Source organism: Saccharopolyspora ipomoeae, from assembly GCF_029952525.1.
GTDB classification, from domain to species: domain Bacteria; phylum Actinomycetota; class Actinomycetes; order Mycobacteriales; family Pseudonocardiaceae; genus Saccharopolyspora; species Saccharopolyspora ipomoeae.
On record NZ_JASAOF010000013.1, the window covers coordinates 1 to 57,671 of the forward strand.

Sequence of the window (57,671 nt, forward strand, 5' to 3'; positions counted from 1 at the left end):
ACTTCGTGGGTGGGGGAAGTTTTCATGAAAACTTCCCCCACCCACGAAGTGGGGATCTTTCACGAAACCACCCCCACCAGGGACGGAACCCCTTCCCGTCCTCACGACAGTCCGTTCGGTGGTGGGGACAGTTTTCATGAAAACCTCCCCACCTCATCACCACCGTCACTAGGGTTCCGGGGTGGGGACAGTTTTCATGAGAACTTCGTTTCCCCAGGTCACCGAGGTAGTTCGGCGATGGCTCCGGCCATCGCGAGGAACTGGGCCGCCGCCGGGGACAGCGGCCCCGGGCGCCAGAACAGGACTCCTCGGCGCACTACCCGGGGCCGCAGCGGGAGCACGACAGCACCGCGCGCGGCCGCGTCGCGGGCCATCGACCGGGGCAGCAGCGTGGCACCGGCCCCGGCCAGCACCAGCGGGACGATCATCGCCTGGTGCGCGGTCTCGACCGCGAACGCCGGTTCGCCGCCCCGGGCGCCGACGGTGTCCTCGATGACCGCGCGCGTCGCCGTGCCCGGCGGCGTGGCGATCCAGTCCAGCGTGGACAACTCCGGCACGCTCAACCGCTTCTGACCGGGCGCGGACCCGGGCGGCAGGACGGCGAAGATCTCCCGCCCCCGCAGCACCATGCACTCCAGGTCGCCGATCGGGTGCTCCGAGTCGACGACCCCGAGCTCGCACTCACCGGCGCGCACCGCCGAGGTCACGTCGGTGCCCAGCTCCGGGTCGGCAACGTTGACCGCCACCCTGGGGTTCTCCCGCAGGAAATCGCCGATCAGCTCGGCGAGCGGGTCGACGGCCAGCGTCGTCTGCGCCACGACGTCCAGCCGCCCGCTGGCCAGGCCCAGCACCTCGCGGACCGAAGCGGTGGCGGTGCTCAGGTCGCGCATCACCTGCCGGGCGGGCTCGACCAGCGCGTCCCCGGCCGGGGTCAGCGACACGCCGTGCGGCAGCCGGTGGAAGACCTTGCCGCCCAGCTCCTTCTCCAGGTTGCGGATGGCGTGCGACAGCGACGGCTGGGCCACGTGCATCGCCTGCGCGGCGGCGGTGAAGCTGCCGTGCTCGACGATCGCCAGGAAGTACTCCAGCTCCCGCCGGTCCATCACACCTGCCCTCCCGCGCGTTCCGCCTGCCCGGCAGTGCACCGGGCAGGCGGGACGCCGCCTACTCGTGCGCGGTGCGGAACGCCGACGCCGCCTCCACATCGGACCACTGGTCGTCGTCGAGGTCCACGCGGAGCCGCCGCAGCCCGCCGGTGAAGGCGTTGTCGACCGGCGCGTAGTCGTCGGTGACCGGGCTGGCCCGGTCCACGCCGATGTCGAAGGTCTCGTCGAAGGCGAAGTAGTACGGGATCGTCGCGTCCACCCGCCCCGAGGCGACCTCGGTGCCGTCGATCCGAAGCGTCGCGGTGCCGCCCTTGCCGACACCGCCGCCGTCGTAGTCGAACCGCACGCTGACCTCGTGCTCGCCCGCTGTCACCGCTTCCGGTGCGCGGACGTGCTGGACGACCGTGCCGAAGTAGTTGTAGGCGTAGCAGGGCTTCCCGTCGTGGAAGTAGAACGACCACCCGCCGGTGTGCCCGCCCTGGGCCACCAACACGCCTTCGGCACCGCCCTCGGGCACCTCGACCAGCGCGGTGAGGGTGTGCGAGCGGTTCTTGACGTTGGGCGCGGTCTCCTCGGTGAGCCGCTTGGCGCCCGCGTGGAAGGTCACCGACCGCCGGTCGCCCATCAGGTCCAGCCGCCCGGCTTCGAGGGGGTTCTCCCGCTCGGTCATCCGGTCGTCCAGCGGAAGCACGTTGTGCTTGGCCGCCTCCACCAGGAACAGCTGCTGCAGCACGCGCAGCTTGTCCGGGTGCTCCTCGGCGAGGTCGTGGGACTGGGTCCAGTCGACGTTGGTGTTGTACAGCTCCCACTCGTCGTCGTCGAAGGAGCGGCGAACGCCGTCCTGCACCATCACCCACGGCGTGCCGTGGCGGGTCACGGCCATCCACCCGTCCTGGTAGATGCCGCGGTTGCCGACCATCTCGAAGTACTGCACGCGGTGCCGGTCGGGCGCGTCGGCATCGTTGAAGCTGTAGAGCATGCTGGTGCCCTCGATGGGCTGCTGCGCGACGCCGTTGACCTCGGTCGGGTGCGGCAGGCCCGCGGCTTCGAGGATCGTCGGCACGATGTCGATGACGTGGTGGAACTGGTCGCGCAGCCCGCCGCGCTCGGTGATGCCCGCGGGCCAGTGCACGATCATGCCGTCGCGGATGCCGCCGAAGTGCGAGGCGACCTGCTTGGTCCACTGGTAGGGCGTGTTCATCGCCAGCGCCCAGCCGACCGGGTAGTGCGCGTGCGTGGTCGCGTCGCCCAGGGAGGCGTCGTGGGCGTTGATGAACTCGGCGCTGTCGGGGATGCCGCTGGCGAAGCGGTGCTCGTTGAGCGTGCCGCCCAGGCCGCCCTCGGCGGAGGCGCCGTTGTCGCCGAGGATGTAGACGAACATCGTGTTGTCGAGCTCGCCCAGCTCGTCGAGGGCGTCGACTAGGCGTCCGACCTGGTCGTCGGTGTGCTCGGCGAACCCGGCGTAGAGCTCCATGAGGGAGGCGGCGGCCCGCTGCTCCTCGGCTGAGAGCTCGTCCCAGTGCGGCACGCCCTCGGACCACGGGGCGAGTTCGGCGTCCTCCGGGACGACGCCGAGCTCCTTCTGGCGCTCCAGGGTGATCTCGCGCTGCCGGTTCCAGCCGTGGTCGAACTTGCCCCGGTACTTCTCGCGGTACTCCTGCGGCACGTGGTACGGCGCGTGGGTGGCGCCGAAGGGCAGGTAGGCGAAGAACGGGTTGTCGGGCTTGAGCGCGGTCTGGTCGCGCACCCAGTCGATCGCGTTGTCCACCAGGTCCTCGGACAGGTGGTAGCCGTCCTCGGGTTTGCGGGTGGGCTCAACGGGTTTCGTGCCGTCGAACAGCACGGGGTACCAGTGGTTCATCTCGGCGCACAGGAAGCCGTAGAACTTCTCGAAGCCCTCGCCGGTGGGCCACCGGTCGAACGGGCCGGCCGCGCTGACGTCGCGCGCCGGGGTCTGGTGCCACTTGCCGAAGGCGGCGGTGTTGTAGCCGTTGCCCTGCAGCATCTGACCGATGGTGGCGGCGCTGAGCGGGCGGATGCCGCAGTAGCCGGGCGCTGCGGAGGCCATCTCGGTGGTGACGCCCATGCCGACGGAGTGGTGGTTGCGGCCGGTCAGCAGCGCCTGCCGGGTCGGCGAGCAGATCGCGGTGACGTGGAAGCGGTTGTAGCGCAGGCCGTTGTCGGCCAACCGCTCCGCGGTGGGCATGTTGCAGGGCCCGCCGAACGCGCTGGGCGCCCCGAACCCCATGTCGTCGATGAGCACGACGACGACGTTCGGCGCCCCCTGCGGCGGGCGCAGCGGCTGCCGCGGCTGGAACGGCGGGCTCTGATCACGCGCGTCGAGCGAGGTAGCGGCAGGCGGCTGAGGATCGGGGATCGGCAAACGTTCGCGGGAGAACTCCTCCACGAGCAACCTCCAGGCAGCGTCGAGCCCGCCACTTTTGGTGGCGCACCAGCGAAAACATCGATGTGCTCGGCGGAAACCGAAACACCGCAAGACCTTTGCGCTCGCATGCTATCCACAGGTCCGAACCAAACAACCCCGATCCACCCCCTGGGACGGAGTCCCAGGTCACACTTCCCCCAGGTTTCCCCAGATCACTCCCGAAGCAGACCAATCCTCGATCCACCCCATAGAGAACACCTATACAGCGGTGCCCAGGCATGACGCCACCGCGCCCCCTGCGCCAAACGGTGGTCGGCGGTGGACGGTTTTAGCCATAATCACCCATGATCAATGTCCGAAATGTCGGGACAGTTCTCACTAAAACCGTCCCCTGGTGACGAGAACGCCCTCCCCCGACACGGAGTCGAGGGAGGGCGCCGACGTCAGATCATCGGGGCGGTCAGGGCTACTTCTTGCCGCCCTTGGACTTGTCGTCCTTGGCTTCCTCCGTGGAGAGGGCCGCGACGAAGGCTTCCTGCGGGACCTCGACCCGGCCGATGGTCTTCATCCGCTTCTTGCCCTCCTTCTGCTTCTCCAGCAGCTTGCGCTTCCGGCTGATGTCACCGCCGTAGCACTTGGCGAGGACGTCCTTGCGGATCGCGCGGATGGTCTCGCGGGCGATGATGCGCGAGCCGATGGCCGCCTGGATCGGGACCTCGAACTGCTGGCGCGGGATGAGTTCGCGCAGCTTGGTGGCCATCTTCGTGCCGTAGGCGTAGGCGCCGTCGCGGTGCACGATCGCGCTGAAGGCGTCGACCGGCTCGCCCTGCAGCAGGATGTCGACCTTGACCAGGTTGGAGGTCTGCATCCCCGACTCCTCGTAGTCCATCGAGGCGTAGCCGCGGGTGCGGGACTTGAGCTGGTCGAAGAAGTCGAAGACGATCTCGCCCAGCGGCAGCGTGTAGCGCAGCTCGACGCGGCTCTCCGACAAGTAGTCCATGCCGTTGAGCTGGCCGCGGCGGCCCTGGCACAGCTCCATGATCGTGCCCACGAACTCCGACGGGGCGATCACCGTGCACTTGGCGATCGGCTCGGAGACGTCCTTGATCTTGCCCTCGGGCCAGTCGGACGGGTTGGTCACCACGAGCTCGGTGCCGTCCTCCATCTCGACCTCGTAGACGACGTTCGGCGCGGTGGAGATCAGGTTCAGGTTGAACTCGCGCTCCAGCCGGTCCCGGGTGATCTCCAGGTGGAGCAGGCCGAGGAAGCCGCAGCGGAAACCGAAGCCCAGCGCGCCCGAGGTCTCGGGTTCGTAGGTGAGCGCGGCGTCGTTGAGCTGCAGCTTCTCCAGCGCCTCGCGCAGGATGGGGTAGTCGGAGCCGTCGATCGGGTAGAGCCCGGAGTAGACCATCGGCTTGGGCTCGCGGTAGCCGGCCAGCGGCTCGGTCGCACCCTTGCGCTCGGCGGTGACGGTGTCGCCGACCTTGGACTGGCGGACGTCCTTCACACCGGTGATCAGGTAGCCGACCTCGCCGACGCCCAGGCCCTTCGACGGCTTGGGCTCCGGGGAGATGATGCCGACTTCCAGCAGCTCGTGGGTGGCGCCGGTGGACATCATCTTGATCCGCTGCCGCGGGGTGATCTTGCCGTCGACGACCCGGATGTAGGTGACCACGCCGCGGTAGGTGTCGTAGACCGAGTCGAAGATCATCGCGCGCGGGGCGGTGTCGTCGACGCCTTCCGGCGCCGGGACCTGCTTGACGACCTCGTCGAGGACCGCGCCGACACCGTCACCGGTCTTGGCCGACACGCGCAGCACGTCCTCGGGCTCGCAGCCGATGATGTGCGCGAGCTCGGCGGCGTACTTGTCCGGCTCGGCCGCCGGCAGGTCGATCTTGTTGAGCACCGGGATGATCTGCAGGTCGTGCTCCATGGCGAGGTAGAGGTTCGCCAGGGTCTGCGCCTCGATGCCCTGCGCGGCGTCGACCAGCAGGATCGCGCCCTCGCAGGCGGCCAGCGACCGGCTGACCTCGTAGGTGAAGTCGACGTGCCCGGGAGTGTCGATCATGTGAAGCACGTGCTCTTCGCCGTCGACGGCCCACGGCAGGCGCACGTTCTGCGCCTTGATCGTGATGCCGCGCTCGCGCTCGATGTCCATCCGGTCGAGGTACTGGGCCCGGTAGGCACGCTCCCCCAGCACACCGGTCAGCTGCAGCATCCGGTCGGCCAGCGTCGACTTCCCGTGGTCGATGTGCGCGATGATGCAGAAGTTCCGGATCCGCTCCGGCGGCGTGAAGGTGGTGTCGGCGAAACTGCTCACTCGGGTTCCTCGGATGTCGGCGGCGTTCCTACGGCTGTCGGCGTTCGTCGGCAGACGTCGGCCCGGGCTCCCCGGCGGATGACGCGCAGGGTTCACCCCATAGTCCCACGCCACGCCCGGTACCCGACGCCCAACTCCCGGTCATCCCCCGCACCCCCGCTTGCCACCACGGCAAACCGTTCCGCCTCGAGGTGCTGGCGCACTAGTCGCCTCGGGTGTCGCGTCGGATGGGGTGGTCGGCGGGGACCTCGACGAGGACGATCCTCATGCCGTCGGGATCGGCGATCCAGCCCTCGTGCAGGCCCCACGGCTTGTGCTCGGGCTCGGCGAGGACGGTGACGCCCTGGTCGCGGAGCTCGTCGAAGCTGGCGCGCAGGTCCCGGACCTGGAGCCACAGGACCTGGTCCGGGCTCGGCCCCTGACCACCCCGCCCGGAGACCTCCAGATATCCCTGCCCCAGGAAGAACACCGTGCCGCCGGGGAACTCGCGGCAGATCGCCAACCCCAGCACGTCGCGGTAGAACCGCACCGACCGATCGTGATCGCCGGGCCGCAAGATCATCCGGCTGTTCAAGACCTCCATGCCGGTAGTTCTACCGGCCGGTTCGGTCATCCGCACACGTCCTCATCAGCACGCGTGCCGCTGCCGCGCATCCGGATCGACGAGCCGCTGCAATCGGCGCAGCAGATCCGCAGCCCGACGCCGGTCCACCTTGGACGTGGAAGATCCACCCTCACCCGCAGCAGCAGCGACCAGCAAGCCGCGAGTCCACTCGGATCGAGCGACCGGGGTCGTCACTGGAGGACCGTGATGCTGCGTCTGATGGGGCGTTCTTCGGCGCTGTTGACGAAGAGGTCGGGTGACTCCGATCGGATTCTTTCGACGTCTTCGAACACGGCGCGCAGGTGACTGCGCAGGGCGTCGACGGCGGCGTCGAGGTCGCGGGCTTCGAGGCCGTCGACGATCTCGGCGTGCTGGTCGATCAGGTCCGGGACCGGGCTGACCGTGCGGAGGCCGAGGCGGCGGGCGCGGTCGAGGTGGGCCTTGGCCTGTTCGACCGTGCGCCAGGCGTTGGCATGATCGCCTGCGGCGAGCAGGCGCTGGTGGAAGGCCTCGTCGAGCTCGAAGAACCCGTTGACGTCGTCGGCCGCGGCGCGCTGCTGCTCCAACAGGTCGCGCAGGGCCTCGACGTCGGAGTCGGTGCGGAGCCGCACCGCGTCGGCCAGCGAGGCGACCTCGACGGCTTCGCGGACGAACTGGGCGTCGGCGATGCGCTGCGGATCGACCCGGGAGACGAACGAGCCGAGCTTCGGGAAGACGCGGACCAGGTCCTCTTCGGCGAGCAGCAACAGGCTCTCGCGGACCGGGGTGCGGGACACCTCCAGCTCACCGGCCAGCTCGTTCTCCGACAGCGGGTGCCCCGGGGGCAGCTGCAGGGTGATGATGCGCCGGCGGATCTCGCGGTGCACCGTCACTCGCGCCGAGGTCTTGCCCGCTGTGCTGGTCATGGTCACCACCCTATCGACAACCCTTGACCTCTGGGATCCCAGCACTTGTATGGTAGCGCTGGTATTCATCCCTGGAGGAGGGTCAATGTCGACGGACCTCGCACCGAGCGCGGGCGGACGATCGCTGCGTCGCACGGTCGCCGCCTCGGTGATCGGCACGATCGCCGAGTACTACGACTTCTTCATCTACGGCACCGCCTCGGCGCTGGTGTTCAACAAGGTCTTCTTCCCCGAGGTCGATCCGCTCGTCGGCACCCTCGCCGCGTTCTCCACCTACGCGGTCGGCTTCTTCGCCCGTCCGCTCGGTGGCCTGGTGTGGGGCCACATCGGCGACCGGCTCGGGCGCAAGAAGACCCTGGTCTACACGCTGCTGCTCACCGGGCTCGGCACCTTCGCGGTCGGCCTGATGCCCACCTACGAGCAGATCGGGCTGTGGGCGGCGATCATCCTGGTGCTGGTGCGGCTCCTGCAGGGCTTCGGCGTCGGCGGCGAGCAGGGCGGAGCGCTGCTGCTCACGGCCGAGGCCGCACCGCCGGGCAAGCGCGGCTTCTACGCGAGCTTCGTTCAGATGGGCTCGCCCGCCGCCTACCTGATCCCGACCGTGCTGTTCGCCGTGCTCCAAGCGCAGCTGCCCGAGGCCCAGTTCCTCTCCTGGGGCTGGCGCGTCCCGTTCCTGCTCAGCGCGGTCGTCGTGATCATCGGTCTCTACATCCGGATGCGGGTTCCCGAGTCGGAGACCTTCGAAGCCGTCAAGCAGCAGGAACCGCAGCGCGCGCCGCTCAAGCGGCTGCTGACCGACCACCGGCGCGAGGTCTTCGGCGGCATGCTCGCCAAGTTCGTCGAAGCCGCGGTGTTCCCGCTCTACACCGTCTTCCTCGTCTCCTACGCCGAAGCGCACGACGTCGACAGCTCCATCGTGCTGGACGCGGTGATCATCGCGATCCTCGCCGAGCTGATCATGCTGCCGTTCTGGGGCAAGCTCACCGACCGCATCGGCCGCCGCACCACGTTCATCGGCGCCGCCGTGCTCAACCTGGTGCTGCTGGTGCCGGCGTTCCTGGCCGTGGAGAGCGGCGACGTCGTGCTGATCACGCTGCTCATGATCGCCGGACTGGCCTTCGGCCACGCCGGGACCTACGCGCCGCAGGCCTCCTACTTCCCGGAGCTGTTCCCCTCCGGCGCCCGCTACAGCGGGGTGTCGGTCGTGTGGCAGTTCGGGGCGATGATCGCCAGCGGTCCGTTCACCGTCGTCGCCTCCGCGCTGCTGGTGCTCGCCGACGGCGGCTTCACCTGGGTCGCGGTCTACGTGGCGGGATTGATCGTGCTGAGCCTGATCGGCCTGCGCTTCCTTCCCGAAACCGCTCCGAACCGCCGCAGCGGCGCCGAGTACGCCGACTGGCCCGGCGCCGAGGAACGACCCGAGAGGACCGAGGTTGTCCAAGATCGTTGATGCGAAGGTCATCGTCACCTCGCCCGGGCGCAACTACGTGACGCTCAAGATCACCACCTCCGACGGTGTGATCGGCTGGGGCGACGCGACGCTCAACGGGCGCGAGCTCGCGGTGGCGTCCTACCTGCGCGATCACCTCTGCCCGCAGCTGATCGGACGCGACTCGCAGCGCATCGACGACACCTGGCAGTACCTGTACAAGGGCGCCTACTGGCGGCGCGGGCCGGTCACCATGACCGCGATCGCCGCTGTGGACGTCGCGTTGTGGGACATCAAGGGCAAGGTCGCCGGGATGCCGGTCCACCAGCTGCTCGGCGGTCCAGCCCGGGACGGCGTGCTGGCCTACTGCCACGCCACCGGCGAGGACATCCCCGCGCTGCTCGACGACGTCGCCGCGCACCTGGACCAGGGGTTCCTGGCGGTCCGCGCGCAGGCCTCGGTGCCCGGCGTCGACAAGGCCTACGGCGTCGCGGCCAAGGGCGAGTTCTACGAGCCCGCATCGTCGGCGGTTCCGGAGGAAGGTCGCTGGGACAGCGAGTCCTACCTGCGGCACGCCCCGAAGGTGCTCGGTGCGGTGCGGGAGCGGTTCGGGTTCGACTTCCACCTGCTCCACGACGTGCACCACCGGCTCACCCCCATCGAGGCCGGACGGCTGGGCAAGGACCTCGAAGAGCACCGGATGTTCTGGATCGAGGACCCCTCCCCCGCCGAGGATCAGAGCGCGTTCCGGCTGATCCGCGAGCACACCACCACTCCGATCGCGGTCGGCGAGGTGTTCAACTCGATCTGGGACTGCCAGCAGCTCATCACCGAGCGGCTGATCGATTACATCCGCACCTCGGTCTCGCACGCGGGCGGCATCACGCACCTGCGGCGGATCTTCGCCCTCGCCGAGCTCTACGGCGTGCGCACCGGTTCCCACGGTGCCGGAGACCTCTCACCGGTGTCGTTGTCCGCGGCGCTCAACGTGGACCTGGTGGTGCCGAACTTCGGCATCCAGGAGTACATGGGTCACACCGAGCAGACCTCCGAGGTGTTCCACTCCGGCTACACCTTCGCCGACGGCTACCTGCATCCCAGCGACGAACCCGGCCTGGGCGTGTGGGTCGACGAGGCGGCTGCCGAGCGGTTCCCGTACGAGCCGCGCTACCTGCCGGTCAACCGCCGCCGCGACGGGTCGGTGCACGACTGGTGACGCGCGCGAAACGGCCCCTCCCCCGTCGTGGGGAAGGGGCCGTTTCGTCGACCGAGAAGGCTCAGATCTTGTTCACGCGAGCGGCCATGGCCGACTTCTTGTTGGCGGCCTGGTTCTTGTGGATGACGCCCTTGCTGGCGGCCTTGTCCAGCTGACGGCTGGCGGCCTGCTGCAGCTCGACGGCCTTGTCCTTCTCGCCGGCGTCAGCGGCCGCGCGGAACTTGCGGATGGCGGACTTCAGCGACGTCTTCACAACCTTGTTGCGCTGGCGGTTCGCCTCGTTGGTCTTGATCCGCTTCATCTGGGACTTGATGTTGGCCACTGGTGCGCCTCTTCCTCGTCAGTCGAATCGCGTGCCGCACTCGATCGGCCCGGTCCGGGGACCGGTCTTCCTCCACGGCGGAATGCCGTACGACACGATCGTCCATGTTAACAAGGCTCACCTGCGGCTTCGCCGGGTGGTCCCGGCGCCGCGAGAGCGCTCACACCCGCTCGGAGTCCGGTGTGCGCAGGCCATACGGTGATGCCTCGTGCTCACCGCGTTGAACTGGCCCGGATTCGCCGATCTCACCCTCACCGGGCTGCTGTTCCTCTGCGCGGCGGCGTTCCTGGCCGGGGCCGTGGACGCCATCGTCGGCGGCGGTGGGCTCATCCAGCTGCCCGCGATGCTCATGCTGCTGCCCGGTGGCGAGGTCATCTACTCGCTGGCCACCAGCAAGATCGCCGCCATCGCCGGGACCTCCGCCGCGGCCCGAACCTACGCCAAGCGAACGCCGATGGACTGGCGGGCCGCGCTGCCGATGGCGCTGGTGGCGCTCCTCGGATCGCTGGGCGGAGCGGCGCTGGCCGACGCGCTGCCGTCCTCGGTGCTCAACGTCGTCGTGCTCGTCGCCCTGGTCGTCGTCGGCATCTACACGTGGCGCAAACCCGACCTCGGGTCGGTGCACGCACCCCGGTTCGCGCGACGCCTCCAACTGGTGCTGATGCTGCTCGGCGGCGCTGCGATCGGCTTCTGGGACGGCATCGCCGGGCCCGGAACCGGATCGTTCCTGGTGTTCTGGCTGGTCGGCCTCGTCGGATTCGCCTTCGTCACCGCCTCGGCCACCGCGAAGGTCGTCAACGTGGCCACCAACCTGGGCGCGCTGGTCTTCTTCATCCCCGCGGGCAAGGTGCTGTGGGGACTGGGCCTGGTGATGGCCGCGAGCAACATCGCGGGCAGCGTCCTGGGCGCGACGCTGGCCGCCGGTCGCGGATCGGCGTTCGTGCGCCGGGTCTTCCTGACCGTCGTCGTCGGCCTGGTCGTCAGCCTCGGCTGGAAGATCGCGCTCAGCGGCTGATCAGGACTAGGCTCCTGAGGATCATGGGGGCTGTCGCCGTCGTTCTCGTCGTGCTCGCCGCGTTCGCGCACGCGGGGTGGAACTACTTCGCCAAGCGGGCCGGCTCGTCCGGGGCCGGGTTCGTGTGGCTGACCGCGAGCTGCTCCGCGGTGCTCTACCTGCCGGTCGCCTCGGGCGCCTTGCTGTGGGGAGCTTCTCACGACGACTTCCCCGCCCCCACGACGTTCCTCCTGGGCGTCGTGGTCAGCGCGACCATCCACCTCGGGTACTTCCTGCTGCTGCAGCGCGGTTACGCCGTCGGCGACATGTCGGTGGTGTACCCGCTGGCCAGGGGAACCGGGCCGATGCTGTCGATGCTGGTGGCCGTGCTCGTGCTGCACGAGCGGCCGGGCTGGCTCGGCGTGTGCGGCGGGCTGCTGGTGGTGTGCGGGGTGTTCGTGATCGGGCTGTCCGACGGCGTGCCGCGCTCTGGGGCGAACCTCGCCGGTGTCGGGTTCGGGCTGCTCACCGGGGCCCTCATCGCCACCTACACGGTCTGGGACGCGCACGCCGTGACCGGGCTGGCGCTGTCGCCGCTGCTGTTCGACTGGGCCAACAACTTCACCCGCAGCGTCCTGCTCTCCCCCTACGCGATCCGCCGCCGCGGCGTGCTCGCGCGGATCTGGTCCGAACACCGCCGGGAGATCATCGCCGTCGGCCTGCTCTCGCCCCTGGCCTACATCCTCGTGCTGTTCGCGATGCAGCTCGCGCCGGTGAGCCTGGTGGCCCCGGCTCGGGAGCTGAGCATCGTCATCGCCGGGCTGCTGGCCTGGCGGGTGCTCGGCGAGGCGCAGCCGGTCCGGCGCCTGACCGGGGCCGTCGTGGTGCTGGCCGGAGTGGTGCTGCTCGGGGTGGCGTGATCAGCTGCGCTGGTTGCGCAGCGACACCAGGCGCAGGACGGTCTTCTCCAGGGCGTAGTCGGCGTCGGCCGCCATGCCCTTCACGCCCGCGTTGACCTCGGCGACGACCTGCAGCGCGGCGGACAGGCTCGTCGGCGTCCAGCCCCGGGACTGGGACAGGGCCTTCTTCACCTTCCACGCGGGCATGCCGAGGTCCCCGGCCAGCCGGTAGGGATCGTTGCGGCCGCCCGCTGCCGCGACGCGGCCGATGGTGCGCACCGAATCGGCCAGGGCGTCGGCGATGAGCACGTGCGGCACCCCGAGCTGGATCGCCCAGCGCAGCGCCTCCAACGCCCCGGCGCGGTCGCCCACCACGGCCTTCTCCGCGACCGCGAACCCGGTCACCTCGGCGCGGCCCCGGTAGTACCGGCCGACCGCGTCCGCGTCGATCTTGCCGCCGGTGTCGGCCACCAGCTGCGAGGCCGCCGCCGCCAGTTCCCGCAGGTCCGAGCCGACCGCCTCGATGAGGGCGTTGACCCCGCCCGAGTCGGACTTGCCTCCCGCGCGGCGGATCTCGTCCCGGACGAACGCCTCGCGGTCGGCGGGCTTGGTGAGCTTCTTGCACTCGGTGACGCGCGCGCCCGCCTTCTTCAGCGCGTTGGGCAGCTCCTTGGCGTGCTTGGCCCGGCCACCACCGCTGTGCACCACGATCAGCGTGATGCCCTCGGCGGGCTGCTTGGCGTGGGTCAGCAGGGCTTCGGCGATCTCCTTGCCCGCGTCCTGAGCCGACTCGATCGCGAGCACCCGCGCCTCCGCGAACAGCGAGGGACTCAGCATTTCAGCGAGCTCAGGAGGGGTGAGCTCACTCACCTTCACCCGGCTGAAATCGGCCTCCGGATCGGCGGCGCGCGCGGCACCGACCGCCGCCCACATCGCGCGCTCGACCAGCAGCTCTTCGTCCCCGAGCACCAGGTGCAGGGGGTCGGCGACAACGGTCGGTGAGCTCATGCGGGCATGGTCCCACGGAGCGGCGACAGTCCCGCCATCTGGATGCGCACTGGCCAGGAAGACGTGCGTTCCACTAACGTTGCCGCCACAACCGAATAGCTCATCCAGAGGGGCAGAGGGAACGGCCCGTTGAAGCCCCGGCAACCGTTCGTCCGATGCATCGTGCGAAAAACCGGCGCGAGGTCACGGACGCAAACAGGTGCCAATTCCGACCCGTCCGCGGGACAGATGAGGAGAGGACCTCGCGCGATGACTGCTGCTGCCCACGCCGCCACCACTGCCGGCAAGAAGTTCGATCTCGGCAACGCCGTCGAACTGGTGTCCAAGGAAGAGGGACACCGGCAGCCCCTGGCTCCTGAGTTCGTCTCCCTCGAGGACTTCTCGCCGCTCGAGGTCGCCTACGACTTCCCCCAGCTCCGCCGCGAGGACATCGAGGCCGGTCCGCGTTCCATCTGGCGCTACAAGCAGCTGCTGCCGGTGCCGAGCAACGTCGACCAGATCCCCAACACCGAGCCCGGCTGTACCCGCTTGATCCAGGCGGACAACCTGGCCAAGGCGCTGGGCGTCAAGAAGATCTGGATCAAGGACGACACCGGCAACCCCACGCACTCCTTCAAGGACCGCGTCGTGGCCGTGGCCCTGGCCGCCGCCCGCGAGTTCGGGTTCAAGGTGCTGGCGTGCCCGTCCACCGGCAACCTCGCCAACGCCGTGGCCGCCGCCGCTGCCCGCGCGGGCTGGGACTCGGTCGTGCTGGTGCCCAAGACCCTCGAGCGCGCCAAGATCCTGATGAGCGCGGTCTACGACGGCTCGCTGCTCGCGGTCGACGGCAACTACGACGACGTCAACCGGCTGGCCACCGAGCTCGCCGGTGACCACGAGGACTGGGCGTTCGTCAACGTCAACGTCCGGCCCTACTACTCCGAGGGTTCCAAGACCCTGGCCTTCGAGGTCGCCGAGCAGCTGGGCTGGCGTCGTCCCGAGCAGATCGTGGTGCCGATCGCCTCCGGCTCGCAGCTGACCAAGGTCTACAAGGGCTTCAACGAGCTCAGCCAGGTCGGCCTGGTCGAGGACTCCCCGGTGAAGATCTTCGGCGCGCAGGCCACCGGCTGCTCCCCGGTCTCCACCGCCTACCGCAACGGCCACGACGTGGTGCAGCCGGTCAAGCCGGACACCATCGCCCGCTCGCTGGCCATCGGGGCCCCCGCCGACGGTCCGTACGTGCTCGACGTCGTCCGCAAGACCGGCGGCGCCATCGAGGACGTCACCGACGACGAGGTCCGCGCCGGCATCCGCCTGCTGGCCCGCACCGAGGGCATCTTCGCCGAGACCGCTGGTGGCGTGACCGTCGCGACCGCCAAGAAGCTCATCGAGGCCGGCAAGATCGACCCGGACGCCGAGACGGTCCTGCTGATCACCGGTGACGGCCTCAAGACCCTGGACGCCGTCGAGGGCGAGCTGGGCCCGAAGGCCACCGTGGCGCCGACGACCGAGTCGGTGAACCAGGCGCTGGGCCTCTGATCCAGCCGGGCTCCGATCCAGCCGGCCTCTGATCCAGTTGTAGGTCGAACCTCCTCTCTCGCGAGCGGGTGGTCGCCCCCACGGGCGGCCACCCGCTTCGTCGTCCACAACGGACGGTCAGTTCTCCTCGGCGCGCAAGGGATCTCCGCGAGAGACGAAGCGCGGTCCCCGCGGCCCCGGCAGGACCGCGATGTCCCCTTCCTGGTCGGTGCGCAGCACCCGGGCACCGGCGCGGGTGAGCGTGTCGATCACGAAGGCGTTGGGGTGGCCGTAGTCGTTGCCCGCGCCGACGCTGATCAGCGCGAGCCCGGGCCGCACCGCGGTGAGGAAACGCGGTGCGCTGTACCGGGATCCGTGGTGCGGCACCTTGAGCACGTCGGCTCGCAAGTCCTCCCGCGACGACACCAGCCGCCCCTGCCCCGGCAGCTCCACGTCTCCGGTGAGCAGCACCCGGCCCGCCGGGGTGGTCGCGCGGATCACCAGCGAGGCGTCGTTGGCGTCGTCTGCCGTCTGGGTCCGGGTCACGCTCGGATCCGGGGCCAGCACGTCGAGCACCAGGGAAGGCCAGGTCAGCCGTTGCCCGGCCTGCAGCGCGACGATCGGTGCGCGGTGCGCGCGGGTGTCGCGCACCAGATCGTCGAACGCCCACTCCGGTTCCCGCAGCGGTCCGATCCCCACCGCACCGACCGGCATCTCGCCGAGCACCGTGCGCAGACCGCTGACGTGGTCGGCGTGCAGGTGCGTCAGCACCGCCATCGACACGCGCTGGATCCCCAAGCGCCGCAGGCAGTTCGCGGACCGTCGGGGGTCCGGCCCGGTGTCGACCACCACGGCCTCCCCCGGCGTGCCGGTGGCCAGCACCAGCCCGTCCCCCTGCCCGACGTCGCAGGCCACCACGCTCCAGCCCGGCACCGGCCAGCCCGGCAGCATCGTGCGCACCGGCAGCACGACCAGGGCGCTGAGCAGCACCGCGACCACCGCCAGCAGCCGAACCCTCCTTCCTCGCAACGCGATCAGCCCCACCAGCAGCAACACCGCGAGCAGCAGTCCCCCACCGGTCCCGGTCGGCCAGTCGAACACCGCCCCCGGCACCGCGGCGGCGCGATCGGCGATCAGCAGCACCCACGCCAGTTCCGGGCCCGCCAGCTCGACGAGGAGCCCCGCGAGCCACGTCGACGCCGGTGCGGTGACGGTGGCCAGCACGCCGAGCACCGTCGCCGGTGCGATCACCGGTGCCGCCAGCAGGTTCGCCGGCACCGCGACCAGGCTCACCCCACCGGAGATCGCGGCGATCAACGGCGCGGTGACCACGTGGGCGGCCACCGGCACCGCGATCGCCTCCGCCAGCCCGACCGGGACACCGCGGGCGCGCAGCGCGGCCGCCCAGGCCGGGGCGAGCAGCACCAGTCCCGCCGTCGCAGCGACCGACAGGGCGAACCCGGCGCTGGTCGCCAGTTCCGGGAGCAGGAGCAACAGCCCGACGACGCTCGCCGCCAGGGCGGGCAGCGCCGAGCGTCGCCGCCCCAGCACCAGCGCCAGCAGCGTGATCGCCCCCATCGCGGCCGCGCGCAGGACGCTCGGCTCCGGTCCGGTCAACCCCACGAACCCGACCAGGACCAGTGCGGCGCCCACCGCGCAGACCACCGGGCCGAGTCCCAGCAGGTGCAGCAGCACCAGGACCGCGCCGCACACGATCGCAAGGTTGGCGCCCGACACTGCTGTGAGATGGCTGAGCCCGGCCGTCTCGAAGTCCTGCTCCACCTCCGGTGGCAGCCCCGCGGTGTCTCCGACCACCAGCCCGGGCAGCAGGCCCGAGGCTTCCGGGGACAGGTGCTCGGCGGAGACCTCGCGCAGTCCCGACCGCAGCTCGGCGGCGACCCGCTGCCATCGCGGTGGCGGGCTCACCTCGCTCGGCGCCTGGTGGATCGGCAGCATCGCGACGACCAGCCGGCCGTCCCGGGGCGGTGCCGCCTTGCCCCGGACGGTGAGCCGCTGCCCGGCGATCAGCCCGCGCCACCGGTCGGTCGGCACCAGCAGCACCACCGAACCGCCGGACTGGACGCGCCGACCGGCGACCTCGGTGGTCACCACTTCGGCGCGTGCCAGCGAGCGGTCCTGCGCCCGGCTGCCGCCGAAAGCCGCGCCGCGCAGCGGGGTCGGGGCGGAGGTCAGCTCGACCCGAACCGTCACCGCCTCGCCCTCGGTCGCCGCCCGCCGCAGCGGGTGCTCGGCGACGTCGTGGACCCGGACCGCGATCGCGCTGCCCGCGACCCCTGCCAGCAGCAGGACCACCAGCACGGCCCTGGCTCCCGCCCGGCGCCGCGAGAACCCCAGGACCAGCGGGGCCGCGATCGCGGCCGCCGAGGCCACCACCGCCGCGCAGACCCACCCGGCCCGCAGGCCCAGCAGAGTCACCAGCCAGACCACCGCGGCGGCCGGGACCAGCCGCAGGTCCGGCCGCCGGATCACACCCGCACCAGGTCGCGCAGCTTGGACAGCCGCGCGTCGCCGATCCCGCCGACCTCGCCGAGCTGGTCCACGGAGTCGAAGCGGCCGTGTTCGGTGCGCCACTGCAGGATTCGCTCGGCGGTGACCTCGCCGACCCCTGGCAGTCCATCGAGCTGCTCCTTCGTCGCCGCGTTGAGGTCGAGCCTGCCGTCACCACCACCGGAACCCGGCTGTCCGGACTGGGCCTGCTGGGCTTCAGGTGGCACGGGGATGGCGACGTAGAGCTGCTCGCCGTCGGCGAGGCGGCGGGCGAGGTTGAGCCCGGTCAGGTCGGTCTCGGGCAGCGCGCCACCGGCCGCCGACACGGCGTCGGCGACCCGCGCGCCCGCGGGCACGGTGACCAGACCTGGCCGCTCCACCCGGCCCACGACGCTGACCACCAGCTCGGCGGGAGCGGTGGGACCGGTCGACACGGGTGCGGGCGGAGGCGGCAGCGGTGGCGGCGCGGACTCGGCCTCGGGCCGGTCCGACCAGGCGAGCACGAGGACCCCGGCCAGCACGACGGCGGCTACGAGCGCGACCGCGAGCAGCCCGGCTCGGCCGGGGTCCACTCTGGACCGCAGCAGGGGTTCCGGGAGCCATCGCTCGGCGAGCCGCGACAGCGGCGAACTTCGGCCGCCCTCGGGCTTTTTCACCGAATAGTTGCGCTCGATCCGGTCGGTCGGTTCGTCGTGCTCGGCCTCGCGGCGCAGCGTCTGCAGCCGGGACCGGGTGCCGAGCTGCTCGTAGGAGTCGTCATCGGTGGCGCGGAAGAGCTTGGAGTCGAACATGTCGACGACGTTAGCGCGATCGAAAGACGTTGTGCACGTTCATTTTTGGTGCATCTGACTACTGTGGATGGATACCCGCCGAGATTCAGCTCGATGGTGTGGAATCCGCGCCCCGAAGGGTTTTCAACCGCCGAAACGCCACCCGTTCGGGAGAACCACGACACCCACCGATCCGGGCCCGATGTGCGCCCCGATGACCGCGCCGACCTCCGAGACGACGCACTCGACCGACTCCCCCAGCTCGGCGGAGAAGCGCGCCGCGAGCTCCTCGGCGTGCTCGGTCGCGGCGAGGTGGTGCACCGCGATCGCCGCCGATCCGGAACCCGCCGCCTCCAGCGACAGATCGCGCAGCCGCGCCATCGCCCGGGTCGTGGTGCGCACCTTCTCCAAGGCGTCGATGCGCCCGTCGTGGACGTGCAGCAGCGGTTTGATCGACAGCGCGGTCCCCAGCACCGCCGCAGCGGTGCCGATCCGGCCGCCGCGCCGCAGGTACTCAAGGGTCTGCACGGAGAAGGTGGTGGTCGTGCGCGCGGCGGTGACCGCGGCCGTGTGCTCCACCTCGGCCAGATCCGCCCCGGCGGTCGCCGCGTCGGCGGCGGCCAGCACGGAGAAGCCCAGGCCCATCGCCGCGGACCGGGAGTCCACGACCCGGATCCGGTCGGGATCGGTCTCCCGCGCGGCCAGCCGCGCCGCGTCCCACGTCCCCGACAGCTGCCGGGACAGGTGCACCGCGACCACGCCCTCGGCCCCGTCGTCGAGAGCCCGACGGTAGGCGCGGGCCAGCTCTCCGGAGGTCGCGCTGGCGGTGGTCACCCGCTGCTTGCGCTCCAGGGCGTCGGCGAGGTCGCAGGGCGAGAACCCGGTCTCGTCGACGTGCTTCCCGCCGTCCACGCTGACGTGCAGCGGAACGACCCGGATCCCGTACCGCGCGGCGTACCCGGGAGGCAGGTAGGCCGTGGAATCGGTGACGACGGCAATGGACACGAGCGCAACCCTACGACGTCAGACGGCGGATGCGATCACGCGTGGCTCTGGGCGCCGGCGTTGTAGGCCATCAGGCGCCAGCGGTGATCGCTGGGGCTGCGGCGCTTGAGCACCACCCAGTGGCAGTTGCGCACACCGCCCAGGCCCGGCCACAGCTCCACGGGCAGGGCGAGCAGCTTCGCGGTGAGCGCGGTGATCAGCCCGCCGTGGGCGACCAGCAGCGCGGTGTCGGTGAACTGGTCGTCCAGCTCGGCGACGACCTCGACGGCCCGCGCGGCGACCTCCACCCGGGACTCCCCGCCCGGCGGCGCCCACGTGGGGTTCGCCCGCCAGGTGTTGAGCGCACCGGGCCAGCCGTGCTCGACCTCGGCGCCGCTGAGCCCCTGCCACTCGCCGACGTGGGTCTCCCGCAACCGCTTGTCCAGCTTCACCGGCTCACCGCTGACCTTGGCGTAGGCGGCGGCGGTGGTCCGCGCGCGGTTGAGGTCGGAGCTGATGGCCACCGACGGCTCGAAGGCCGCGATGTCGGGGGCGGCCCGCTCGGCCTGCTCGACGCCGTTGGCGGTCAGCGAGCTGTCCAGGTGCCCCTGGATGCGGCCGGCGAGGTTGTAGTCGGTCTCGCCGTGCCGCCACAGCACGAGCCGGTCGAGGCTCACTCGGCGTCCTCCGCGGGCGCGCCCTGGTCGACGAACTCGATCCGCGGGCAGTCCTTCCACAGCTTCTCCAGCTGGTAGAAGGCGCGCTCGTCGTCGTGCTGGACGTGCACCACGAGGTCGACGAAGTCCAGCAGGACCCAGCGCCCCTCGCGGGCGCCCTCGCGCCGGACCGGCTTGACGCCCGCCGCGCGCAGCTTCTCCTCGACCGAGTCGACGATCGCTTCGACCTGCCTCTCGTTGGGCGCGGAGGCGATCATGAAGCAGTCGGTGATGACCAGCTGCTCGGAGACATCCAGCAGGACCACGTCGGTGGCCTTCTTGTCGGCCGCCGCCTGGGCGGCGATCAGGGCCAGCTCGCGGGCGTTCTCGGTGGCTGCCACGTCACTCCTCTCGGCCGGGCTCGGTGTGCCCACGCCGGGTAGCAGGATAGGCCGCCGGTCCCGGCTGGGATCCGCCCGGCCTTCGCGTACGAGTCCTTTATGCCCGAGCGCTGCGCCCGGGTCCACGCGGGCCCGCGGATCGCTCTGGCGCTGCGGCCGCGCTCGTCGTCGAAGCGCACCACGAGACCGGCTACCAGCGCCGACGCCCCGGCTCGGGTCCTGACCAGGAGGAACAGCTGACCTCCCAACCGGTCATCAGCCTGCTGCGCCCGCACCGCACCGAGGCGAACTGCCGGGGTGACGGGCGGTGAACCAACCGGCCGGTGCACGTCCGGCTGTGGTGATGGTCATGCGAAGCGCGGACCGCTGGGCGCGAAGCTCCCCGTCGGCGGCTCAAGCGAGGACGCGCCGGGTCTCGATGGTCACTCCCCCGCTGGCTCGGCCCCCGCACACGCCCGCGATGCTCAAGCAGTAGCGCACCCACATGTTCAGCTGCATCTCCTTGGCCAGCCGGAGCTGGGCGTAGAGGAGGTTCACCAGCCCGCTGCTCGGGCGGGCCCACGTCTCGATCTCGAAGCGCAGGTGGTCGTCCCCCGGAACCGCGCGGAACTCGATCTGCCCCGCTTCGAGGTGCCCCTGCAGCGTCACGAAGCGGAAGCGGTCGGGTTCGCACGCGACGACCCGCACGGGACCGTCCCACGGTCCTGGCATGCGCACCACGAACTCGTCGCCGAGGCGCATCGCGTCGGTCTCGCCGCTGGTCTTGTAGAACCTCGCCACTTCGGTGGGGGCGGCGCAGTTGAGGTTCTCCTTCACCTGCTCCATCAGCTCGGCGGGGCCGCGCACCCCGTCCTCGATGCGCACGCTGAAGAGCCGGTGGTACAGCTCGCCCACCCCGGCCGCCTCCGGCTGGCAGCGCTCGTCGCGCAGCTCGCGGGGGATCTCCGGCGACGGCCGCTCATCGGTCCGCACCCGCACCTCGCTGCGGTGCAGCGGAGTCGTCTGCCACAGGTAGCGCCAGGAGACCAGCGCCATGCCCAGCAACCACCCCGTCAGCAGGGTGACGCGCCCGGTGATCTCGGCCATCTCGTTCCCTTTCGCGGAACCGGCTGGGAGCAGGGATGCTGGCATGGTCCCTCCAGTCGAGCAGGATCACACGTCAGCGAGGTGACATCGGTGATCGCGCAACTACACCGAATCGGCGTGCGCAGCGCGTACCTGCAGGCGGCGTCCATGGGATCGGTGGCCCTGTGCATCGGCCTGTGGATCCGGGCGAAGACCGTCGACCAGGAGGAGCGGGGCAACGCCGAGCGCAGGGCCCTGTTCGTCGGATTGTGGCCGCCCACCCTGTGGCTGATCGGCGACACCCTCCGCGAGCTGGAGTGAGCGGCTCCCGCGGCGGCCTGCTCACCGGCGTCGATCACGTCGCAGCGCTGGACGACCTGGTGTGGCGGCAGGTCAACTACGCGGCGGAGGAAGTGCGCGCGCCGTTCTGGAACGTCGACTCCCACCGCCGGTCCCTCGGCGTCGAACGGCCCGGTCCGCCCGAACCGGGCGGGATCTGGGAGACCGCGTGCCGACTGGTGCGCGACTACGAGTTCGCCACCCCGGGCCGGATTCGCGCGATCTACCGGCGCGGATCAGCGCTGCTGGGGCGGGATCTGCTGTTGGAGGGCCACTTCGCCGGCCTGCGCTTCCACATGGGGGTGCGCGTGACGGAGATCGTCGACGAGACCGGTCCCGAGCGGATCTGGGGCTGGTCTTACGAAACCCTCGACGGGCACCTCGAACGCGGGAAGATGAGCTACCTGGTGACCAAGCACCCCACCTCGGGCCGCGTGGAGTTCCTCGTCTCGGGGTACTCGCAGCGCTCACCCGATCTGGGACCCGTGGTGAAGCTGGGCTGGGCGGTCTTCGGCAGGAGCACGCAGCTCCGGTTCTACCGCCACTGCGGCGAGCGGCTGAACCGGCTGGTGCAGCAGGCTCTGGCCGGACGTGCGCCGGGCCCGGCGCACGTCTCGGACGGCGTGGTCCTGGCGCCCTCCGACGCGGCTCCGCACCGGTTCGACGTCGTCCACGTCCGCCTCGAACACCCGGGCTGACCCGCGTGCGAATCTCCCCGCTAAGGACCCCACTCGGCTGGGGTTTCGCGGTAGAGGCCGCGTTTGGTGATGTACTGGACGATTCCGTCGGGGACCAGGTACCAGACCGGGAGGCCCGCTCGTACGCGGTCCCGGCAGCCGGTGGAGGAGATCGCCATCGCCGGGATCTCCACCAGCGACACCGAGCCGTCCGGCAGGTGCGCGCTGTTGAGCGAGTAGCCGGGGCGCGTCACGCCGATGAAGTGGGCGAGCTCGAACATCTCCTCGACGCGGTGCCAGGACAGGATCTGCTCCAGGGCGTCGGCACCGGTGATGAAGTACAGGTCCGCGTCCGGGAACTCCTCGTGGAGGTCCTTGAGCGTGTCGGCCGTGTAGGTCGGGCCCTTGCGGTCGACGTCCACCCGGCTGACCAGGAACCGCGGGTTGGACGCGGTCGCGATCACGGTCATCAGGTAGCGGTCCTCGGCCGGCGAGACGACCTCGTGGCTCTTCTGCCACGGTTGCCCGGTGGGCACGAAGATCACCTGTTCGAGGCCGAACTGCGCCTGCACTTCGCTGGCGGCCACGAGGTGGCCGTGATGAATGGGATCGAAGGTGCCACCCATGACCCCGATCCGGCGTCGAGACATAGCTGACAACCCTAGATAAGCATCACGACCAGGCACGTCAGCGGGGCGCTCGGGGGTGTCGGAGGACACGGTCCCGGCGTGGACTCCCCTCAAACCCCACGCCGGGCCCCGCGGCTGACCACGAGGCCCGGTCCAGGCTCCCCCCTCGACCGGGCCCCGCAGCCCTGCACGAACCTCGGCGGCTGGGGGCCCACCTCGGTTCGCGGGCGCTGCCTCTCGGGCGCGCACGGGTGAGACCCGCGCGCTTCGGGATTCATGACGTGAATTCTGAAGTGACCTGAGTCACACCCACATCACTCGTTGCGGTCATTCCTCGGGGGCGACGACCTTCCCGGTCTCGACGTCCTTGACCAGGATCGCCTCCACCGGGCACGACTCCGCCGCGTCCACGACGTCGTCGGACGGCTCGGTCCGGTCCTGCAGCGCGGTCGAGTAGCCCTCGACCAGCTCGAAGTGGTCCGGGGCGACCCCAGCGCACATGCCCGACCCGATGCAGGTGTTCGCGTCGATCTCGATCGACCAGCTCATCAGTCCACCTTCTTCCCTATGAGCGAGATCACTCGCCACCTTGCCACGACAGCACCATCCGCTGAGGCCCCCGCACCAGCAGACCGGTCTTCCAGTCCACGTCCTCCTCCGGCGAGTGCGCGAAGTCCAGACCGGGCAGCCGGGTGAGCAGGGTGCGCAACGCGACCTGCAGCTCCAGCCGGGCCAGCTGAGCGCCCAGGCAGTGGTGCGGGCCGTGCCCGAACCCGACGTGCGAGGCCTCCGCCCGAGCCAGGTCGAGGGACTCCGGGTCGTCGAAGACGGACTCGTCGCGGTTGGCGGACCCGACGCTGGACAGCACCGGCTCACCGGCGCGGACCAGCACGCCGCCGACCTCGACGTCCTCGATCGCGTACCGCGCGAACCCCGCGCCCACGCCCAGCGGCACGAAGCGCAGCAGCTCCTCCACGGCCGACGGGACCAGGTCCAGATCGGCCCGTAGCGCCTCCAGCTGCTCGGGGTGGGTCAGCAGCACGTGGAGGAAGTTGGGGATCTGCGACGCGGTCGTCTCGTGGCCCGCGACCAGGATTCCGGCGGCCAGCCGGACCATCTCGTCCTCGGTGAGCTTGTCCTGCTCGTCGCGGGCGGCGATGAGGCCGGTGATCAGGTCGTCGGCGGGCTCGGCGCGACGCTGGGCGATCAGACCGGCGATGTAGTCCATCATCCGGTCCATGTAGTCGCTGGTCTGCTCGGCGGTGAGCTTGTTGGTGGACAGGAACGCGTCCGACCACACCCGGAAGTCCGCGCGATCGGCGAAGGGCACGCCGAGCAGCTCGCAGATCACCGTGATGGGCAGCGGCAGCGCGAACTCCTCGACGAGGTCGGCCGGGCCGCCCCGCTCGATCATGCCGCTGACCAGCTCGTCGGCGATGTCCTGGGTGCGCGGGCGCAGCTTCTCTACCCGGCGCTGGGTGAAGGCCTTGGCGACCAGGCGGCGCAGCCGGGTGTGATCCGGCGGGTCCATGCTCAGGATCCCGCCGGTCGGCTTGGCCGGCCGCATGCGCGGCTCGTCGCGGCGGAGGACCTCGGCGCGGCTGAAGCGCGGGTCGCCCAGGACGAGTTTGACGTCCTCGTAGCGGGTGGCCAGCCAGGCCTCCTCGCCGTAGGGCAGCTTGACCCGGCTCAGCGGCTCCTGCTCGCGCAACCGGGCGTAGATCGGGTCGAGGTCGAGCGCCTCGGCGACGTTGAACGGGTAGGTCCTCGGCTCCGTGGTGGTCATGCGCAGCTCCCGGCAGACAGCGGTTGTAAGCGCTCGCTTACAACATCACGCTACGCCCGGGAAAACCGCTGCGCACGCCCTGATCAGCGATCGCCCGAAAGGTCCGTTCGCTCCAGGATCGCGGATGCGGCACGGGAGACGTAGCGGACGATGTCGTCCGGGTCGGCCTCCGCGAGAGGGCTCTTGCCGAGCACCGAGCGGACCATGCCGATGCCGAACACCCACGCCAGCACGAGGTCCGCCCGCAACATCGCGTCATCGGCGTCGGTGAGCTCGGCGAGCCGCTCTGTGTAGCGGGCGCCGAGCTCGCCGCGCAGCATCTCGGCCGCCCGCTCGTCGCTCCACGAGCGCAGCATCGCCACCAGCGGGTGCTCTCCGTTGGGCTGAGCGCTGTCGATCAGGCTCAGCAGCAGCTGCCGCGGCAGCTCCTCGGCGGAGAGCTCCGCGACCACCTGCTCGCTGTTGCGGGTCAGCACCGCCGCGAACAGCTCCTGCTTGGACCCGAAGTAGCGGAACAGCAGCGCCTGGTTCGCCCCGGCTCGGGCCGCGACGTCGCGCACCGTCGTCGCGCTGAAGCCGCGCTCGGTGAACAGCTCCGAGGCGGCGTTCAGCAGTGCTTCCTTCGTGGCCGCGGAGTCGCGCTTGCGTCGCGGCGCCTGCGTCAAGTTCAGCTCCCCGGCTTGGCCGGTGCCGAGCCCGGCCGCACGTGGCCGTCGCCGTGGGCGATCCACTTGGTGGAGGTCAGCTCGGGCAGGCCCATCGGGCCGCGCGCGTGCAGCTTCTGGGTGGAGATGCCGATCTCGGCGCCCATCCCGAACTCCCCGCCGTCGGTGAACGCGGTGCTGGCGTTGACCATCACCGCGGCCGCGTCGACCTGCGCGGTGAACTGCTGAGCGGAGCGGACGTCGCTGGTCACGATGGCCTCGGTGTGCCCGGAGCCGTGCTCGCGGATGTGCTCGATCGCGGCGGGCATCGAGTCCACGACGGCGGCGGCGATGTCCAGCGACAGGTACTCGGTGTCCCAGTCCTCGTCGGTGACCGGCACGACGTTCGCACCGCCCACGGCCACCACTCGCTCATCGCCGTGCACCGTGACCCCCGCCTCGCCCAGCTCGGCGATCGCGCGCGGCAGGAACTCCTCGGCGATGTCGGCGTGCACCAGGAACGTCTCGGCAGCGTTGCACACGCTGGGGCGGCGGGCCTTGGAGTTGAGCAGGATGCGCAGGGCCACGTCGATCTCGGCGCTGGAGTCGACGTAGACGTGGCAGTTGCCCACCCCGGTCTCGATCGCCGGGACCGTGGACTGCTCGACGACCGCCGAGATCAGCCCGGCACCGCCGCGCGGGATGACCACGTCGACCAGGCCGCGCGCGGTGATCAGGTGGTGCACCGAGGCGCGGTCGTGGCAGGGCAGCAGCTGGACCGAGTCGGCGGGCAGGCCGTGCTCGGCGACGACGTCGCGCAGCACCGCCACCAGCGCCGTGTTGGAGGCCTCCGCCGACGACGAGCCGCGCAGCAGCGCCGCGTTGCCCGACTTCAGGGTCAGCCCGGCGGCGTCGACCGTCACGTTCGGACGCCCCTCGTAGACGATGCCGACCACGCCGAGCGGCACCCGCACCTGGCGCAGCTGGACGCCGTTGGGCAGCACCTGACCGCGCAGCACCTCCCCCACCGGGTCCGGCAGGCCGGCGACGGTGCGCAGGCCGTCGGCCATCGCCTCGATGCGGCCGGTGCTCAGGCTCAGCCGGTCGATCATGGCCTCGGCGGTGCCCGACTCGCGGGCGGCGGCCACGTCGCGCTCGTTGGCCTCCAGCACCTCCGGGGCGCGTTTGACCAGCTCGTCGGCCATCGCGTGCAGCAGCGCGTCCTTGGTGCCGCGCGTGGCCTGCGCCAGCTCGGCGGCGGCTCCGCGCGCCCGGCGCGCGGCCTCGCGCACCTGTTCGCGCAGCTCGTCGCCGGTGGCCCTGTCAGAGGTGGGGAACTCGATGACGGTCACTCCACCAGCCTAATCCGTCCCGGCAACGCATTTCCCGATCCTCGCGGCAACGTGACCGGCTGCTCCGCCAACTCCCTGATCCGGAAGTCGGTCAGCCGCTCCCGGCGAGGCGGTCGCGGAGTGGTGGGCGAAGGCGGTCCCGACACGCCCGCGCGGCCCCGGGCGTGGCCCGTCGGGGACGTCCGGTAGGAATTCGGGTCGTGGACGAAGAAGCGCTGCGGGAACTCGCCGAGGAACGACTCCGCGCACTGGCCGGCCCCGACGCCGCGCTGCGCGAGGACCAGTGGGCGGCGATCCGCGCGCTGGTCCTCGAACGCCGCCGCGCGCTGGTCGTGCAGCGGACCGGCTGGGGCAAGTCGGCCGTGTACTTCATCGCGACCGCACTGCTGCGCGAGCTCGGCGAGGGGCCGACCGTGATCGTCTCGCCGCTGCTGGCGCTGATGCGCAACCAGGTCGCCGCCGCGGCCAACGCCGACGTGCACGCCGCCACCATCAACTCGGCCAACCCCGAGGAGTGGAACGACATCGAGGAGCGCGTCGCCTCCGGCGAGGTCGACGTGCTGCTGGTCAGCCCGGAACGGCTCAACAACCCCGACTTCCGCGACACGATCCTGCCCGAGCTCACCCAGAGCGCCGGACTGCTGGTGGTCGACGAGGCGCACTGCATCTCCGACTGGGGCCACGACTTCCGCCCCGACTACCGGCGGCTGCGCACCCTGCTCACCGAACTGCCCGAGGGCGTTCCGGTGCTCGCCACCACCGCCACCGCCAACGACCGGGTGGTCGCCGACGTCTCCGAGCAGCTCGGCGTCGGCGGCGAGTTCACCGACCCGCAGGAGACGCTGGTGCTGCGCGGCACCCTGGACCGCGAGAGCCTGCGGCTCGGCGTGCTCCGGCTCCCCACCGCGCAGGCCCGGCTCGGCTGGCTGGCCGGACAGCTCAAGGAGCTGCCCGGTTCCGGCATCATCTACACGCTCACCGTCGCCGCCGCCCACGAGATCACCTCCTACCTGCGGGAACAGGGCTACGAGGTGGCCGCGTACTCGGGCCGCACCGACCCGGCCGAGCGCGAGCAGGCCGAGGCCGACCTGCTCAACAACCGGGTCAAGGCGCTGGTGGCGACCTCCGCGCTGGGCATGGGCTTCGACAAGCCCGACCTGGGTTTCGTGGTGCACGTCGGCGCGCCGTCCTCGCCGATCGCCTACTACCAGCAGATCGGTCGTGCCGGTCGCGGCGTGCAGCGCGCCGAGGTGCTGCTGCTGCCCGGGCCGGAGGACCGCGAGATCTGGAGCTACTTCGCGTCGCTGGCGTTCCCGCCGGAACCGACCGTGCGCGCGGTGCTCGACGCGCTCACCGAGCACGGCAAGCTCTCCACCGCCGCCCTGGAACCGCACGTGGAGCTGGGCCGCAACCGGCTGGAGATGGTGCTCAAGGTCCTCGACGTCGACGGCGCGGTGCAGCGGGTGAAGGGCGGCTGGGAGGCCACCGGCGAGCCCTGGCACTACGACGCCGAGCGCTACGGCCGCATCGAGACCGAGCGGCAGGCCGAGCAGCAGGCGATGCTCGACTACCAGACGACGTCGTCGTGCCGGATGGAGTTCCTGCGCCGCCAGCTCGACGACCCGCACGCCGAGCCCTGCGGGCGCTGCGACAACTGCACCGGCGCGGGCTATTCGGCCGAGGTCGACGACCAGGCCGTGCAGCAGGCGCAGGAGCGGTTGCAGCGGCCGGGCGTGGACATCGCACCGCGCAAGATGTGGCCGAGCGGCATGTCCTCGCTCGGCGTGGAGGCCTCCGGCAAGCTCCCGGCCGACGAGCAGACCACGACCGGGCGCGCGGTCGGCAGGCTCACCGACATCGGCTGGGGCAACCGGCTGCGCGAACTGCTGGCCACCGGCGCCCCCGACCAGGAGCTGCCGGACGACCTGTTCCAGGCCGCGATCAAGGTGCTGGCCGCGTGGGAGTGGGAGCAGCGCCCGGTCGGCGTCGTGGCGCTGGGCTCGCGGACGCGGCCGAAGCTGGTGCGCAGCCTGGCCGAGCGCATCGCCGGGATCGGCCGGTTGCCGCTGCTCGGCGAGGTCCTGACGAACCCGAACACGACGCCGAACCGCGCCACCAACAGCGCGCAGCGGGTGGCGTCGCTGTGGCGGCAGTTCAAGATCGACGACGAGCTGGCGGGCGCGCTGTCCGGCCTGGACGGGCCGGTGCTGCTGATGGACGACTACGCCGACACCGGGTGGACCGCAACGGTCGTCGGCCGCATGCTCCGCCAGGCCGGTGCACCCGCGGTGCTGCCGTTCACCCTCGCCTCGACCAGCTAGCCACCTCCGCGGCCAGCGCCGACAGCGGCAGCGGACCGGTGGCCAGCACCCCGTCGTGGAAGGCGCGCAGGTCGACCCCGGCCTGCGCGCGCAACCGCTGGAACTCCAAGCGCCCGGCCATGTAGGACAGCGCCTGGCCCGGCGCCTCGATGTAGCGGTCGGTTTCGCTCTGCACCTCCACCTCGGCCGTGGGAGTGCGGGTGCGCAGGAAGTCCACGACCTGCTGCCGGGTCCAGCCGAAGGCGTGCAGCCCGGTGTCGACGACGAGCCGGGCGGCACGCGCGGAGTCCATCGCCAGCAAGCCCAACCTGCTGAGATCGTCGCTGTAGAGCCCGATCTCGTCGGCCAGCCGCTCGGCGTAGAGGCCCCAGCCCTCGATGTAGGCGTTGAAACCGGCGACCTTGCGGATCGTCGGGACGTCGGTGAGCTGCTGGGCGAGGCTGATCTGGAAGTGGTGCCCGGGAACGGCCTCGTGGAACGCCAGCGGCTCGGCGAGGAACCGGGGCCGCTGCTCGGCGGCGTAGGTGTTGGCGAAGTAGGTGCCCGGCCGCGAACCGTCGATCGGACCCGGCAGGTAGGCGCCGCCCACGGCGTCCGGGGCCTGGTCCTCCGGGAAGGGCGAGACGCGGCAGCGCTGCGCCGGGGTCCGGCCGAACCACTGCGGCGCGACCTCTTCCGCCCTGGTCACAGCAGTTTTCGCGGCATCGAGCAGTTCCTGCCCGCTGGACCAGTACAGCGCCGGGTCGGTGCGCATCCGGTGCCGGATCTCGGCGACGTCGCGCAGGCCGAAGACGCGGGAGCCGATCTCGGCGTACTCCTCGTCGAGTTCCGCCAGCAGCTCCAGACCGGTCCGGTGCAGCTCCTCGGGGGTGCGCTCGGTCGTGGTGTGCATCCGGACCAGCGACGCGTAGGTCCGCTCGCCGTCCGGCAGGAAGCACAGCCCCGGCTCGTCGTCGGAACGTCCGGGCAGGTCCCGCAGGACCTCGCGGTAGGCCGCGAACGCGGGCCGAACCCGCTCCTCCAGCAGGCGATTCCGCTCGTCCTCCGAGTTCAGCGGTGGTTTGCGCAGCGGATCGCGCTGGGGTGCGGCCAGGTGCGCGTCCACGTGGTCGATCGCGACCCGCACCCGGCGGGCGACGGGCAGCCGTCCCGCCCGCGCCCCGTCCAGGTGCCGCTGCCCGCTGCGGGCGAGGAACTCCGGGATCCCCGCCAGCAGGCGCAGGAAATCCCGCTCCTGCTCCGGGTTTCGGGGTGCTGCTCCGGCACCATCTCCAGGACCTCGCTCAGCGGCGAGACGGCAGAGTCGTGCATCGTGTGCTCGACCAGCCGGGACTCGACGCGGGCGGCCACGCCCTCCGCCTCGGCGACGACCACCTCGCGGGTGAGGTCGTCGCCGTCGAGATCGCGCGCCGCCGCCGCGATGCGCAGAGCCCGCGCGCGCAGGTCGAACTGGGCGTCCTCGCGGGGATCGGGGAGCCTGCCGGTCGTGCCGGGCAGTCCCAGCAGCTGCTCGTTGAGCGGGTTCTCCTCGATCAGCACGTCGAGGACGTCGTCGGCCACGTCGCGCACCATCCGGGCAGTGTGACCCGGAAGCGGGGTGATCTCATCCGGAATTCGGTGATTCCAAATCGGATTCGGATCTTTCCCCCACCTGGTCGAGCGCTTACCGTGTCGGCACCTCATTCCCGGGCGCGACGCGGAGGTTTCGATGCCCCAGGACGAAGCGGTGGCGCACAAGCTGCCGGTCCGGACGCTGGTCGCGGCCAGCATCGGCAACGCCATCGAGTGGTACGACTGGACCATCTACACCGCGTTCAGCGTGTACTTCGCCTCCGCGTTCTTCCCCGGCGAGTGGGCGCTGATCAACACGCTGGCGACGTTCGCCCTCGCGTTCTTCTTCCGCCCGCTCGGCGGCTGGTTGCTCGGGCGCTTCGCCGACCTGCGCGGGCGCAAGACCGCGATGCTGGTGACGATCTCGCTGATGGCCGGCGGGTCGCTGATCATCGGCGTCCTGCCGACGTTCGAGAGCATCGGCTGGCTCGCGGCGGTGCTGCTCGTGCTCGCCCGCATCGGGCAGGGGCTCTCGCTCGGCGGCGAGGTCTCCAACGCCTCGGCCTACCTCGCCGAGATCGCACCGCCCTCGCGGCGCGGCCGGTACTCGTCGTTCTTCTACATCTCCACCGGGGCCGCGCTGCTCATCGCCTCGCTGCTGGGGTACGTGCTGACCTCGGTGCTCAGCGAGGAGCAGCTGGCGGCGTACGGCTGGCGGATCCCGTTCATCATCGGCGGGCTCCTCGGGCTCATCGGCATGTGGCTGCGGCGCACGCTGAGCGAGACCGAGCAGTACGAGGAGAACAAGACCAAGGCGAAGTCCCTGAAGAACCCGCTGATGCTGACGCTGCGGGAGCACCCCAAGGCCGTCGGCCAGCTCGTCGGGTTCTCGATGCTCTCGACGCTGTGCTACTACACGTTCTTCAGCGCGCTGACGCCGTTCGCGGTGAAGAACCGGGATGCCGATGCCACCGACGTGTTCCTCGCGCTGTCCATCGCCACCGCGTTGTTCATCGCGCTGCAGTACCCCATGGGCGCGGTGTCCGACCGCTACGGCCGCAAACCGCAGCTCCTGGCCTGGTCGGCGGCGATGGCGGTCCTCATCGTCCCGCTGTCCTACCTGGTGCGGCCGGGGTTGGGCAGCCTGCTGGTGGTGTTCTGCATCGGCGTCGGTCTCTACACCGCGATGACCTCGATCGCGCCCGCGATCATGTCGGAGCTGTTCCCCACCGAGCTGCGCGGCCTGGGCATCGGCGCCTGGTACAACCTCACCGTCGCCGTCTTCGGCGGCACCGCGCCGCTGGTCATCCAGGCCTTCGCGAAGTTCGAGATCGCGACCGGGTTCTTCTACTACATCGCGATCGGTGCGGTGATCGCGTTCTTCGTGATCCGCACCCTGCCCGAGACCCGGGGGACCGAGCTCCGTTGAGTGGTGGGGGAAGTTTTCATGAAAACTTCCCCGTCACCTCAACGGGACCAGGTCGTCGGCGTGGACGACCTCGCGGCGCTGCTCCGCCGGGAGGTCGTGGGTGGAGCGGCCGATGAGCGTCGGCAGCTCCTCGGCGTCGTAGGCGACCACTCCGCGCGCCACGACCTTGCCGGTCGGGTTGAGCAGCTCCACGACGTCGCCGCCGTCGAAAGCGCCCTCCACGGCGGTGATCCCGGCCGCGAGCAGCGAGCGGCGGCGCTTGACCACCGCCGCCACGGCACCGTCGTCGAGCCAGAGCCGGCCGTTGGCGCCCGCGGCGTGGGCCAGCCAGAAGCGGCGGGCCGACAGGCGGTTCCCGGTGGCGGCGAAGGCCGTGCCGACGTCGGCCGGGCCCAGCGCGCTCGCGGCGTTGGCCGAGGAGGTCAGCAGCACCGGGATCCCGGAGGTGCAGGCGACCCTCGCCGCCGCGACCTTCGAGGCCATGCCCCCGGTGCCCAGGCCGGAGGCGCCGGTGCTGCCCGCGTCCACGCCCTCCATGTCGGCGGCGCCGGTGACCTCGCGGATCACCTTCGCCCCGCCCTTGCGGGGATCGCCGTCGTAGAGCGCGTCCACATCGGACAGCAGGATCAGCGCGTCGGCGCCGACCAGGTGCGAGACCAGGGCGGCGAGCCGGTCGTTGTCGCCGAAGCGGATCTCGGTGGTGGCCACCGTGTCGTTCTCGTTGACCACCGGCACCACGCCCAGCCCGAGCAGCCGGTTCAGGGTGCGCTGGGCGTTGCGGTAGTTGCTGCGGCGCACCACGTCATCGGCGGTGAGCAGCACCTGGCCGACGGTGAGGTCGAAGCGGGCGAACGACTCCGCGTAGGCGTGCGCGAGCGCGAGCTGCCCGACCGACGCGGCGGCCTGCTGCGTGGCCAGGTCCTTCGGCCTGCGGCGCAACCCCATCGGGGCGATGCCCGCGGCGATGGCGCCCGAGGACACCAGCACGACCTGCCCGCCGGCGGCGACCCGCTTGGCGACCGTGTCCACCAGGACCGCCAGCCGCTCGGCGTCCAGGCCGCCCTCGGTGGTGGTCAGCGACGACGAACCGATCTTCACCACGATCCGCTGCGCGGCCGCGACGGCCTTCCGAGTCGCCGAGGGGCTCACTCGTCGTCCTCGTCCTCGTCGCCGACGTAGCGGCCGAACTCGTCGAGCCCGGTGCCGCGGCGCAGCTTCTTGGCGATCTTGCGATCGTGCGCCGAGACCCGGTCGTCGGTCTCCAGCCGCAGGTCGTGGCCGCGTCGGCCGAGCACGCTGGCCATCCCGGCCGGGGTGGTGGGCTCCCAGTCGAAGGTCATGGTGCCGATGGTGACCTGGCTGCCCGGCTCGGCGCCCTGCTTGGCCAGCGCGTCCTCCACGCCCAGCTTGGCCAGCCGGTCGGCGAGGAAGCCCACGGCCTCGCTGTTGTTGAAGTCGGTCTGCCGGACCCACCGCTCCGGCTTCTCGCCGCGCACGATGAAGGCGTCCTCGTCCTCCGGGTCGGGCTCGACGGTGAAACCGCCGTCGTCGACCGCGGTCGGCCGCACGACCACGCGCGCCGGTTCCGGCTCGGGCAGCGTCTCGCGGTAGCGCTCGACCTCGGCGCCCATCGCGAAGCTCAGCTCGCGCAGGCCCTCGCGGGAGGCCGTGGAGATCTCGAAGACCGGCCAGCCGCGCTCCTCGACCTCCGCGCGCACGAAGTCGGCGAGCTCGCGGGCCTCCGGCACGTCGATCTTGTTGAGCACCACCATGCGCGGGCGGTCGGCCAGGTCGGCCCCGCCGTGCTCGGCGGCCAGCGCCGGGGTGTACTCGGCGAGCTCGTTCTCCAGCGCGTCGATGTCGGAGATCGGGTCGCGGCCCGGCTCCAGCGTCGCGCAGTCCACGACGTGGACCAGCACCGCGCAGCGCTCGATGTGGCGCAGGAAGTCCAGGCCCAGACCGCGGCCCTGGCTGGCGCCCGGGATCAGGCCGGGCACGTCGGCGACGGTGAACACGGTCTCGCCCGCGGTGACCACACCCAGGTTCGGCACCAGGGTCGTGAACGGGTAGTCGGCGATCTTCGGCTTGGCCGCCGAGAGGACCGAGATCAGCGAGGACTTGCCCGCGGAGGGGAAGCCGAGCAGGCCGACGTCGGCGACCGACTTCAGCTCCAGCACCAGCTCCAGCTCGTCACCGGGCTCGCCCAGCAGCGCGAACCCGGGAGCCTTGCGGGCCTTGGACGCCAGCGCGGCGTTGCCCAGGCCGCCGCGACCACCGGCCGCCGCGACGAACGTGGTGCCCGGCCCGACCAGGTCGGCCAGCACCTCGCCGTCCGGGGACAGCACGACCGTGCCGTCCGGGACCGGCAGCACCAGGTCGTCGCCCTGCGCGCCGTTGCGGTGACCGCCCTTGCCGGGCTGGCCCTTCACCGCCTGCGCGTTGGGGCGGTAGTGGAAGTCGAGCAGGGTGTGCACGCCGGAGTCGACGACCAGCCGGACGTCGCCGCCCTTGCCGCCGTTGCCCCCGTCAGGACCGCCCAGCGGCTTGAACTTCTCCCTGTGCACCGAGGCGCAGCCATTTCCCCCGTCGCCTGCGGCGACGTTGATGGTCACGCGGTCGACGAACCGCGACACGAATGCCTCCAGGAAGATCAAGCCGAACGGGTGCCCGGCGGGTGTAGCTCTGGGTTCACGAGTGCGATGACGCTGAGTGCAACAGCCGAAGGGCGCTCGCGCTTCCCGACCGCAACGCGGGTCACCCCGGACAACACAAAGCGAGGGGCGGCCCGGACATGCCGGTTCCGCCCCTCGCCGGGAAGTTGCTGGCCTGCGTCGAGAGCCGGATCAGGCCTCGACCGGCTGCACGCTGACGGCCTTGCGGCCGCGGTAACGCCCGAACTCGACGGTACCGGCGGACAGCGCGAACAGGGTGTCGTCGTTGCCGCGACCGACGTTCAGACCCGGGTGGAACTTGGTCCCACGCTGACGGATCAGGATCTCGCCGGCCTTGACGACCTGGCCGCCGTAGCGCTTCACCCCGAGGTACTTGGGGTTCGAGTCGCGGCCGTTCCGAGAGCTGGATGCGCCCTTCTTGTGTGCCATGACTACTCAGGTCCTCACTTGTTGATGCCGGTGACCTTCACGCGGGTCAGCTTCTGCCGGTGACCCTGGCGCTTCTGGTAGCCGGTCTTGTTCTTGAACTTGTGGATGCGGATCTTGGGGCCCTTGGTCTGCTCGACCAGCTCGCCGGTCACCGACACCTTGGCCAGCGCGTCGGCGTCGGTCGTGACGTCGGAGCCATCGACGACCAGAACCGCCGGGAGCGCGACCTCGGAGCCCAGCTCGCCCTCGAGCTTCTCGACCTGGACGACGTCCCCGACAGCCACCTTGTACTGCTTGCCGCCGGTCTTGACGATCGCGTACATGAGTCGGAAGTCTCCTGCTGCTCGGTTTCGCTAATTCACCAGTGTGCGGCGGACGTCCGCCCCTGCCGCGAAGGCCGGGGCTTCCTACCACGCCGCCGGTGCAGCGTCTCGGTGGGTTCCTGTCTCAGCAGCGAGGACCGCGCGAGCGACCGCACTCGAAACAGGCGTTTAATCTCTCCGCCCGTCCGGCGGCGAGAAGTTCTCACCCATCATACAGACCAGGTTTCCGTCCCCGATCGACCGGGGCCGTGTACCACCAGTGCGGATCCTCGCGGACCCCGCGCTGACGGGCGAGCCGGAACAGCATAAGCGAGCTCACCCGAGCCCGGCGAACCGCCCCACCGCGCGTCCGCCGCCCTGGCGGGTTCCGGCCGGATCGGCCCGTTCCGCCACCGCCATGACCTGCTCTTGCTACCGTCAGTGGCCGCTCGTGATGATCTAGGGAAACGCTCAGTGACTGACACCGCTCCGGAGACCGCCCGCCAGGCCGCCGCCCCGACACCGGTCGCCCCCGGCCCGCTGCGGCGCTTCGGCCCGCTGCTGCTGGGGCTGTCGGCCGTCGTGCCGCCGCTGATGATGCTGCGCGAGGTCCTGCGCTACCCGCAGATGCACTTCTACGACTACTGGTGGGTGCTGCTCGACATCACCGACGCCGACGGCGCGCTGCGCCCGGAGGCGCTGCTGGGCTTCCGCAACGAGCACCCGTTCGTGCTGCCGAGCCTGCTGTTCTGGCTCAGCGCCCGGTTCGGGCACGGGCTCAACCAGCCGCTCGGGCTCGCGGTGCTGGCGATGGGCGCGGGCTGCGTGCTGCTGGTGCGGGCGATGCTGCCGGGGCACCTCGACGCCTGGCAGCGCGCGGGCCTGGTCGCGGCCACCTCGACGCTGGTGTTCAACCCGCACGGCATCCACAACTACGTGCGCTCGATGAGCGGCGCCTCCTGGATCCTGGCGATGCTGCTGGTGCTGGGCGCCCTGCTGGCGATGCACCGCGAGCACCGGGTGATCGCCGTGGTGCTGGGGCTGCTGGCCTCGATCAGCTACGGCACCTCGTTCGCGGTGTGGCCGGCGCTGGCGCTGGTCGCCTGGCTGCGCGGCGACCGGCGCAAGTGGATCGCGACGCCGCTGGTGGTCGGGTTCGTCGTGGTCGCGGCATGGCTGGTGCTGCGCGGACCGCAGGGCGGCGGCGGGAGCTCGCCGACCGACGATCCGGCTCAGGCGATGCTGGCGGGGCTGAGCATGCTCGGCATGGTGTGGACCGGCACCGAACCCTCGGTCGCGCTGCTGGCCGGGGTGGCCGGGATCGGAGTGCTGGTGCTGCACGCGCGGCAGAGCACCGCCGAGCGGCGGATCGCCGCCCCCTGGTGGGGCCTGGCGCTGTACGCGCTGGGCTGCGCGGTGATGATCTCCGGTTCGCGGGCCGCGTTCGGCGAGTCGGCCGGGCTGCAGAGCCGTTACAACAGCATGACCGCGGCGCTCTGGATCGCGGTGCTGGTGATCGTGGTCGCCTGGGCCCGCTGGCCGCGGTTCCGCGCCGTCGCGGTCGGCGGCACGGTGCTGGCCACGGTCGCGCTCGGGGCGCCGATGGCGCAGAGCGTGCGGGCCGACGCGCCCAACCAGCAGCTGCTGGCGGTCGCCGCGCGGATCGGGCACCCCGACGCCTTCACCGACCGCTTCCCGTCGCCGGAGCAGCTGCTGCCGCGGCTCCGGGCGCTCGGGCACTACCCCTTCTCCCCCGAGTTCTCCCTGGGCTGCCCGGACGGGCTCACCGTCGGCGACCGGGTCAGCACCGCGGGCTGGCGGACGCCCAGCGTCGACTCGCTGCGCGAATCCCGGCCGGACGGCCGCGACGTCGTGCTCAACGTCGAGACCGACCAGGTCCAGGGCGGAGCGCGGATGCTCAAGGGCTGGGCGATCTCCGGCATCGAACGCGCGCGCTGCGTGGCCGTGCTCGACCGGACCGGCACCGTCGTCGGCGGCGGAGTCGTCGACATCCCACGCTCCGACGCCGAGGCCGCGACGCCGGGCATCGAGAGCGGGCTCGGGTTCCAGGCCGCGGCACCGGCCCAGCCGGGCCCGCTGCGCGTGGCCTTCCAGTTCCCCGACGGCTGGTGGATCCGGCCGCTCACCGAGAAACCGCAGGTGGCGCCATGAGTGTCCCGGAAGTCTCGCTGCTGGCCCCGGCCAAGAACGAGCGCGACAGCCTCCCGAAGCTCTTCACCGAGATCCGCGAGGCGATGGCCCGGCAGCACCGCGAGTGGGAGCTGGTGATCGTCGACGACGGCAGCACCGACGACAGCTGGCGGATCATCACCGAGCACCCCGCGCTGGACCCCCGCATCCGGGGCATCCGGTTGCGCCGCAACTTCGGCAAGGCCGCGGCGCTGGCCGCCGGGGTCGCCGAGCTGCGCGGCGAGCTGATGGTCACCCTCGACGCCGATCTGCAGGACGATCCCGCCGAGATCCCCCGGCTGCTGGCCGAGCTCGACGACGGCGCCGACCTGGTCAGCGGGCACAAGGCCGAGCGCAAGGACCCGCTGGGCAAGCGGCTGCCGTCGAAGGTGTTCAACTGGGTCACCGGCCTGATCACCGGGCTGCGGCTGTCCGACCACAACTGCGGGCTCAAGGCCGCGCGCACCGAGGTCTACCGGCGGGTTCCGCTCTACGGCGAGCTGCACCGCTACATCCCGGCGCTGGCGCACCAGTTGGGCTACCGGGTCGTGGAGCGGACCGTCAACCACCGGCCCCGGCAGCACGGGGTGTCCAAGTACGGGCTGGAGCGCTACGCGCGCGGCGCGCTGGACCTGCTGACGGTGATGGCGCTGACGCGCTACGGACGCCGTCCGGCGCACCTGTTCGGCGGTCTCGGGATGATCGCGGGCACCCTCGGGACGGCGGTGCTGCTCTACCTCACCGGGGTCTGGTTGTTCACCCCGGAATCGATCGGAACCCGTCCGCTTCTGACGCTCGGGATTCTGCTGGAGATCTTCGGTGTCCAGATGATCTCACTGGGTCTTCTGGCCGAACTCGTGCTGCACCGAACAGGGCGCGAACACGACGTGACGGTGCTGGTCACGGAGCAAACCGGAATTTCCGAACACCACGCTTCGTGACCAAACATTTCAAATCGGAACACAACGCGGTAACGGGATACTGACAAGGCCTTTGCCCATTACCTGACGCATTTGCGAAATTGTGCGGGGGGCGGCAGAACACACCCCGTCATCGCCCGTAGGGTCTCCCCCGTGCAGCAAGAGTCGGCGAAGAAATTGCGGCTGCTCGCCACGCTCCTGGGACTGGTCGGCACCGTCTTGGCGCTACTGGTCCCGTTCCTCCCCGTCAACCACAAGGTGGGGACGTTGCGGTGGCCGACAGCAGAAGGAACCAGACCGGTTTCCGCCCCGCTGGTGACCTACGAGCCCGTGTGGCTGGACGCGAAGGTCCCGTGCGCCTCGGCGCGCAGCCTGGACGCGCGGACCGAAGGGCCGGGGTTGCTGCTGAGCACCAACTCCCCCGACTCGGATTCCGGTCAGCTCACCGGTCTCGTGATGCAGGTCGACGGCGGTCAGGTCCTGCTCTACAACAAGGGCCAGCAGATCGGCACCACGCCGCTGCCCGCCGGTGACTGCACCCTGAAGGTGCGCTCCGACGGCGGCGCCACGACCGCCAGCCTCGGCAAGGAGCGGTGGGTCAACCAGAGCGGCGATCAGCGCCCCCAGGTGACCGGCATCTACTCCGGGCTCGACGACGAGCGCGACGACGTGCGCGGCCTCGACTTCCAGGCGCGCGTGGACAACCGGTTCAGCTCGTGGGCGACCCCGCTGAAGACCGCCGTCATCGTGCTCACGCTGGCCTCGTTCATCGGCTCGGTGATGTGCCTGCGGCGCCTGGACGCCCTGGCGGGCAGACGCGCGCCGCGACTGGCGCCGCGCCGCTGGTGGCGGCCGACGCTGCGGGACATCTCGGTGTTCCTCGCGCTGGGCATCTGGTGGCTGATCGGGGCGATGACGTCCGACGACGGCTACGTGCTGAGCATGGTGCGCTCCGAGCAGAGCGCCGGGTACGTCACCAACTACTACCGCTGGTTCGCCAACCCGGAATCGCCGTTCGGGTGGTTCTACGAGGTCTACTCGCTGTGGGTGCGGGTGTCGACGGCGACGCCGTGGGTGCGGCTGCCCGCGCTGCTGATGGGCGTCATCAGCTGGCTGCTGATCTCCCGCGAGGTGCTGCCGAGGCTCGGCCAGCAGGTGCGGCGCTCCAACGCCGCCGGCTGGGCCGCGGCCGCGGTGTTCCTGGCGTTCTGGCTGCCCTACAACAACGGTCTGCGCGCCGAGCCGGTCGTGGTGCTGTTCTCGCTGCTGGCGCTGTGCGCCGTCGAGCGGGCCGTGGCCACCGAGCGGCTCACTCCGGCCGCGCTGGGCCTGGTCGCCGCCGCGCTGTCGGTGGGCGTCAACCCGCACGGCCTGATCGCCGTGCTCCCCTACGTCGCCGGGTTCAAGCCGCTGTTCCGGATGGTGCGCAAACGAGCGCACGAGTTCGGCTGGTTGCCGGTGCTGGCACCGATCTCCGCGTCCGGGTTCGTGATGCTGACGCTGGTCTTCTACGACCAGACGTGGCAGTCGGTGATGGACGCGATGGAGCTCAAGACGACCTTCGGCCCCAACGGCCACTGGTACGAGGAGCTCAGCCGCTACCTGCTGCTGTTCAGCGAGAGCCCGGACGGGTCGCTGAGCCGCCGGTTCCCGGTGCTGCTGGTGATCCTGTGCCTGGCGACCTGCGCGGTGGTGCTGCTGCGCCGCGGCCGCATCCGCGGTGCCGCGCTCGGCCCGAGCCGGCGGCTGCTGGCCGTGGCCGGCCTGGCCTTCGTCGTGCTGGCGCTCACGCCCACCAAGCACACCCACCACTTCGGCATCTTCGCCGCGGTCGGCGGCGCGCTGGCCGCGCTGACGGCGCTGGCGACCAGCAGCACGGTGCTGCGGTCGCGGCGCAACCGGATGGCGTTCGTGACCGGTCTGCTGGTGATCCTGGCCTTCGCGGTGACCGGCCCGAACGCCTGGTGGTACGTCTCCGGCTGGGGCGTCCCGTGGTTCGACAAGCCGCCGTCGATCAAGGGCTACAAGGCCAGCACGATGATCCTGGGGCTGGCCTTCGTCACCGCGGTCATCGCGGTGATCGAGCACCTGCGGATCGACGAGAACAACCCGAAGATCGTCGACGAGAGCTGGGAGAGCAAGGAGAAGCGCAACCTCGCGCTGCGCTGGGGCACCGCGCCGCTGTCGGTGCTGTGCGCCTTGCTGGTGCTCGGTGAGCTCGCCGCGTTCGGCAAGGGCATCGTCGAGCAGGGGTCGAGCTACACGCTGGGCACCGACAACATCAAGCAGCTCACGGGCCGCAGCTGCGGGCTGTCCGACTCGGTCGGGGTGGAGACCAACCCGCGCGAGGGCGTGCTGAAGGCCTCGGCGCAGCAGCCGACGGTGGCCGCTCCCGGCGTGAAGGCGCCGCAGCGGCTGGCCAACCAGGAGAACGCCGAGCAGTACCTGCAGCCCAAGCAGGTCGGCTTCACCGACCCGGGCGTGCCGCCGACCGACGAGTCCTCGCCGGATGCGCCGAACTGGCGTCCGCCGAACCAGTTCGGCGGGCCGGAGGCGCCGGTGTGGGGCAGCTACGACGAGGCCGGGCAGTCCACCGGCGAGCTGCGCACCCCCTGGTACGACATCCCGGAGGAGGCCAAGGCAGGCAAGCTCCCGGTGGCGATCAGCATCGCCGGCGCGGAGACCGGTGCCAACCAGGTCTACTTCGAGCTGGGCAAGGACACCCCACAGGGCTTCCAGATCACCCACCGATACCCCGTCGAGCAGGGTCCGCCGCCGGGGTGGCGCGACCACCGCTACGTGCTCGGCGCGGAGGGCAAGGACGCCACGAAGCTGCGGATGGTGCTGGTCGACCAGTCGCTGGGGCAGACCGGGTGGCTGGCGGTGTCGGCGCCGCGCGTGCCGAAGCTGACGCAGCTGACGCGGTTCGTGGGCGACGACCCGGCGTTCGTGGAGTGGCCGGCCGGTCTGGTGCACCCGTGCCTGGAGATCTCGGGGCTGTACAACGGCATCGCCGAGATGCCGAAGTTCCGGGTGAGCGCGGGTGAGCTGGTCCGCGACGTCGGTGCGGGCTGGTCCTCGCCGGACGCCGGCGGGTCGTTCGGCTGGATGACGGTCGCGGCCAGCGTCCGGAACCTGCCGACGTACCTGAACAACGATCCGCAGAAGGACTGGGGCTCGCTGTACCAGGTGCACCCGTACACGCCGGAGGCCCTGCCGGCCTCGGCGGCCCTGGAGCTGCACACGGAGACCCACTCGGGCCTCTGGTCGCCCGGCCCCCTCACCCAGGGGCTCCAGCTGCCGGGGGACATGCCGAGCTCCGACGACCGCACGGACATCCCCAAGTTCGACAGCGACCAGAACTGATCCGCCCCCTTCGCTGAGGCCCCGGTCCCGCCCGGACCGGGGCCTCACGTGTGTCCGCGCTCAGCAGTGGACAGTTTTAGCCATAATTGTCCGGACAAAACGGACATTGATCATGGGTGATTATGGCTAAAACTGTCGCCTGGTGACGACCGCGCCCTCCGCGACCGGGGAACCGCGTCGTGGTGGTGACGCATACTTCGCGGGTGGGGTATTGGGAGTCGGGGGTGGACGCGGAGCTCCGGGGGTTCGTGTCGTGCGTGTGGGGGCACGGGGATGAGCCCGTCGGGGTTTCGCAACTCGTCGTGCCCGACGGGTGCGTGGACGTGATCTGGCGGCCCGGTGGGATCGAGGTCGTGGGACCGGACACCGGGGCCTGGGTCTCGGGGATCGCGGCCGGGAGTTCGTTGTTCGGGATTCGGGCTCGGCCCGGGATGGCCGGGTTGCTGCTCGGGGTTCCCGCCTCCGAAGTGCGGGATCAGCGGGTCGATGCCGAGGATCTGTGGGGTGCCCGGGCTCGGGCGCTCGCCGAAGCGATCGACGAGCGGCCCGGGATGGCGCCGGTGCTGCTGGCGGACTTCGCGCGGCAGCGGCTCGCCGAGTGGGACCCCGACCCGATCGCGACCGCCGCCGTGGCCGCGCTCGACGATCCGCGCCCGCCGTCGGTGGCCGGGCTCGCCGATCGCGTCGGGGTCTCCGAACGTCAGCTGCGCCGCCGGATCGGCGACGCCGTCGGCTACGGTCCGCGAACCCTGGTGAGCGTGCTGCGCTTCCAGCGCGCCGCGCGCGGCGGCGGGGCGCTCGCCGACCTCGCCCACCGCTGCGGCTACGCCGACCAGGCCCACCTGACCAGGGAGTTCCGCAGGCTCACCGGCACGACTCCGAAGCGGTTCCTCGGTCAGGCGTCGTAGGCCCGCAGCACCCGCAGCGCGTCGAGCGTGACCCGCGGCCTGCCCTCCAGAGCGGTTCCCGGAGACCACTCCAGCCAGTGGATCGGCCATCCCCCGTCCTCGCCCTGCTGCCCCGCCAGGTGGTCCAGCCCCCGCTCGATCTCGGCGTCGTCGAACCAGCCCCGCGCCAGGCTCGCCGGGTTCGCCGCGTAGTCGCAGGTCAGCGGCACCTCCCCGGAGGCGTAGCCGGGTGCGGTCCGCGCCCCCTCCGGGTGGGCGGGGTCGAGCAGCACGTACCCGGCCTCCCGGATGAGGCCGCCGAGGCGCTCGGCGGCGGCGCGGGCCCGCTCTCGGTCCGGCACGTGGTCGAGGAACGCGATCGCGGCGATGGCCTCGTACGGGTGGGTCTCGGTGAGCGCGTCGACGCGCTTCCAGCAGAACTCCGTCGCTCCCGCCAGCCACGGGTGCGCGACCGCGTTGCGGTGCAGCACCCCGGCCAGCAGCGCCGTGGTTAGCAGCGCGCCCTCGGGCTCCTCGACGATCGGGATCCACGGTGCGTGCGGGTAGTCGCGCAACCGCAGGTCACCGGCGGGAACACCACCGTCGGGCCGGGTGATGGTCGTGAGGTGGTCGCAGATCGCGGGCGCGGCCTCGGCGCACTGACCGATCTCGTCGAGGATCGTCAGCGCCGTCCACGTCTGCAGCGGCTGGCTGACGGGACCGCGCGCGTCCGGTTCCAGCCCGTAGCCGAACCCGCCGTCGGCGCAGCGGTAGGCCTCCAGCGCGGTGCGCACGGGCTCGGCCGGTCCCCCGGCGTGGAGGTGTTCGAAGCGGCGCTGCTCCAGCACGCGCGCCGTCAGCCAGATGAAGCGCTCGGCGTCGGCCAGGCGCTGCGGGGTGAGACGAGTCATGTCCCGACGCTAAGCGGAGATGGCCGACCCGTTCTTGAACGGATCGGCCATCTCCGGGATCACTGCCCTGCTCAGCTCTCGGCTGGCTGGTCGCTCGCCGACGGGCCGGACGGGCGCGAGACCGCGCGGCGCCGGGCCCGGCGAACCGGGGCGGCCGGTTCGACGTTGGCCAGGGCGTCAACGGTGGACTGCTGCTCGGCCGGCTTGGACACCACCAGCGGCTGCACCGGTGCGCCCGCGCTCCCGGCGGACCGGACGGCCTTGCGGCGCGGCCGGGCACCGTTGGCGGACTCGGCGGGCTCCTGCTTCGGCTCGACCGGAGCCGCAGGGGCCTCGCTGACCTGCGGCTTCTCCGCGACCGGCGCAGCGGTCCCGGCGGGCTCGGGCTCGGCCGGCTCGGTCTCGGCGGACTCGGTCTCGACCCGCTTCGACTCGACCCGCTTCGACTCGGCGGGCTTCGACTCGGCGGGCTTGGGCTCGGCCTTCGGCTCGGGCTTGCGCTCCTCCGCCTTGGACTCGGGCTCGGGCTTGGGCGCCTTGTCCTCGGCCTTCGGCTTGGACTCCTGCTTCGGCTCCGCTGCCTTCGGCTCGGGAGCCTTCTCAGCGGCCTTCTCGGCGGCCTTCTCCGAGGCCTTCTCAGCGGCCTTCGGCTCGGGCGCCTGCTGCTCGGTGTCCTGCTGCTTGCCGCGGTTGCGGTTCCGGCGACCGCCGCCGTTGCCGTTCTGGTTGCCGCCGCCGTTGCCGCCACCGCCGTTGCCGTGCTGGTGGTGGATCGGCTCGGTGGAGACCATCAACCCGCGCCCGCGGCAGTGCTCGCAGGTGCTGCTGTAGGCCTCGAGCAGGCCGGTGCCGACGCGCTTGCGGGTCATCTGCACCAGGCCGAGCGACGTCACCTCGGCGACCTGGTGGCGGGTGCGGTCCCGGCCCAGGCACTCGGTGAGCCGGCGCAGCACCAGGTCGCGGTTGGACTCCAGCACCATGTCGATGAAGTCGATGACGATGATGCCGCCGATGTCGCGCAACCGGAGCTGGCGGACGATCTCCTCCGCGGCCTCCAGGTTGTTCCGGGTCACCGTCTCCTCCAGGTTGCCCCCGGATCCGGTGAACTTGCCGGTGTTGACGTCGATGACCGTCATGGCCTCAGTGCGGTCGATCACGAGGTAACCGCCGGAGGGCAGCCAGACCTTGCGGTCCAGGGCCTTGGCGATCTGCTCGTTGATCCGCTTCTCGTGGAACACGTCGTTCTTGCCGACGTGCTTCTCCAAGCGCGCGGCCAGGTCGGGCGCCACGTGGCCGACGTAGGCCTCGATGGTCTCCCACGCGTCGTTGCCCTGGACGGTCATCGACGAGAAGTCCTCGGTGAACAGGTCGCGGACGACCTTGATCAGCAGGTCGGGCTCCTCGTAGAGCAGCTGCGGGGCGTTGGCGCCGGGGGTCTCGGCCTTCTCCTTGATGACCTCCCACTGCGCCTGCAGCCGCCGCACGTCGCGGTCGAGGGCCTCCTCGCTGGTGCCCTCGGACGCGGTGCGGATGATCACGCCGGCGTTCTCCGGGACGATCCGCTTGAGGATCTCCTTGAGGCGCTTGCGCTCGTTGTCGGGCAGCTTGCGGCTGATGCCGGTGGCCCCGCCGCCGGGCACGTAGACCAGGAACCGGCCCGGCAGGCTGATCTGGGTGGTCAGGCGGGCACCCTTGTGGCCGACCGGGTCCTTGGTGACCTGCACCAGGACGCTGTCGCCGGTCTGCAGCGCCTGCTCGATGCGACGCGCCTTGCCTGCGAGCCCGGCGGCGTCCCAGTCGACCTCACCGGCGTAGAGGACCGCGTTGCGGCCCCGGCCGATGTCGACGAAGGCGGCCTCCATGCTGGGCAGCACGTTCTGCACGCGGCCCAGGTAGACGTTGCCGACCAGCGAGCCGGAGCCCGAGGAGGTCACGAAGTTCTCGACGAGGACGTTGTCCTCCAGCACCGCGATCTGGGTCTGCTCGCCGTTCTGGCGGACGACCATCTTGCGGTCCACCGACTCGCGGCGGGCCAGGAACTCCGACTCCGAGAGCACGGGCGCGCGGCGGCGACCGGCCTCGCGGCCGTCCCGGCGGCGCTGGCGCTTGGCCTCCAGGCGGGTCGAGCCCTTGACGGCGCGGACCTCGTCGTCGCTGGAGTCCTGGCGCGAGGAGGTCTCGGAGGGCTCCCGGACGTGCACCACGGTGTTCGGCGGGTCGTCCTCGCGGCTGCCGCTCTCGTCGTCGGACGTGCCCTTGCGGCGACGGCGCCGACGGCGGCGGCGCGAGCCCTCGCCCTGTCCCTCGGACTCGGCGGGCTGCTCCTCGGACGTCTCCTCCGCGGGCTCGCCGGCGCCGTCGGCCTGCGCGCCCTCGGACTGGCCGCCCTCGGAGGTCTCGTCGCCACCGTTGTCGGTGTCGGAGTCGGCACCCCGGCCCCGGCCGCGGCCACGGCGACCGCGGCGGCGACGGCGGCGGTTGCCCGAATCACCGGAGTCGTCGGAGTCGTCCTCGGCAGCGGTGTCGGTCTGCTCCTCCGCCGAGGAGGGCTCCTCCGCGGAAGTGGTCTCGGCGGGCTCGGGAGCCGCCTCGGTCTGCGGCGCGGCGGCCGGGCGCTCCACCGGCGCCTGCGGCGCCAGGAACATGGCCTCCGGGGCCGCGAACAGCGGCGTCAGGCCACCGGCCGAGGTCTCCTGCTGCGACGCCGGTGCCGGGGCGAAGTCGGCCGCGGGCACGGACGCCTGCTCCGGCTCGGCGGCCTGCTCGGCGGCCTCAGCGGCAGGGGTCTCGGCCGCAGGGGTCTCAGCAGCCGCGGAGGTCTCGGCGACCGGAGCCGCCTCGGCCGTCCCCTCGTCGCCCTCGTCGGCGACCATCTCCGGGTTCAGCGACTGCACGACGCGCAGGGCGACGTCCCGGTTGATGTTCGACTGGGCGCTGCGGACCGGCTCACCGATCTCGTCGAGCGCCTTGATGACCTCCCGGCTGCTGGCGCCCAGCAGCTTGGCGAGTGCGTGCACCCGGAGCTTCGCGGGCAGCTCGATCGTGCCCTGCTCCTCCTGGGTGGGTGTGGGCGATTGCCCGCTGGCGTTGTTCCCAGCGGGCGTGTCCATGTTCAACATCCAGCTCCTCCGCCCCCGGGCGCGTCCGGGTGGACGCGGCCGCACAGAGGCATGTGCGATCTTCTAGTTTCCGCCGCCCGCGGGCGACGGCAATTCTTCGTGGTCCCTCCGCCCCGGACCTGCAGTCCGGGAAGCCGTACGGCGGGTCGACGACGTCACGCCGTCCGTCACCCGACCGCGGGCTCTCCCGCCGGAGTCCGGTCGCCGCCTGAGTCCTGGGCCAACGGGTCGGCAATGCCTCCCCCGTCATCGAGCCGACCCTGTTCCAGCCGGGTCGCGCTCGCGGCGGCCGACGGTGCCAGACCGGCGACGACACGCAGGGCGCTCAGTACGTCGTCGGGTCGTACGACGGGTGTTGTCTGCCGCACGACCGTAACGAGTATCCCATACGGTGCGCACGCCTCGGGCCAATCGTCCACCCGGGGGGTCGCGCCGCGTATTTGATCACGCTGCGCAATCGGCCGAGGACCTTCCAGGACCTCGGCGCTGAGGAGCGCGGCGCGGGCGTCGATGGTCCGCCTGCCGTCCTTGGTCATGCGCTCGACCAGCGCGCTGTCCGCGGCCATGAGCTGCTCGGCCGCCCGGCGCAACTCGTCCACCTCGACGCCGGGCACGTCGATGCGCCACTTGCTGACCTCCAGCCGGTCCGCGAGCGGGCCCGGGCTCGCCTCCACCGCCGTGAGCAGGTCGATCCCGTCGGGCAGCGCGGAGTCCAGCTCGGCGCGCAGCGCCTCGGGCTCGACCCGCTCCACCAACTGCAGCTCGACGTACTCGGCCTCGCTGGACACGCCCGTGGGCACGGCTCCGGCCCAGGACACCTTCGGGTGCGGGCTGAAGCCCTGGGAGTAGGCCATCGGAACGCCGGCCCGGCGCAGCGCGCGCTCGAAGGTGCGCGCCACGTCGCGGTGCGAGGTGAACCGCAGCCTGCCCCGCTTGGCGTACCGCAGGCGCAGCTTCTGCACCGGCGGCGCCGAAGGATTGGGGTGATCTCGCCGACTCAGAATGCCTCCCCGACCATGATCGTCACCGCCGGTCCCCCAGGACCGCTCACGATGGCGATGCTTGCGTGCTCAACCGCGCGGTGACAACACCTCGCGGGAAGTTTTCGATCCAGACCGTACCTGGCCGACGGTGTCGCGCACGTTCGCGCGCGAAACCCTCGCCGCGCGCGAACGCGCAGGTCAACCGTTGCTGAACGCCGGATTCCGGACCGGCGAGCCCTGCCCGACCGGCGAGATCGGCAGCAGTTTTCGCCCGGTCGGGCCGACCTCGATGTCGGTGCCCATCGTCGGGCACACGCCGCAGTCGAAGCACGGCGTCCAGCGGCAGTCGTCCTGCTCGCGGGCGTCGAGGGCGTCCTGCCAGTCCGCCCACAGCCACTCCTTGTCCAGCCCGGAGTCCAGGTGGTCCCAGGGCAGGACCTCGCCCTCGGTGCGCTCGCGGGTGGTGAACCAGGCCAGGTCCACGCCCACCTCGGCGAGCTCGGCCTCGGCGCAGTCGACCCAGCGCTCGTAGGAGAAGTGCTCGTTCCAGCCGTCGAAGCGGCCGCCCTCGCGCCACACCCGCTCGATGACCCGGCCCAGCCTGCGGTCGCCGCGCGAGAGGAGTCCTTCGATCAGCGAGGGCTTGCCGTCGTGGTAGCGCATGCCGATGTTGCGGCCCAGCGAGCGGTCGGTGTTGATCGCCTCGCGGAGCTTGCGCAGCCGGTCGTCGACGGTCTCCGGGTCGGTCTGCGACGCCCACTGGAACGGGGTGTGCGGCTTGGGCACGAACCCGCCGATGGAGATCGTGCAGCGGATGTCCTTGCGACCCGACGCCTCGCGACCTGCGCGGATGACCTCCTTGGCCATCTCGGCGATCTGCAGGACGTCCTCGTCCTCCTCGGTGGGCAGGCCGCACATGAAGTACAGCTTGACCTGCCGCCAGCCGTTGGCGAAGGCCGCCGAGACGGTGCGGATCAGGTCTTCCTCGGAGACCATCTTGTTGATCACCCGGCGGATCCGCTCGCTGCCGCCCTCGGGCGCGAAGGTCAGCCCGGAGCGGCGGCCGTTGCGGGACAGCTCGTTGGCCAGGTCGATGTTGAAGGCGTCGACCCGGGTCGAGGGCAGCGACAGACCGGTGTTGGTGCCCTCGTAGCGGTCGGCGAGGCCCTTGGTGATCTCGGCGATCTCGGAGTGGTCGGCCGAGGACAGCGACAGCAGGCCGACCTCCTCGAAGCCGGTGTTCTGCAGGCCCTGCTGGACCATCTCGCCGATGCCCTCGATGGAGCGCTCGCGCACCGGGCGGGTGATCATCCCGGCCTGGCAGAAGCGGCAGCCGCGGGTGCAGCCGCGGAAGATCTCCACGCTCATCCGCTCGTGCACGCTCTCGGCGAGCGGCACCAGCGGCTGCTTCGGGTACGGCCAGTCGTCGAGCTCCATCGTGGTGCGCTTGAACACCCGGTAGGGGGCGCGCTCCTGGTTGGGCACGACCTCGGCGATGGCGCCGTCGTCGCTGTAGGAGACGTCGTAGAACTTGGGGACGTAGACGCCGCCGGACTCGGCCAGCCGCAGCAGCAGCTCGTCGCGACCGCCCGGGCAACCCTCGTCCTTCCACCGCCGGACGGCCTCGGTGATCTCCAGGACGGCTTCCTCGCCGTCACCGAGCACGGCCGCGTCGAGGAAGTCGGCGATCGGCTCCGGGTTGAACGCGGCGTGCCCACCGGCCAGCACGATCGGGTGATCGTCGGTGCGGTCGGTGGCGTGCAGCGGGATGCCGGCCAGGTTCAGCGCGCTGAGCAGGTTGGTGTAGCCGAGCTCGGTGGCGAAGCTGATGCCGAAGACGTCGAAGGCGCCGACCGGGCGGTGGGCGTCCACGGTGAACTGCGGGATGTCGTGCTCGCGCATCAGCTCTTCGAGGTCCGGCCACACCGCGTAGGTGCGCTCGGCGAGCACGTCCTCCTGCTCGTTGAGGACCTCGTAGAGGATCTGGACGCCCTGGTTGGGCAGACCGACCTCGTAGGCGTCGGGGTACATCAGGCACCACCGAACGGTGGTGTCCTCCCACGCCTTCACGGTCGAGTTGAGCTCGCCGCCCACGTACTGCACGGGCTTGGAAACCCGCGGCAGCAAGGGCTCCAACCTGTCGAAAACGGACTCCACAGCCACGCGACCAGGGTAGAGGTCCCCCGACGGGACGCCGAGCGGGGGCGATTCCAGCCGGGGAGCACCCGGCTGAAACCACCCTGACCTTGGCCTGAACCAGTCGTTGGCCTACGCGCAAGCGGCGCAGCCGCGAGGCGTGAACACCACCCTCGCAGCCCGCACCGCCGCGGGTTCTGACACGTCTTCTGGCGAGTACGCCGCGGCGCCGTGCATTGGACGTACACAAGCCGTGGCGCACGGAGTCCAGAAGACGTGTCAGGTTCCGCTACCCGCACCGCCGAGCAGAACGACCACGAGTACAGGTGTCAGGCACCCAGGTCGGGGAACCAGAGCTTGAGCTCGCGGGCTGCGGACTCCGGGGAGTCCGAGCCGTGGACCAGGTTGAACTGGACCTCCAGGCCGAAGTCGCCGCGGATGGAGCCCGGGGCGGCCTTCTCGACCGGGTGGGTGCCGCCGGCCAGCTGGCGGAAGGCGGCGATGGCGTTCGAGCCCTCGACGCAGGCCGCCACGACCGGACCGCCGGTGATGAACTCGATCAGGCTCTCGAAGAACGGCTTGCCGTCGTGCTCGGCGTAGTGCTGCTCGGCGAGCTGGCGGTCGACGTTCTTGAGCTCCAGCGCGACCAGCTTCAGGCCCTTGCGCTCGATCCGGCTGATGACCTCGCCGACGAGGCCCCGCTCGACGCCGTCGGGCTTGACCAGCACCAGAGTGCGCTCGCTCACGTTCTCTCTCCTCACTTCACGGTTGCGCCAGGCGCGACGACCCAGCGCCCGAATTGACCGCAAGCGTATCGACGCAGGTGAACCGACCCCTCCCGGGGCCCGAATCGATCACGCCCGGGTAGGTGGGGCCAGATCTCAATGGAAATCAGGTTCCCGACTTCCATTGAAATCCGATTCCCCGGGGACGTCACCGCTGCGGGTCGAGGGTCTTGGTCCAGAGGGACGTGCCCTGCTGGTCGCGGAGGTCGACGGTGAGCTGGGCGGTGTCGCCGTCGATGGTGACCTCGCCGAAGTGCTGGAAGCCCTCCAGCGGGGAGGCGCCCTGGCGGGTGGGGGCGCTGACGAAGGCGACCTCCGGGCCGAACGTCGGGTCCATCTCGCTGGGGCCGAAGGCACCGGCGTTGAGCGGACCGGAGACGAACTCCCAGAACGCGTCGAACCCGGAGAACGCGGCGCGCTCCGGCGAGTAGTGGATCGCCGCCGAGTAGTGCACGTCGGCGGTCAGCCAGACCACGTTGCGGACCTGGCGGCGGCTGATCTCCTGCAGCACCCGGGCCAGCTCGGCCTCGCGACCGTTCGGCGCGCCGGGCAGGCCGTTGGCGACGGCCTCGATGCTGTCGCCGTCCGGGACGATGATGCCGAGCGGCATGTCCGAGGCGATGACCTTCCAGGTCGCGCGGGACTTCGTCAGCTCGTCGACCAGCCATCGGGCCTGCTCGTCGCCGAGGATGCGCTCCGGCGTCGTGCCCGGGGAGTTCGCGTCGCGGTAGCTGCGCATGTCGAGGACGAAGACGTCCAGCAGCGGGCCGTGCGAGACCTTGCGGTGGACGCGGCCGTCGACTGCGTCCTGCCTGCGGACCGGCTGCCACTCGTGGAACGCCTGGAACGCGCGCTGGGCCAGCACGTCCACCCGCTTCTCGGTGTACTTGTCGTTGTCGAGGATCTCGCCGGGGTACCAGTTGTTGGTGACCTCGTGGTCGTCCCACTGGATCAGCTGCGGCACGTTCGCGACGAAGGCCCGCACGTTCTCGTCGAGCAGGTTGTAGGCGAACTGGCCCCGGTACTCGGCCAGCGTCTCGGCGACCTTGCTCTTCTCCGGGGTGACGACGTTGCGCCAGACCCGGCCGTCGGGCAGCGTCACCGACTCCTCCACCGGCCCGTCGGCGTAGACGGTGTCGCCGCTGTGCAGGAAGAAGTCCGGCCGGCGCTCGGCCATCGCGCGGTAGATCGTCATGCCGCCGATGTCGGGGTTGATGCCCCAGCCCTGGCCGACCACGTCGCCCGACCACAGGAACCGCACGTCGCGGCGGTCCTGCGGCACGGTCCGGAAGGTGCCGGTCAGGCCCTCGCTCGCCACCCGGCCGTCGAGGTCCTCGGCGGTGACCCGGTAGTGCACCTCGGTCCCGGCGGGCAGGCCGGACAGCCGCAGCTCACCCGTGCCGTCGGTGTCGGGGGTCAGCTCCGGGCCGGGGACGCGCAGCGCGTCGCGGAAGTCCGGGCGGCGGGAGATCTCCACGAACATCCGGGAGGGGCGGTCGGCGCGGGTCCACACCACGGCTCCGTCCGGGCGCGGGTCGCCCAGCTGCGCGCCGTGGGTCAGCACGGGACGGCCGGAGCGCGCGAACGCGGTCCCGGGCAGCAGAGCGCCGGCCGCGAGCAGGCCGGCACCGGTGGCGCCGCGGCGCAGCAGCGCGCGGCGAGTCAGGTTCTCGGGGGTCATGGGCCCGGTTCTAATCCGGTCAGACCGCGCGGTGCTCACGGCCGGTCGACGAGCGGGTGAAACTTCGGTGTTGCTTCGCCGCGCCCGCGCGCGCTCTGGTGCGGGCCCGCTCGGACCGATAGCTTCACGAGCAAACCGACTGGCCGGTCTGACGAGGAGGTCACGATGCGCGCCGCCGTGCACACCGCCGCCAACGAACCGCTGCGGATCGAGCAGCTGGACGATCCGACGCCGCAGGCCGGCGAGGTCGCCATCGACGTGCGCTCCTGCGGCGCCTGCCACAGCGACCTGCACGTGCTCAAGGGCGAGCTGCCGTTCCCGACGCCAGCGGTGCTCGGCCACGAGGTGGCCGGGGTGGTCGCCGAGCTCGGGCCCGGCGTCAGCGGCCTGTCGGTGGGCGACCCGGTCGTGACCAGCTTCATCATGCCCTGCGGCCAGTGCGGCCAGTGCTCGCGCGGCAACGAGGAGATCTGCGAGCGGTTCTTCCGGTTCAACCGGGGCCAGGGCAAGCTATACGACGACGACACCCGGCTGCACCGCCCCGGCGGCGAACCGGTGTGGATGTACTCCCAGGGCGGCATGGCGGAGCGCTGCGTGACCCCGGTGACCTCGGTGTACCGGGTTCCCGACGGCGTGGAGCTCTCCGACGTCGCCTCGGTCGGCTGCTCGACTATGACCGCCTACGGCGCGCTGCGGCACGCGGCGAACGTGCAGGTGGGCGACACCGTCGCGGTCGTCGCGGCGGGTGGTGTCGGTTCGGCGCTGATCCAGCTGGCCGCGGTCTTCGGCGCGTCGATGATCATCGCGGTGGACATCAGCGACGACAAGCTCACCGCCGCCCGCGAGCTCGGCGCCACGCACGTGGTCAACTCGTCCGAAGTGGACGCTCCGGCGGTGATCCGCGAGCTGACCGGCGGTCGCGGCGTGGACGTCGCGTTCGAGGCGCTGGGAGCCGTGCCGACGTTCAACGTCGCCCGCGACTCGGTCGTCGAGGGCGGCCAGGTCGTGGTCGTGGGCATCGCCGCGAAGGGCACGACCGGCGAGTTCGACCTCGCCACGATCGCCCGGCGCAAGCTGCAGATCAAGGGCTCCTACGGCGCCAAGCCGCGCCGCGACATGCCGGTCCTGCTCGACCTCGTCGCCCGCGGCCACCTCCGCCCGCAGGACGCCATCAGCCGCCGCTACCCCTTCGAGAAGGTCCAGGACGCCTTCGACGCCCTCAACCGGGGCGAGATCCTCGGCCGAGCCGTAGTCGACCTCGGCTGACCAGCGAGATCAGTCGGTGCCCTCCGGGTGGCCCGGAGGGTGTCCGAGCTGGTCGTAGAGCCGGCCCTCGCGCATGCGCTTGGCGATGTCCTTGCGGAGGTGCAGGATGTAGGCCCAGATCAGGGCGAAGATCGCGCCCATGATGCCGATCGACGGGTGGATGAAGGCGCAGAGGATCATCGCGCCCTGCAGGCCCAGGGCGAAGCCCAGGCCCCACGGGCGGCGCTGCACGAAGGCCGCCACCAGCATCAGCACCGACAGCACGATGACGACCACGAAGCCCGCGCTGGAGACCCCTCCGCCGAACTTCCACACCACCGGCAGCGCCAGCAGGAACGTGATGAACTCCAGCGCCAGCGTGGCGGCCATGATGCCGCGCAGGCCCTTCCACGGGTCGCGCACACCTTCGGGCGCCTCCGGCAGGCCCTTCTCGGGCTGGGGATTCTCGGGCTGGGAATTCTCGGGCTGGGACTCGTCGGCCACGACCGCTCCCGTCTCGTTCACGCGGGCTCCTTGCCGAACAGGGCGCGGGCCTCACCCGCGGTCACCACGGATCCGGTGATCACCACGCCGCCGCCGGACACCGACTCACCGGGGTCGTCGGTCTCCTCGGCCAGCTGGATCGCCTGCTCGACCGCGTTGTCCAGCCGCGGCTCGACCATGATCCGGTCCTGCCCGAAGATCTCCAGCGCGACCCCGGCCAGCTCGTCCGGGTCCATCGAGCGCGGCGAGGAGTTGCGGGTCAGCACGAGCTCCTCCACCACCGGCTCCAGCTCGGCGAGGATGCCGCGCGCGTCCTTGTCGCCGAGCACGCCGATCACCGCGACCAGCTTGCGGAAGGAGAACTCGGAGCTCAGCGCGTCGGCGAGGGCTCGGGCGCCGTGCGGGTTGTGGGCGGCGTCGACCAGCACCGTCGGTGCCGCGCGCACGCGCTCCAGCCTGCCGGGCACGATCACCGAGGCGAACCCCGACCGCACCCGCTCGACGTCGAGCTGCCGGTCGGCTCCGGCGCCGAAGAAGGCCTCGACGGCGGCCAGCGCGAGGGCCGCGTTGCGGGCCTGGTGCTCGCCGTGCAGCGGCAGGAAGATCTCGTCGTAGACGCCGCCGAGGCCCTGCAGCTTCAGCAGCTGGCCGCCGACGGCGACGGTGCGCTCCAGGACGCCGAACTCCTGGCCCTCGCGGGCCACGGTGGCGTCGACCTCGGCGATCCGGTTCATGATCTCCGGCTGCGCCTCGGCGGGCTGGGAGGCCATGATCACGACGGAGTCGGGCTTGATGATCCCGGCCTTCTCGCGGGCGATCCCGGCGAGGTCGGTGCCGAGGTACTCGGCGTGGTCGAGCGCGACGGGGCAGATCACCGCGACGTTGGCGTCGGCGACGTTGGTGGCGTCCCAGCTGCCGCCGAGCCCGACCTCCACGACGCCGACGTCCACCGGCGCTTCGGCGAAGGCCGCGAACGCCATGCCGGTGAGCACCTCGAACTTGCTCATCTTCACGTCGTTCTGGGAGTCCACGATGGACACGTAGGGCGCGACGTCGCGGTAGGCCTCGACGTAGCCCTCCGGGCTGATCGGGGCGCCGTCGACGCCGATGCGCTCGGTGGCCAGCTGCAGGTGCGGGCTGGTGTAGCGACCGGTGCGCAGTTCGAGCCCGGTGAGCAGGGCGTCGATGATGCGCGTCGTGGACGACTTGCCGTTGGTGCCCGCGATGTGCACGACCGGGTAGCCGCGCTGCGGCTCGGCGAGCAGGTCGGTGAGCGCGCGCATGCGATCCAGCGACGGCTCGATCTTGGTCTCCGGCCAGCGTTCGTTGAGCTCGGCCTCCACCACGCGCAGCTCGTGCAGCGCGGCGGGATCCATGCCGGTCAAGTAGCCACTCCCCTAGCGACGACGGAAATGCCGAAGTTGAAGTCTACGTCTCCCCAGGTCGCCCCCACCCCGCACCCGCTCAACGCGAAGATCCCCGGAGCGGTGCGGCTCCGGTGGTGACCTCGCTGGAGCGGGACAGTTTTAGCCATAATTGTCCGGACATAACGGACATCGATCATGGGTGATTATGGCTAAAACTGTCCCCTGGTGAGGATCGCCGCCACCGTGAGACCCCTCCCGCCCGGAAGGACCCCGGACACGGGGTCACCCCGGACACGGGGGTCAGCTCTGCGGGAGGGCTTCGAGGCGGGCCGTGATGCGGGCGATGTCGGCCTCCGCGGTCTCGCGGCGGGCCTTGATCTTGTCCACCACCTCGGCCGGCGCCTTGGCCAGGAACGACTCGTTGCCGAGCTTCTTGTCGGCCCCGGACAGCTCCTTCTCCGCGGCGGCGAGGTCCTTGGCCAGGCGCTTGCGCTCGGCCTCGACGTCGATCGCCCCGGACAGGTCGAGCTCCACGGTCACGGTGCCCTCGGCCAGGCCGACCTCGATGGAGGCCGACGAGGTGAAGCCGTCCTCCGGCGCCGTCACCTTCGCCAGCGAGCGCACCGCCGGCACGTGCGCGTCCAGACCCAGCTCGGAGACGCCGCTGAGCCGCGCCGCGACCTTCTGGCCCGGCTTGAGGCCCTGGTCGGACCGGAACCGGCGGATCTCGGTGATGAGCTTCTGCGTCGCCGCGATCCGGTCCGCCGCACCGGTGTCGACGCCCGCGCCGGTGGCCTGCGGCCAGTCCGCGATGACCACGGACTCGCGGCCGGTCAGCGCCGTCCACAGGGTCTCGGTGAGGAACGGGATCGTCGGGTGCAGCAGCCGCAGCAGCGTGTCGAGGACCTGACCCAGCACCTGGCGGGTCAGCTCGGCGCGCTCCTCGGTGCCGTCGAACTGGACCTTGGACAGCTCCAGGTACCAGTCGCAGAACTCGTCCCACGTGAAGTGGTAGAGCGCCTCGGTGGCCTTGGCGAACTGGAAGTCCTCCATCATCTCGTCCACGTAGGACACCAGGGCGTCCGCGCGGTCGAGGATCCAGCGGTCGGCGTCGGTCAGCGCAGCGCGGTCCAGAGTGGACTCCGGCAGCCGGGCGCCGTTCATCATCGCGAACTTGGTGGCGTTGAACAGCTTCGTGCCGAAGCTGCGCGACGCCGAGACCCACTCCTCGCTGATCGGCGAGTCGGTGCCCGGGTTCGCGCCGCGCGCCAGGGTGAACCGCAGCGCGTCGGTGCCGTAGGTGTCCATCCACTCCAGCGGATCGACGGTGTTGCCCGCGGACTTCGACATCTTCTTGCCGTGCGCGTCGCGGACCATGCCGTGCAGCGCGATGGTCTTGAACGGGATGGCGCGGGCCGGGTCCCGGTCCTTCATCGCGTACAGGCCCATCATCATCATCCGGACGACCCAGAAGAAGAGGATGTCGTAGCCGGTGACCAGCACCGACGTCGGGTAGAACTTCTCCAGCTCCGGGGTCTCGTCGGGCCAGCCCATCGTGGAGAACGGCCACAGGCCGGACGAGAACCAGGTGTCGAGGACGTCCTCGTCCTGGCGCCAGCCGTCGCCCGACGGCGGTTCCTCGTCCGGTCCGACGCACACGACCTCGCCGTTCGGGCCGTACCAGATCGGGATCCGGTGGCCCCACCACAGCTGCCGCGAGATGGCCCAGTCGTGCAGGTTGTCGACCCAGTCGAAGTAGCGCTTGGCCATCTCCGGCGGGTGCACGGCGACCCGGCCGTCGCGGACGGCGTCGCCGGCGGCCTGCGCCAGCGGGCCGACCTTGACGAACCACTGCAACGACAGCCGCGGCTCGATCGGCTCCTTGGAGCGCGAGCTGTGGCCGACGCTGTGCAGGTAGGGGCGCTTCTCGGCGACGATGCGGCCCTGCTCGCGCAGCGCCTCGCGCACCGCGACCCGGGCCTCGAAGCGGTCCATGCCGTCGAAGCGGGTTCCGGTGTGGGCGATGCGGCCCTGCTCGTCCATGATCGTCAGCATCGGCAGGTCGTGCCGCTTGCCGATCTCGAAGTCGTTCGGGTCGTGCGCCGGGGTCACCTTGACCGCGCCGGTGCCGAACTCGGGATCGACGTGCTCGTCCGGCACGATCGGGATCTTGCGGCCGGTCAGCGGCAGCTCGACCTCGGTGCCGACCACGTGCCGGTAGCGCTCGTCGTTCGGGTGCACCGCGATGGCGGTGTCGCCGAGCATGGTCTCGACGCGCGTGGTGGCCACCACGATCGAGTTCTCGCCGTCGCCGTAGCGCATGGAGACGAGCTCGCCCTCGACCTCCTTGTGCTCCACCTCGATGTCGGAGATCGC

At 71.1% G+C, this 57,671-nt stretch carries 46 protein-coding genes and 1 riboswitch (1 of these 47 running past the window's edge); of the genes, 14 read left to right on the top strand and 32 right to left on the bottom strand.

The features are described 5' to 3' along the window. Positions 1-218: 218 nt before the first annotated feature. From QFW96_RS19235 to QFW96_RS19255, 5 genes are all read right to left on the bottom strand, one after another. Positions 219-1,103, bottom strand: a complete 885-nt coding sequence (locus QFW96_RS19235; RefSeq protein ID WP_281457083.1) for a LysR family transcriptional regulator — start codon at positions 1,101-1,103, stop codon at positions 219-221. A 61-nt stretch (positions 1,104-1,164) separates the two neighbouring features. Next, a complete protein-coding gene (locus tag QFW96_RS19240; RefSeq protein WP_281457084.1) occupies positions 1,165-3,513 on the bottom strand; it encodes an arylsulfatase in 2,349 nt (782 codons plus the stop codon). Positions 3,514-3,958: 445 nt separating this feature from the next. Next, complete coding sequence (gene lepA, locus QFW96_RS19245; RefSeq protein ID WP_281457085.1) at positions 3,959-5,812, bottom strand: translation elongation factor 4; 1,854 nt, start codon at positions 5,810-5,812, stop codon at positions 3,959-3,961. Between the two features lie 202 nt (positions 5,813-6,014). Continuing rightward, positions 6,015-6,395 carry a VOC family protein gene (locus QFW96_RS19250; RefSeq protein ID WP_281457086.1) on the bottom strand — a complete coding sequence of 127 codons (381 nt, stop codon included), beginning with the start codon at positions 6,393-6,395 and terminating at the stop codon, positions 6,015-6,017. Positions 6,396-6,607: 212 nt separating this feature from the next. Then, a complete protein-coding gene (locus tag QFW96_RS19255) occupies positions 6,608-7,321 on the bottom strand; it encodes a GntR family transcriptional regulator (RefSeq protein WP_281457087.1) in 714 nt (237 codons plus the stop codon). Positions 7,322-7,406: 85 nt separating this feature from the next. On the opposite strand from QFW96_RS19255, the gene QFW96_RS19260 reads away from it, so the two are divergent. Both QFW96_RS19260 and manD read left to right on the top strand, forming a co-directional pair. Next, entirely contained in the window at positions 7,407-8,771 is a 1,365-nt protein-coding gene (locus QFW96_RS19260; protein WP_281457088.1) for an MFS transporter, read from the top strand. Then, a complete protein-coding gene (gene manD / locus QFW96_RS19265) occupies positions 8,755-9,966 on the top strand; it encodes a D-mannonate dehydratase ManD (RefSeq protein WP_281457089.1) in 1,212 nt (403 codons plus the stop codon). The genes QFW96_RS19260 and manD overlap by 17 nt, the downstream gene beginning before the upstream one ends. Before the next feature lie 61 nt (positions 9,967-10,027). On the opposite strand, the gene rpsT is transcribed toward manD, so the two are convergent. Next, the gene (gene rpsT / locus QFW96_RS19270) at positions 10,028-10,288 is read right to left on the bottom strand and encodes a 30S ribosomal protein S20 (RefSeq protein ID WP_281457090.1); all 261 of its coding nucleotides are present in this window, start codon (positions 10,286-10,288) and stop codon (positions 10,028-10,030) included. 208 nt (positions 10,289-10,496) lie between these two features. Here rpsT and QFW96_RS19275 point away from each other — a divergent pair, with 208 nt between their 5' ends. Both QFW96_RS19275 and QFW96_RS19280 read left to right on the top strand, forming a co-directional pair. After that, positions 10,497-11,303 carry a TSUP family transporter gene (locus tag QFW96_RS19275; RefSeq protein ID WP_281457091.1) on the top strand — a complete coding sequence of 269 codons (807 nt, stop codon included), beginning with the start codon at positions 10,497-10,499 and terminating at the stop codon, positions 11,301-11,303. 23 nt (positions 11,304-11,326) lie between these two features. Beyond that, a complete protein-coding gene (locus tag QFW96_RS19280) occupies positions 11,327-12,202 on the top strand; it encodes an EamA family transporter (RefSeq protein ID WP_281457092.1) in 876 nt (291 codons plus the stop codon). Here QFW96_RS19280 and holA read toward each other — a convergent pair whose 3' ends face one another. Beyond that, the gene (holA, locus tag QFW96_RS19285; protein WP_281457093.1) at positions 12,203-13,189 is read right to left on the bottom strand and encodes a DNA polymerase III subunit delta; all 987 of its coding nucleotides are present in this window, start codon (positions 13,187-13,189) and stop codon (positions 12,203-12,205) included. Positions 13,190-13,286: 97 nt separating this feature from the next. Further along, a riboswitch (SAM riboswitch) is annotated at positions 13,287-13,424 on the top strand. Positions 13,425-13,438: 14 nt separating this feature from the next. Here holA and thrC point away from each other — a divergent pair. Beyond that, positions 13,439-14,707, top strand: a complete 1,269-nt coding sequence (gene thrC, locus QFW96_RS19290; RefSeq protein WP_281457094.1) for a threonine synthase — start codon at positions 13,439-13,441, stop codon at positions 14,705-14,707. 117 nt (positions 14,708-14,824) lie between these two features. Here the strand turns inward: thrC and QFW96_RS19295 are convergent, their stop codons facing one another. The 6 genes from QFW96_RS19295 to QFW96_RS19320 form a co-directional block, all read right to left on the bottom strand. Beyond that, entirely contained in the window at positions 14,825-17,176 is a 2,352-nt protein-coding gene (locus QFW96_RS19295) for a DNA internalization-related competence protein ComEC/Rec2 (RefSeq protein WP_281457095.1), read from the bottom strand. Next, positions 17,173-17,985, bottom strand: a complete 813-nt coding sequence (locus QFW96_RS19300; RefSeq protein WP_281457096.1) for a ComEA family DNA-binding protein — start codon at positions 17,983-17,985, stop codon at positions 17,173-17,175. The genes QFW96_RS19295 and QFW96_RS19300 overlap by 4 nt, the downstream gene beginning before the upstream one ends. 123 nt (positions 17,986-18,108) lie before the next feature. After that, positions 18,109-18,969 (bottom strand): DegV family protein, encoded by an 861-nt coding sequence (locus tag QFW96_RS19305; protein ID WP_281457097.1) that lies wholly within the window; start codon positions 18,967-18,969, stop codon positions 18,109-18,111. A 35-nt stretch (positions 18,970-19,004) separates the two neighbouring features. Further along, positions 19,005-19,625 carry a histidine phosphatase family protein gene (locus QFW96_RS19310; protein ID WP_093421090.1) on the bottom strand — a complete coding sequence of 207 codons (621 nt, stop codon included), beginning with the start codon at positions 19,623-19,625 and terminating at the stop codon, positions 19,005-19,007. After that, entirely contained in the window at positions 19,622-20,005 is a 384-nt protein-coding gene (rsfS, locus tag QFW96_RS19315) for a ribosome silencing factor (RefSeq protein ID WP_093421092.1), read from the bottom strand. Before rsfS ends, QFW96_RS19310 begins: the two co-directional genes overlap by 4 nt. 393 nt (positions 20,006-20,398) lie before the next feature. Further along, a complete protein-coding gene (locus QFW96_RS19320; protein WP_093421095.1) occupies positions 20,399-21,091 on the bottom strand; it encodes a DUF1990 family protein in 693 nt (230 codons plus the stop codon). 90 nt (positions 21,092-21,181) lie between these two features. On the opposite strand from QFW96_RS19320, the gene QFW96_RS19325 reads away from it, so the two are divergent. After that, entirely contained in the window at positions 21,182-21,391 is a 210-nt protein-coding gene (locus QFW96_RS19325) for a hypothetical protein (RefSeq protein ID WP_139274129.1), read from the top strand. After that, the gene (locus QFW96_RS19330; RefSeq protein ID WP_281457098.1) at positions 21,388-22,107 is read left to right on the top strand and encodes a DUF1990 family protein; all 720 of its coding nucleotides are present in this window, start codon (positions 21,388-21,390) and stop codon (positions 22,105-22,107) included. Before QFW96_RS19325 ends, QFW96_RS19330 begins: the two co-directional genes overlap by 4 nt. 20 nt (positions 22,108-22,127) lie before the next feature. Here QFW96_RS19330 and nadD read toward each other — a convergent pair whose 3' ends face one another. The 5 genes from nadD to QFW96_RS19355 all read right to left on the bottom strand — a co-directional run bounded on the left by nadD (position 22,128) and on the right by QFW96_RS19355 (position 26,497). Next, positions 22,128-22,736: a nicotinate-nucleotide adenylyltransferase gene (nadD, locus tag QFW96_RS19335; protein ID WP_281457099.1), complete on the bottom strand. Its 609-nt coding sequence runs from the start codon at positions 22,734-22,736 to the stop codon at positions 22,128-22,130. 306 nt (positions 22,737-23,042) lie between these two features. After that, positions 23,043-23,264 (bottom strand): ferredoxin, encoded by a 222-nt coding sequence (locus tag QFW96_RS19340; RefSeq protein ID WP_093421110.1) that lies wholly within the window; start codon positions 23,262-23,264, stop codon positions 23,043-23,045. Positions 23,265-23,292: 28 nt separating this feature from the next. Then, positions 23,293-24,501 carry a cytochrome P450 gene (locus tag QFW96_RS19345; RefSeq protein WP_281457100.1) on the bottom strand — a complete coding sequence of 403 codons (1,209 nt, stop codon included), beginning with the start codon at positions 24,499-24,501 and terminating at the stop codon, positions 23,293-23,295. A gap of 83 nt (positions 24,502-24,584) precedes the next feature. Further along, entirely contained in the window at positions 24,585-25,166 is a 582-nt protein-coding gene (locus tag QFW96_RS19350; protein ID WP_281457101.1) for a TetR/AcrR family transcriptional regulator, read from the bottom strand. Positions 25,167-25,168: 2 nt separating this feature from the next. Beyond that, positions 25,169-26,497: a glutamate-5-semialdehyde dehydrogenase gene (locus QFW96_RS19355; protein WP_281457102.1), complete on the bottom strand. Its 1,329-nt coding sequence runs from the start codon at positions 26,495-26,497 to the stop codon at positions 25,169-25,171. A gap of 200 nt (positions 26,498-26,697) precedes the next feature. Here QFW96_RS19355 and QFW96_RS19360 point away from each other — a divergent pair, with 200 nt between their 5' ends. Then, entirely contained in the window at positions 26,698-28,818 is a 2,121-nt protein-coding gene (locus tag QFW96_RS19360) for a RecQ family ATP-dependent DNA helicase (protein WP_281457103.1), read from the top strand. On the opposite strand, the gene QFW96_RS19365 is transcribed toward QFW96_RS19360, so the two are convergent. Next, positions 28,796-30,040, bottom strand: coding sequence for a DUF885 domain-containing protein (locus QFW96_RS19365; RefSeq protein WP_343231395.1), 1,245 nt, complete (start codon positions 30,038-30,040; stop codon positions 28,796-28,798). The two genes, QFW96_RS19360 and QFW96_RS19365, sit on opposite strands and share 23 nt — an antisense overlap. A gap of 486 nt (positions 30,041-30,526) precedes the next feature. On the opposite strand from QFW96_RS19365, the gene QFW96_RS19370 reads away from it, so the two are divergent. Further along, complete coding sequence (locus QFW96_RS19370; RefSeq protein WP_281457104.1) at positions 30,527-31,798, top strand: MFS transporter; 1,272 nt, start codon at positions 30,527-30,529, stop codon at positions 31,796-31,798. A 33-nt stretch (positions 31,799-31,831) separates the two neighbouring features. Here QFW96_RS19370 and proB read toward each other — a convergent pair whose 3' ends face one another. The 4 genes from proB to rplU all read right to left on the bottom strand — a co-directional run bounded on the left by proB (position 31,832) and on the right by rplU (position 35,222). Further along, positions 31,832-32,947 (bottom strand): glutamate 5-kinase, encoded by a 1,116-nt coding sequence (proB, locus tag QFW96_RS19375; protein ID WP_281457105.1) that lies wholly within the window; start codon positions 32,945-32,947, stop codon positions 31,832-31,834. Continuing rightward, positions 32,944-34,443, bottom strand: a complete 1,500-nt coding sequence (obgE, locus tag QFW96_RS19380) for a GTPase ObgE (protein ID WP_281457204.1) — start codon at positions 34,441-34,443, stop codon at positions 32,944-32,946. Before obgE ends, proB begins: the two co-directional genes overlap by 4 nt. A 198-nt stretch (positions 34,444-34,641) precedes the next feature. Continuing rightward, positions 34,642-34,899, bottom strand: coding sequence for a 50S ribosomal protein L27 (gene rpmA, locus QFW96_RS19385; RefSeq protein ID WP_093421130.1), 258 nt, complete (start codon positions 34,897-34,899; stop codon positions 34,642-34,644). Positions 34,900-34,913: 14 nt separating this feature from the next. Continuing rightward, on the bottom strand, positions 34,914-35,222 hold the full coding sequence (rplU, locus tag QFW96_RS19390) for a 50S ribosomal protein L21 (protein WP_093421132.1): 309 nt from the start codon (positions 35,220-35,222) through the stop codon (positions 34,914-34,916). Between the two features lie 453 nt (positions 35,223-35,675). On the opposite strand from rplU, the gene QFW96_RS19395 reads away from it, so the two are divergent. From QFW96_RS19395 to QFW96_RS19410, 4 genes are all read left to right on the top strand, one after another. Next, positions 35,676-37,373: a hypothetical protein gene (locus QFW96_RS19395; RefSeq protein ID WP_281457106.1), complete on the top strand. Its 1,698-nt coding sequence runs from the start codon at positions 35,676-35,678 to the stop codon at positions 37,371-37,373. Then, positions 37,370-38,332: a glycosyltransferase family 2 protein gene (locus tag QFW96_RS19400; RefSeq protein ID WP_281457107.1), complete on the top strand. Its 963-nt coding sequence runs from the start codon at positions 37,370-37,372 to the stop codon at positions 38,330-38,332. The genes QFW96_RS19395 and QFW96_RS19400 overlap by 4 nt, the downstream gene beginning before the upstream one ends. Positions 38,333-38,464: 132 nt before the next feature. Next, positions 38,465-41,677: an arabinosyltransferase domain-containing protein gene (locus QFW96_RS19405; RefSeq protein WP_281457108.1), complete on the top strand. Its 3,213-nt coding sequence runs from the start codon at positions 38,465-38,467 to the stop codon at positions 41,675-41,677. Positions 41,678-41,901: 224 nt separating this feature from the next. Then, complete coding sequence (locus QFW96_RS19410; RefSeq protein WP_281457109.1) at positions 41,902-42,585, top strand: helix-turn-helix transcriptional regulator; 684 nt, start codon at positions 41,902-41,904, stop codon at positions 42,583-42,585. Here QFW96_RS19410 and QFW96_RS19415 read toward each other — a convergent pair. The 6 genes from QFW96_RS19415 to QFW96_RS19440 form a co-directional block, all read right to left on the bottom strand. Further along, positions 42,573-43,475 (bottom strand): hypothetical protein, encoded by a 903-nt coding sequence (locus QFW96_RS19415; RefSeq protein WP_281457110.1) that lies wholly within the window; start codon positions 43,473-43,475, stop codon positions 42,573-42,575. The genes QFW96_RS19410 and QFW96_RS19415 overlap by 13 nt on opposite strands. Before the next feature lie 71 nt (positions 43,476-43,546). Beyond that, positions 43,547-46,594 (bottom strand): translation initiation factor IF-2 N-terminal domain-containing protein, encoded by a 3,048-nt coding sequence (locus QFW96_RS19420; RefSeq protein WP_281457111.1) that lies wholly within the window; start codon positions 46,592-46,594, stop codon positions 43,547-43,549. Between the two features lie 167 nt (positions 46,595-46,761). Next, on the bottom strand, positions 46,762-47,556 hold the full coding sequence (locus tag QFW96_RS19425) for a TIGR03936 family radical SAM-associated protein (RefSeq protein WP_281457112.1): 795 nt from the start codon (positions 47,554-47,556) through the stop codon (positions 46,762-46,764). 219 nt (positions 47,557-47,775) lie between these two features. Beyond that, positions 47,776-49,740 (bottom strand): TIGR03960 family B12-binding radical SAM protein, encoded by a 1,965-nt coding sequence (locus QFW96_RS19430; protein WP_281457113.1) that lies wholly within the window; start codon positions 49,738-49,740, stop codon positions 47,776-47,778. A 302-nt stretch (positions 49,741-50,042) separates the two neighbouring features. Then, a complete protein-coding gene (ndk, locus tag QFW96_RS19435) occupies positions 50,043-50,459 on the bottom strand; it encodes a nucleoside-diphosphate kinase (RefSeq protein ID WP_281457114.1) in 417 nt (138 codons plus the stop codon). Between the two features lie 187 nt (positions 50,460-50,646). Beyond that, complete coding sequence (locus tag QFW96_RS19440) at positions 50,647-52,179, bottom strand: alkaline phosphatase D family protein (protein WP_281457115.1); 1,533 nt, start codon at positions 52,177-52,179, stop codon at positions 50,647-50,649. A 165-nt stretch (positions 52,180-52,344) separates the two neighbouring features. Here QFW96_RS19440 and QFW96_RS19445 point away from each other — a divergent pair, with 165 nt between their 5' ends. After that, the gene (locus QFW96_RS19445; RefSeq protein ID WP_281457116.1) at positions 52,345-53,445 is read left to right on the top strand and encodes a zinc-binding dehydrogenase; all 1,101 of its coding nucleotides are present in this window, start codon (positions 52,345-52,347) and stop codon (positions 53,443-53,445) included. A gap of 9 nt (positions 53,446-53,454) precedes the next feature. Here QFW96_RS19445 and QFW96_RS19450 read toward each other — a convergent pair whose 3' ends face one another. From QFW96_RS19450 to QFW96_RS19460, 3 genes are all read right to left on the bottom strand, one after another. Beyond that, positions 53,455-53,949, bottom strand: coding sequence for a DUF4233 domain-containing protein (locus QFW96_RS19450; RefSeq protein ID WP_281457117.1), 495 nt, complete (start codon positions 53,947-53,949; stop codon positions 53,455-53,457). Next, a complete protein-coding gene (gene folC, locus QFW96_RS19455; protein ID WP_281457205.1) occupies positions 53,946-55,304 on the bottom strand; it encodes a bifunctional tetrahydrofolate synthase/dihydrofolate synthase in 1,359 nt (452 codons plus the stop codon). The genes QFW96_RS19450 and folC overlap by 4 nt, the downstream gene beginning before the upstream one ends. Positions 55,305-55,595: 291 nt before the next feature. Further along, positions 55,596-57,671, bottom strand: partial view of a valine--tRNA ligase gene (locus QFW96_RS19460; protein ID WP_281457118.1) — the 3' portion only. Its footprint extends 576 nt past the window's final position; the window shows 2,076 of its 2,652 coding nt (coding positions 577-2,652); the start codon falls outside the window, past its right edge — the gene reads right to left on this strand; its stop codon occupies positions 55,596-55,598.

What these genes read in the sequence shown, in the direction of transcription:
- QFW96_RS19255 (WP_281457087.1), bottom strand. Translation starts at nt 7,321, where the DNA reads ATGACCAGCACAGCGGGCAAGACCTCGGCGCGAGTGACGGTGCACCGC.
- QFW96_RS19415 (WP_281457110.1), bottom strand. Translation starts at nt 43,475, where the DNA reads ATGACTCGTCTCACCCCGCAGCGCCTGGCCGACGCCGAGCGCTTCATC.
- QFW96_RS19300 (WP_281457096.1), bottom strand. Translation starts at nt 17,985, where the DNA reads ATGTTCGACTCCAAGCTCTTCCGCGCCACCGATGACGACTCCTACGAG.
- rpmA (WP_093421130.1), bottom strand. Translation starts at nt 34,899, where the DNA reads ATGGCACACAAGAAGGGCGCATCCAGCTCTCGGAACGGCCGCGACTCG.
- QFW96_RS19445 (WP_281457116.1), top strand. Translation starts at nt 52,345, where the DNA reads ATGCGCGCCGCCGTGCACACCGCCGCCAACGAACCGCTGCGGATCGAG.
- QFW96_RS19370 (WP_281457104.1), top strand. Translation starts at nt 30,527, where the DNA reads ATGCCCCAGGACGAAGCGGTGGCGCACAAGCTGCCGGTCCGGACGCTG.
- thrC (WP_281457094.1), top strand. Translation starts at nt 13,439, where the DNA reads ATGACTGCTGCTGCCCACGCCGCCACCACTGCCGGCAAGAAGTTCGAT.
- QFW96_RS19235 (WP_281457083.1), bottom strand. Translation starts at nt 1,103, where the DNA reads ATGGACCGGCGGGAGCTGGAGTACTTCCTGGCGATCGTCGAGCACGGC.
- rplU (WP_093421132.1), bottom strand. Translation starts at nt 35,222, where the DNA reads ATGTACGCGATCGTCAAGACCGGCGGCAAGCAGTACAAGGTGGCTGTC.
- QFW96_RS19250 (WP_281457086.1), bottom strand. Translation starts at nt 6,395, where the DNA reads ATGGAGGTCTTGAACAGCCGGATGATCTTGCGGCCCGGCGATCACGAT.
- QFW96_RS19420 (WP_281457111.1), bottom strand. Translation starts at nt 46,594, where the DNA reads ATGTTGAACATGGACACGCCCGCTGGGAACAACGCCAGCGGGCAATCG.
- QFW96_RS19260 (WP_281457088.1), top strand. Translation starts at nt 7,407, where the DNA reads ATGTCGACGGACCTCGCACCGAGCGCGGGCGGACGATCGCTGCGTCGC.
- QFW96_RS19320 (WP_093421095.1), bottom strand. Translation starts at nt 21,091, where the DNA reads ATGGCCGAGATCACCGGGCGCGTCACCCTGCTGACGGGGTGGTTGCTG.
- QFW96_RS19440 (WP_281457115.1), bottom strand. Translation starts at nt 52,179, where the DNA reads ATGACCCCCGAGAACCTGACTCGCCGCGCGCTGCTGCGCCGCGGCGCC.
- QFW96_RS19345 (WP_281457100.1), bottom strand. Translation starts at nt 24,501, where the DNA reads ATGACCACCACGGAGCCGAGGACCTACCCGTTCAACGTCGCCGAGGCG.
- folC (WP_281457205.1), bottom strand. Translation starts at nt 55,304, where the DNA reads ATGGATCCCGCCGCGCTGCACGAGCTGCGCGTGGTGGAGGCCGAGCTC.
- QFW96_RS19280 (WP_281457092.1), top strand. Translation starts at nt 11,327, where the DNA reads ATGGGGGCTGTCGCCGTCGTTCTCGTCGTGCTCGCCGCGTTCGCGCAC.
- QFW96_RS19400 (WP_281457107.1), top strand. Translation starts at nt 37,370, where the DNA reads ATGAGTGTCCCGGAAGTCTCGCTGCTGGCCCCGGCCAAGAACGAGCGC.
- holA (WP_281457093.1), bottom strand. Translation starts at nt 13,189, where the DNA reads ATGAGCTCACCGACCGTTGTCGCCGACCCCCTGCACCTGGTGCTCGGG.
- nadD (WP_281457099.1), bottom strand. Translation starts at nt 22,736, where the DNA reads ATGTCTCGACGCCGGATCGGGGTCATGGGTGGCACCTTCGATCCCATT.
- QFW96_RS19340 (WP_093421110.1), bottom strand. Translation starts at nt 23,264, where the DNA reads ATGAGCTGGTCGATCGAGATCGACGCGAACACCTGCATCGGGTCGGGC.